The organism is Youngiibacter fragilis 232.1 (genome assembly GCF_000495435.3).
In the GTDB taxonomy this organism is placed as follows: domain Bacteria; phylum Bacillota; class Clostridia; order Clostridiales; family Clostridiaceae; genus Youngiibacter; species Youngiibacter fragilis.
In genome coordinates, this window is record NZ_AXUN02000046.1 from 1 (window position 1) to 57,671 (window position 57,671).

Sequence of the window (57,671 nt, forward strand, 5' to 3'; positions counted from 1 at the left end):
CAGAATTTGTGATTGAGCCATTTTTTATATAATATTATTTAATTTAAGTATAATTATTTTCATATTCTTAATAACCAAATATGACTGACCTCCATACTTTATAATTAAGTATTCTTGACAAATATTGGGAGTAGAATCTACGTTAGCCGATAAATATTATCTTATCTATCCTTATATCCATTGCTATCCGAATATCATTCACAGGTCTAATCCTATTACATCCACGCGGTCGTATGGTATAATTCGAGGAGAAGATACGCTTGTTATCAGGAAGGAGGGCTCTTCATGAAATTTCAGATCACACAGGAATTCATAGTGGCATTGGCCATAGGGCTCGCCATATATTTTTCAGCGGTCACATCGGTATATATGGTGTTCGGTCCCCCTTCAAAGGGAAAGAGCAGGCTAAACATAAGGAAGCGAAACAAGAAAGGTGCTGAATCGGGAAACCCTGAGGAATCAGTAAGGGAGATAGTCAAAGAGCTTGAAAATGAAAAGTTCAAGACTTCGGGAAACATAAACGACCTTGATGAGGAAATCGCCAGGCAGGAAGAGCATCTACGGAAGCTCAAGGAAGAGAGAGAGAAGAAGTCGTAATATTTCATTAAAAACATGGACCGGCGATTGCCGGTCCATTCTATTTCACAATATTGATCTTATTCTGCCTGTCTATTCGCCCAGGTATGCAGCCTTTACAGCCGGGTCGTTCATGAGCTCTTTGGCGTCGCCTGACTTGACTATCTTTCCTGTTTCAAGGATATAGGCCCTGTTTGAAATAGATAGTGCCATGTTGGCGTTCTGCTCGACAAGAAGGATTGTGGTTCCTGACTTGTTTATCTCGACAATAGTATCGAATATCTTCTGTACTATGAGTGGAGCAAGTCCCATCGACGGTTCGTCAAGAAGGAGCATTGAAGGTCTGGACATAAGGGCCCTTCCTATTGCAAGCATCTGCTGCTCTCCTCCGGAGAGGGTACCGGCCTTCTGCTTCTGTCTTTCCCTTAGGATAGGGAACTTCTGGAAGACCATCTCGTAGTCACCCTTCAGGTTCTCCTTGTCCTTCCTTGTGAAGGCTCCAAGCTCAAGGTTCTCAAATACCGTGAGGTTGGCGAAAATCTTCCTGCCCTCAGGAACCTGTACAAGTCCCATTGAAGGAATAAGCTCCGCCTTCTTCTTCGTTATGTCTTCGCCCTTGTAGGTTATGGTTCCGCTCTTTACCTCAGCGAGCGATGATATCGCCCTGAGTGTCGAGCTCTTGCCGGCGCCGTTGGCGCCTATGAGGGAGATTATCTCGCCCTCCTGGACCTCTATGGAGATGTCCTTCAGTGCGTGTATCACTCCGTAGTATACGTTCAGGTTTTCAATCTTAAGCATTCTTAGCCGTCCCTTCTCCGCCCTTTTCTCCAAGGTAGGCCTTTATTACTTCCTCGTTGTTCCTTATCTCGTAAGGATTGCCGCTGGCGATCTTCTTACCGAAGTTTAGGACGTTTATCCTGTCACAGATACCCATGACGAGCTTCATGTCGTGCTCTATGAGTAGTATGGACACATCGAACTCATCCCTAAGCCTTCCAATAAGGTTCATGAGGTCATGGGTCTCGGCAGGGTTCATTCCTGCTGCGGGCTCATCAAGCAGAAGAAGCTTCGGGTCTGTTGCCAGTGCCCTCACTATCTCAAGCCTTCTCTGTTCCCCGTATGAAAGGTTCCTTGCCTTCTCCTCCCTCTTTTCATAGAGATTGAAGAGAGCAAGCAGGCTGTGTACCTTCTCATCGAGAGCGGCTTCAGCCTTGAAGAACCTCGGGAGCCTGAGCAATGCCTCAGCCAGGTTGTAGTCCGTCTTGTTGGTGTGTGAGATCCTTACGTTGTCCCCTACAGTGAGGCTTGAGAAAAGCCTTATGTTCTGGAAGGTCCTGGCGATCCCCATGGATGATATCTTATGGGGCTTTATCCCGTTTATGACCTTGTCGTTATATTTGATCTCTCCCTCAGTAGGAGTGTATATTCCAGTAAGCATATTGAATACCGTAGTCTTGCCTGCTCCGTTGGGACCGATCAAGCCCACCACTTCATTCTTGCCGATATCGAGAGTCAGCTGCGAAACAGCGCTTAGACCGCCGAACTTCATGGTGACATTTTCAACATTAAGCATGATTCATCCCCCTTTCTAAGATATGTGGTCTTTGTCATCTTTCTTCCTGCCAAGTCCCTTGAAGCTGTTCCTGAATATGTTCAGGGAAAGCTCCTTGGATCCCATGAGGCCCTGAGGCCTGAAGATCATGAGGACAATGAGCGAGGTTGAATAGATGATCATCCTGAGGTCGCTGACGCTCCTCAGAAGCTCAGGAAGGAACGTAAGGAATATTGCACCGAATATGCTTCCAGTTATGGATCCAAGTCCTCCAAGGACCGCATATGTCAGTATCTCAATAGACCTCGTGAAGCTGAAGACCTCAGGCTTGAGGTATCCGATATAGTGAGCGTACAGAGCTCCGCCGACTCCGGCGATGAAAGCCGCAATCATGAAGGACTGTATCTTGAATTTCGTTGTGTCAACTCCCATGGCTTCTGCCGCAATCTCATTTTCCCTTACAGAGAGCATGGCCCTTCCGGGAGCGGACTTGATGATGTTCCTTATGCCCATGGCTACAAGGACAGTCACCAGGAAAGTCAGTGTGAAGTTGGTTTCAAGAGGTATCCCGGTAAAGCCCCTCGGTCCGCCGACATAGTTGATGTTGACGAGGACAACCCTTATTATCTCACCGAAACCAAGTGTGGTTATGGCAAAGTAGTCACCCCTGAGCTTCAGTGTAGGGATACCGATCAGCAGCGATATTGCAGCCGCAAGTATTCCGCCTACGATGAGGGCAGGAATGAAGGGAATGTCAAACTTTGCTGTAAGAACAGCGGAGCCATAGGCACCTATCGACATGAACCCTGCATGTCCGAGTGAAAGCTGTCCCGTGAAGCCTGTTATGAGGTTCAGGGAAAGCGCAAGTATTATGTTGATAAGGCTGAGGTTGATTATACCCGCATAGTACCTGTTGATCATGCCTGCATTCCTGAGGCTGATCAGAACAACATAAAGCACTATTATAAGTACGACCTTCAAAGCCATCTCAAGGTTCTTCTTTGGCATCTTCTTAATCCTGTCCATGCTATACCTTCTCACTTTCTACTTTACCAAGTATTCCCGTAGGCTTTACGAGAAGCACAATGATAAGTATGGAGAAAGCGATTGCGTCTGAAAGGCTTGTTGAGATATATGCCTTGGTGAGGGTCTCGGCAATGCCTATGAAGACTCCGCCTATAAGCGCACCCGGAATTATTCCTATACCGCCTAGAACCGCAGAAACGAAGGCCTTTAGACCTGGCATCATTCCCATGTAAGGGTCAATGCTTGTCCAGCTTAAGGCAACCATTATGCCAGCAGCTCCAGCCAGGATCGATCCCAGGAAGAACGTGAAGGAAATGGTCTTGTTTACGCTTATTCCCATAAGCTGTGCAGCCTCCATGTCATACGAGACGGCTCTCATGGCCTTGCCCATCTTGGTCCTGAATACTATGTACTGCAGGAGCACGACGAGAAGGATGGATATCCCGAAGGTAAGAAGCTGGATGTTTGTAACCTGAAAAAGTCCCAAGTCATACTTGTGCACCGGAATTAGCTCCGGGAATGACTTTGGTGACGGTCCGACTATATACCTCATACCGTTCTCAAGGAGAAGACTGACTCCGATAGCGGATATGAGAAGCGTGATCCTTGGTGATTTTCTAAGAGGTCTGTAAGCAACTCTCTCAATCAATACTCCTAAAGCACCAGATGCCAGCATGGCTATTGCTAAAGTCGGAAAAAATGGCAGATTATACGCCTTAGAGGCGTAGAATCCAGCCATTGCTCCAACCATGTAAATATCGCCGTGGGCGAAATTGATGAGACCTATGATCCCATAAACCATTGTGTAACCTAATGCCAGAAGAGCATAAATACTTCCGATCGACAAGCCGTTGATTAGCTGTTGAAAAAACTGCATTTTATGCCTCCCTGGTTGTAACCCTTAAGGGTTGACCTTGTCTACGAGCTTGAGCTTTCCGTCCTCAACCTCAACTATGACAGCACCTTTGACAGCGGTCCTGTCTGCGTCGAATGTGAGAGTTCCTGTTACGGCTTCAACATTCGTCTTGAGAAGTGCTGCCTGTATGGCTGCTCCGTCAAGTGAGTCTGCTGCATCGATAGCTGAAAGAAGAACCTTCGCCGCATCATATCCAAGAGCTGAGAATGTGTCCGGAGCCTTCTTGTATTCTGCCTCGAACTGCTTTACGAAGTTAGCAACAACTGCCGCTTCATCGCCTGAGAAGTAATGTGTTACAAATCTTGCACCTTCAACCGCGGCTCCGCCGATTGTGAAGAGCTCTGCTGACTCCCAGCCGTCTCCGCCAAGAAGCTGTGCATCAATTCCTGAATTCCTAGCCTGCTTAGCTATAAGACCAACTGTCGTGTAGTAGTCAGGAAGAACGAGTACGTCTACTCCTGCTGCAGCTATCTTTGTAAGCTGTGCACTGAAGTCCTTGTCGCCGTCATTGTATGTGAGGAACTCAGCGACCTTTCCGCCCTTTGACTCATAGTTCGACTTGAAGGCATCTGCTATACCCTTTGAGTAGTCTGATCCCACATTGTAAAGCACTGCTGCCTTTGTGCTCTTGAGGGTGTCTACGCTGTAGTTGGCGAGAGCAACTCCCTGGTATGAATCGATGAAGCATACCCTGAACATGTAGTCTCCGCCTACCTTGGTTACTGTAGGCTCAGTTGCACTCGGGGATACCATAGGTATCTTTGACTGTGTTCCCTTAGGGCCTGTTGCAAGAGCCGCACCTGAAGTGACCGCTCCTACTATTCCTACGACCTTGTCGTTCTCGACAAGCTTGTTGAATGCGTTGCTTGCGTTTGTTCCGTCTGCCTGGTCATCCTCGAAGATTACCTTTACGGTCTTTCCGTCGATTCCGCCCTTGGCATTGACTTCCTTGACATAGAGCTCTACGCCTTCCTTTACGGACTGTCCGTAGGTAGCTGCTCCTCCGGTAAGAGGTCCTATTCCGCCTATGGTGAATTCCTTCACCGCAGGTGCAGTTGTAGGGGTAGCTGCCGTCTTCTCTCCACATGCCGCGAGAAGAGCTGTTGAAAGAGCTGCAACAGTAAATATTGCAAATAATCTTTTCTTCATTTTGTCACCTTCCTTGAAATAATAGCTTTAATATACCAGTTTGAAAAAGCAATATCAATAGTAAAATTAATTTCCTATTAACATTATCGAAGAAAAGCCATATAAAAAATGACGATATCAAATGAGAGCAAAACAGTGTTTATCGGTTTGCTATTTATGTCAAATTTGTAAACGATACCTGTGATTAATTCATATTTTTTGTCAATCGCCGGCAAAAATGAAAAGACACCAGGAATCATACATAGGTTCCTGATGCCTTTTCTCATTATAATTCAAAATCAACCACGTTGTACAGGGCATCCACCTTGAAGCCGTCCCTGGTAAGCCTCACCCTCAGTATTGAGCAGTTATATATCTCGATCTGGTTGAAACGGTACGAGACATCACCCAATATTATGGAGATTATAGTCTTAATGGTACCTCCATGGGTTGCGACCAGGACCTTTCCAGGCCTGTGGTCCTCCGACCTTAGCTCTTCAAGGTAATCCCTCACCCTTCCTGAGAACTCCCTTTGGCTTTCTCCTCCGTCTGGCGCAAAATCCAGCCAGTCGCTGTCCCACCTTTCAAACAGGTCAGGATACCTCTCTGTGATCTCCGGAAAGGTCAATCCCTCAAGGACTCCCAGGCTCCGTTCGTCAAGCCTTGGTTCTATTTCTGCATCTTCCATTGGGAATCCCATTGCTTCAAGGGTCTCATGTGTCCTTCTGAGGCCTGATACGACTATCCTGTCAGGTGCGAAGCTCATCATCCTTACGAGGTTACCAGCCTTTTTAGCCTGCTCGCGGCCAGTTTGGGTCAGCCCGTAGTCAAGCCTGCCATAGAAGAGATTGGTCCTGTTGGCTTCAGTCTCACCGTGTCTTACAAATAGGATCTCCATATTCCACCCTCAAATTTATTTACCCCTTGTACTCATACTTCTCCTTGAAGAAGACAGTAAGCTTCTCAAGGGACTTCCTGAGTATCTCTTCCTCGTCCGTGTCAAGGTGCTCAAGGGTAGCCTTGATCATCTCCTCATGGAACCTTTCATGGACTGAGTTTGCGATCCTTCCCTTTTCAGTGAGCTTTACAAGCACCACCCTCTTGTCCTCTTCAGTCCTTCGCCTCTCTACATAGCCTTTAGCCATGAGCTTTGCGACCGCAGTGGTAAGGGTGCCCACGGTTATGTTGAGCTTCTTGGCAGCCTCGGACATGGACCTTTCACCTTCGGTTCCAATCGCCTCAAGGGTATGCATCTCAGTTACCGACAGGTCATGCCCCTCGATATCCTGGAGAGCCTTCTCCTCTATCCTAAGTATGTTGTTGAACAGGTCTACAAGCAGTTCATTGAGTACCTGCTTCGAATTATTCATAACCCTACCAGCCAGAATAAAGAATCCTGGTCCTTTCCTGATATGTGCAGGGTGCGAGCCCTGTCTCCTTCAGAAGTACAAGCCCCTCCCTGAAATTCGCACCGATCTGGTCTGTATTGTGTGCATCGGAGCCAAGAGTCACAAACCTTCCTCCGCAGCTCCTGTAGCCTTCAAGTATGCTTCGAAGGCTTTCAAGTACATCTCCCTGAAGAGGTCTCCTTAGGTTCAGTTCAAGCGTTATGTCGTTAGAAACGAGAACATCAAAAAGCTCATCGAACTCCATCTTCGCATCATTATACCTTACGTTCCTGGGTGAAAGCCTCAGGTACCTGCTTGGATAGTCAAGATGGGCGAGCGTATCGATGAACGGGTTTGCAGCCACGGTCCTTGCTGTCTCCTTGAGATAATCCCTGTAGAACTCAGCTGCAGTCATCTCCCTGAAATCAGATGGCCTTGAAACATCAAGGTGCTTCATTGAGTGCATGGAGCCGATCACCATGTCGAATGGATGGTCTTCAACCATCCACCTGTTTTTTTCGATATTCTCCATGTCAATTCCGGTTTCAATGCCAAGAAGGAGGGTCTCCCCTCTCTTCCCTGCATATTCCCTGAAATAGCTGTCAATGTCGAAATTGATCTCGAAGCCTCCCACATCCATGTTGTTGAGGTCTACATGCTCTGTCGTGACCAGCCCTATGCCAAGAGAAGCGGCCTTTGCCATTGCACCTTCTATACTCATGCTGGAATCGAAGGAGAACTCCGTATGGCAGTGCGTGTCGAAGTAAATATCCTTATAGAGCATCCTTGCCATACGCTCCGATTATCTCTCCATAGAATATCTCATGATAGTCACCGTCAAGGTAGGAGGTCTTGTCTATGTCCCCGCCTAGGATCTCGGGATCTATCTTATGCCTGTATACTATCTTGCACTCGTAGAATATGTCGGATTCCTTCACTACAGGAGTAGCAAGGTTCTTGCTCGGATACTGGGATATCCCAGCTTCCTTGAACTTGTCTGTCTTCCTGCCAGTCTTGGATCCGCAAACTTGCAGCGCCTTCTTCATTGAAGGTGTAGTAGGTATTGACACCGTGAACTCGTCTGTTTCCTGCAGAAGCTCATGGGCATACCTTGATTTCCTTATAAGTATCGTGAATATGGGTCTTCCCCATTCAAAGCCAATGTTTCCCCAGCTTATGGTAGTCACATTCACGGCACCTTTGCCTTTGACCGTAAGGAATGCTCCCTGCCTGTGAAGGTACTTCAAGCTTTTGTCCAGGTATCTTATAAATTCTACTGCCATGGTCAACCTCCGATTCTAAAATATATGCTGATTATAGCTTATCATACAAAAGCAATTTTGTAATTTGACAATTGTCAATATATTGCTAAAATTTCATGCTTATTGTTAAAAAATAGCGCAGACATAAGCCTGCGCCGAATTAATCACTTGTTTACAGCTTCCTTGAGTGTATGCCATGCAAGCACGGCGCACTTCACCCTTGCAGGCATGTTCGAGATATTTTGGAGTGCGAATGCATCCTCAAGCGTCTCCTCAAGGTAATCCATATCAGAAATCTCCCTCTTGATCATTCCGAGGAAGACCTCTATGGTCTCAAGGGCCTCGTCCACCTTCTTTCCCTTCAGAAGGTCGATCATCATGGATGCCGAAGCCTGGCTGATAGCGCAGCCATGACCGGAATATCCGATGTCCTTGAGGTATCCGTCAGCGATTTCAGCCTGGATAGTTATCTCATCTCCGCAGCTTGGATTGTGGCCTCTCTCTTCATTGGTGAAGACCTCAAGCATGCGCTTGTTCCTCTTGTCTGAATTGTGCTCAAGTATGAGCTCGGTATAAAGGCTGTTAAGCTCCATATCCCATCCACCTCCTTATCTCTCCGAGTTTTCCGAGGAAATAGTCTACCTCGTCAATGGTGTTGTAGAAGCAGAAGGATGCCCTGTTGGACGCCTGGATTCCCAGGTACCTCATGAGTGGCTGGGCACAGTGGTGCCCTGCCCTTACAGCTATGCCATAGCTGTCAAGGATGGTCGCCACATCGTGTGGATGTACGCCCTCCACGGTGAAGCTTATTACAGCTCCCCTTTCAGAAAGGTCCCTTGGCCCCACAATGTTTATGTACGGCAGCTTCTTCATGCCTTCAAGGGCATGCTCCGTAAGAAGCATCTCCTGCTCCGCAATCTTATCAAAGCCCAAGCCATTGATATAGTCTATGGCCGCCGACAGGGACGCAGCGCCCTCAACATTCTGTGTTCCTGCTTCGAACTTGTAGGGCAGCTCGTTGAATGACGTTTCCTGCTCATGCACATACTCGATCATGTCTCCGCCGAAAAGGAAAGGCTTCATTGATTTCAGCAGCTCTTTCTTTCCATATAGCACACCTATCCCAAGCTGGGAAAGGAGCTTATGTCCGGAGAACGCGAAGAAGTCTGCATCAAGCTCAGTTACGCTTACCTTCATGTGAGGGACTGACTGTGCTCCGTCTATGACTGCAACGGCACCAACCGAATGGGCCCTGTCTATTATTGCCTTCACAGGCATTATGGTTCCAAGGACATTCGACATATGCGTGCATGCTACGATCTTCGTGTCAGCATCTATCTTATCAAGCTCTGATGAAGGCAGCCGGCCTTCCTTATCCACATACATGTAGTGAAGTGTTGATCCAGTCACCTTTGCCACCTGCTGCCAGGGCACAAGGTTCGAGTGGTGCTCGGCTATGGTTATGATGATCTTGTCTCCAGCCTTGAGATTCTCCATCCCATAGCTGTAGGCCACGAGGTTTATGGACTCAGTGGTGTTCCTGGTGAATATGACCTCATCTGAGCTCTTCGCCCCGATGAATGACTTCACCTTCTCCCTGGTACCCTCATATACCTCCGTTGCCTTTATGCTGAGATAATGTGATCCCCTGTGGGGATTCCCGTTCTGCTCAAGGTCGTACTTCCTTACAGCCTCTATGACGGAAAGTGGCCTCTGTGTTGTGGCAGCATTGTCGAAGTATACGAGCTTCTTTCCGTTTACTGTCAGGTCAAGGATCGGGAAATCTTCACGAACGTTCATAGCCTATTCTCCCCTTATCTCCCTGTCCACCGCTTCGAGGACAAGCTCTCTTATTTCTTCAACCGGAATCAGGTCCACAATAGGACGTATATAGGATTCAACTATCATCTTCTTCGCCTCATCCTCGGAAAAGCCCCTGGACATTATGTAGAACAGCTTGTCTTCATCGATCTGTCCTGCGCTTGCAGCATGGTTTCCTATGACATCATCCTCCTTGCAGAGAAGGAGCGGGATGGCAAATGACTTTACCTTGGGGCTAAGGAGTATCGTAAACTCCTCCTCGTTTCCCTGAGAATGTGTTGAGCCTCTCTTGAAGTCAAGGGTCCCTCTGAATACCTTCTTCGAGTTATCCTTCAGCGCTCCCTTGAACATCATGTCGGATACTGTCTTCTTTCCGATATGGTTCATGTGGTGTGAAAGGTCAAGTATCCTCTCGCCGAAACCAAGGTATACATTCTTGACGTATCCTTCCGATTCATCTCCGGACAGGTCTGTCATGTAGTTCACGACAGCCTCTTTTCCGCCTATTTCAACTGATATGAAGTTTACCTTACCTTTTTCAGCGACCTTCGAGAACCTTGATTCAAGATGTCTGGAAATGGAATTCAGCCTCTGTACCTTTATTATGTTGAGTTCAGCGCCTTCGCCCACCTCGATCTTGTTAAGTATGTCAGAGAACGTAGCAGTATCATCAGAGCTGTAGTCCATGACAAGGTCAAGCTTTGAGCCCTTCTTAAGGACTATTACATTCTTTTCAACGAGGACTGGATTCTTTGCGTGCAGCCTGTGGGTAAGTACCACGCTTGCAGACATGTTCTCCTCGACCTCCATGTAAAGTCCGGCGTTGCTGTTCTTGTCGGCAAGAGCCAGCATGTTTCCATTTACACCCTTGAAGTGCTCGGGCATGTCAAGGTCGCGGCCCTTAAGGTCCTCGACATCAAGCGTAGTCTTTATCGCACCGTATGCGTATGGAACAGAAGTATCCACTTCAAGGCTGTCCAGTTCAAGCTGGTTTGCCTTTACCCACCTGAAGGAAATCCTCGGGAGTACGTTGTATGTTTCTTTCATTGCGCTCATTCTAAGTTCTCCCTCCTATCCTATCGCACCTTCAAGCTCAAGTGTTATAAGGTTATTCATCTCCACGGCGTATTCCAGAGGAAGCTCCTTGGAGATCGGTTCAACAAAGCCCCTTACTATCATGGCCTTGGCTTCAGCCTCGGATATGCCTCTGCTCATCAGGTAGAATATGGCTTCCTCGGATATCCTTCCGATCTTAGCCTCGTGTCCGATATCTATGTCGTCATTCTCTATGTCGATAACAGGTATTGTGTCTGAGCTTGATATCGAGTCAAGCATCAGGGACTCGCAGGATACCGTGGACTTTACGCCATAGGCATTGGGAGCAACCCTGAGAAGTCCCCTGTATACAGCGTTTCCGCCGGACTTTGATATGGATTTCGAGTTTATGTTTGATGTCGTGTTAGGCGCCGCATGGACTACCTTTGCACCTGTATCAAGTGTCTGGCCCTTGCCTGCGAAGGTGACTCCGGTGAATTCGCATTTTGCACCTTCACCCCTTAATATGCTCATTGGATAGAGCATTGAGACCTTTGAGCCGAAGGATCCGGATACCCATTCTATTGTACCGTTCTTGTCAACAAGCGACCTTTTGGTGTTGAGGTTGTACATGTTCTTCGACCAGTTCTCGATGGTTGAATACCTGAGGTATGCACCCTCCTTGACGAACAGTTCGACAGCACCTGCATGCAGGTTGTTCACCGAGTACTTCGGTGCAGAGCAGCCTTCGATGAAATGGCAGTGAGCGCCCTTCTCAACTATTATCAGCGTATGCTCGAACTGGCCTGAGCCAGGAGCGTTCAGCCTGAAATATGACTGGAGGGGGATATCCACCCTTACACCTTCAGGTACGTACACGAAGGATCCTCCTGACCATACAGCACCATGAAGGGCTGCGAACTTGTGGTCAGTCGGAGGTATGAGTGTCATGAAGTATTTCTTCACTATGTCCTCGTAGTCCCTCAAGGCACTTTCGAAGTCCGTATAGACAACTCCCTGAGCTACCAGTTCTTCCTTGATTGAATGGTAAACCACCTCTGAGTCATACTGGGCTCCGACTCCGGCCAGTGACTTCTTCTCCGCCTCAGGAATCCCTAATAGGTCGAAGGTCTTCTTTATGTCGTCGGGAACCTCCTCCCAGCTGGACTGGAGGTCCACATTAGGTTTTACATATGTGACTATGTTGTCAACATTGAGATCCGAAATGTCCGGACCCCAGGGCGGAACCTCAAGCTTGTTGTATATCTCAAGGGACTTGAGCCTGAACTGGAGCATCCAGTCCGGTTCGTTCTTCTTCGCAGATATTTCCCTGATTATGTCTTCCGTAAGTCCCGCTTCAGACTTGTAGCTGTATGTGAATTCGTTCTTTACGTCATATATGCCCCTGTCGAGGTCGTCTATATTAGTTTTACTTCTTTTTTCCATTCCGACTCCCCCTTCTCGGCCTGCTTGTACCTGTCAAAGCCGAACTCCTCTATCTCATGGGCGAGGCTAATGTCACCTGTCGCTACGATCCTTCCGTCAACCATGATATGGACCACGTCTGGCTGGAGGTATTCAAGCATCTTGTTATGGTGTGTTATCACAAGGACAGAGTTCTCGCTGTTCTTGAACCTGTTGACTCCTTCTGATACTACCCTTACTGCGTCAACGTCAAGCCCTGAATCCGTCTCGTCAAGGATGGCAAGCTTGGGATTGAGCACGGACATCTGGAGTATCTCGTTCTTTTTCTTCTCTCCGCCGGAGAAGCCCTGGTTAAGGTACCTTGACGCATAGGCCTTGTCCATGTCAAGCTCCTTCATCTTCGCATAAAGCTCCTTCTTGAAGGCAATGGCCTTTACCGCTTCTCCGGTAACCTGGGCCTTTGCAGTCCTCAGGAAGTTCTCAACAGTTATTCCAGGTATTTCCTGAGGTGCCTGGAAAGAAAGGAATATTCCCTTTACAGCCCTCTCGTTGACAGGCATTTCCGTTATCTCTTCGCCTTCAAAATCTATCTTGCCCTGAGTCACCTGATACCTTGGGTTTCCCATCACAACTCCCGCGAGTGTTGATTTTCCTGCCCCGTTAGGACCCATGATGACATGGACCTTACCCTTTTCAACGACAAGGTCAAGACCCTTAAGTATTTCCTTTTCATCGACACTTGCCTTGAGATCAGTAATTCTTAATATCTCTGACATTCCAATTCTCCTTTAATCCGACCATTTTTATCTGATTTCACATGTCTCAATTCTACTATTTAATCAATTATGCGTCAACCTAACTCCTGCCATTTTTTGATGCCACAGACCCGAAATAAAAGCTCTGCATAGCCGAAAGCTGCAGAGCCTCATATGTTTTACTATTTGTTTACATTTTAACGATTGGCATGTATTTTTTTATCTGCTGCCTATTTCTTGTAAAGGGGATACTTTGCACACAGGTCCCTGACATTCTGCTTCACTTCAGACAGGTCGTCGTCCCTGTGGTTTACAGCATAGTCTATGAATTCTGCTATCTTGTCCATGTCCTCAGGCTGGAAGCCCCTGGTTGTGACAGCTGCAGTTCCCATCCTCACTCCGCTTGTTATGAACGGGCTCTTCGTCTCGAAAGGAATGGTATTCTTGTTGGTGGTTATCCCTATGGTATCAAGAAGCTTCTCGCATTCCTTGCCAGTGATCTCCTTGTTGGTGAGGTCTACGAGTATAAGGTGGTTGTCTGTACCGCCTGATACGATCCTGAATCCCCTCTTCATCATCGCATCAGCAAGCGACTTCGAGTTCCTGACAAGAAGGTCTATGTACTCCCTGAAGGAATCCTCCATGGCAAGCTTGAAGCAAACTGCCTTTGCAGCGATGACATGCTCGAGCGGTCCACCCTGCATACCGGGGAACACCGTCTTGTCGATGTCCTTGGCGTACTGTGCCTTGCAGAGTATGGCTCCTCCTCTTGGTCCTCTCAGTGTCTTATGGGTGGTCGTAGTGACGAAGTCGGCATACGGTACCGGGCTCGGATGTGCACCAGTAGCTATGAGACCTGCTATGTGGGCCATGTCCACCATGAAGTAGGCACCGACCTCCTTGCATATGTCAGCCATCTTCTCGAAGTCAATGACCCTAGAATATGCTGAGGCTCCTGCAACTATCATCCTAGGCTTCTCGGCTATCGCCTGCTCCCTGAGAGCGTCGTAGTCGATGGTCTCAGTATCCTTCGACACCCCGTAGGATATGAAGTTGTAGAGCTTTCCTGAGAAGTTCACCGGGCTTCCGTGAGTCAGGTGTCCGCCATGTGAAAGGTTCATTCCGAGTATCTTGTCGCCAGGCTGAAGCATCGCCATGTATACGGCCATATTAGCCTGGGAGCCTGAGTGAGGCTGCACGTTGGCATGCTCCGCACCGAAAAGGGTCTTCATCCTTTCGATCGCCAGCGTCTCAACCTTATCGACTATTTCACAGCCTCCGTAATATCTCTTTCCTGGATATCCTTCGGCATACTTGTTTGTAAGCGCTGTTCCCATAGCCTCCATTACTGCCTCGGCAACGAAGTTCTCCGATGCGATGAGTTCTATGTTGTGCTCCTGCCTGTCCTCTTCCTCTTCGATATATGAGTAAATTTCAGGATCGGCATCTTTCAGATAAAAACTTTTCATGACGTACCCCCTAGTTTATGATACTTATCATTATAATCTCAGTATTACGTTCAATCAATCAAAAAATTGATTTAATATTCGTCATTATCGCCTTTTCCACGCTTTTTCACGCTAAAAAGCAAATTTATTTTCTCAATCTACCAAAACGGGTATCACCACTCAATTCATGAATATCGGGAGATTTGCTTTTGTAATCTCTGGAATAATCGCTTTCCTTGTAAATGGTGAATGCCACATTTCTCTATTATGTGCAAACCTGTCAGATGCTGTGCTAAAATGGTATTTAGGAAAATCACAGATGGCAGGTGTCATATGGACTATAACAGGCTAATAAGGCTGGCCTCCAGGGCTGGTCAGATCATACTCGAAAGCGGCGGTGAGACATACAGGGTCGAGGAGACCATAATCAAGATCCTTGACTCTTATGATGTTGGACTTTCAGAGAGCTTCGTCACGCCCACAGGGATAATGGTATCCATAATCGGACCGGGCGGCGAGATAGTCTCACTCATCACCAGGGTCAAAAGGCTGTCAACGAACCTTGAGAAGGTGCACCATGTCAATGCACTTTCAAGGAGCATCGCAGAGAACCCCGTGTCACTTGATGAGCTTTCGACTGAGCTCGCAAGGATCGAGGACATCAGGGAATACTCCCTCCCGATGCAGCTTCTGTTCTCAGCGGTCCTTGCGTCGGGCTTCACCATGCTTTACGGCGGAAACATGGCAAGCGGCTTCGCAGCTGCGCTGGTAGCCCCTGGAGCAAGGCTCATACAGCACTATTCGAGGTCATACAAGCTTAATGGCATATTCATTAACATCCTTGCAGGAGCATTCGTCTCTGCCGCCTCATACGGGCTTATGACCCTCGGCTTCGGAAGCGACTTCGATACGGTCCTTCTCGGGTCCATAATGCTGCTCGTGCCAGGCATAGCCATAACCAACGCCATAAGGGATACGCTCTTCGGAGATTATGTCTCAGGCCTTGCAAGGTTCGTCGAAGCCGCACTTACTGCACTCGGGATAGCAGTAGGAACGGGACTCGGTCTCCTTATTTTCAGATAGGCGGTGAATCATGTTACTACAGTTCATATACGCATTCTTCTCCACACTGGGCTTCGCCGTCATATTCAATCTGGAGCCCAGGAAGGCAGTCACAGCATCTATCGGCGGAGGCATAGGCTGGATAGTATACTCATACTGCCTTGAAATGACCCAGACCGAGAGCACAAGCTTCCTCCTGGGTGCTGTAGCCCTTACGCTGTTTGGCGAGATAATGGCAAGGAAAATGAGGACACCGGTCACAAGCTTCGTGACGGCAGCACTCATTCCACTGGTCCCCGGAAGCGGTCTTTACAATACCATGCTTGAATCACTCTCCGGCAACTATTCCGGGGCAGCCTCAAGCCTTATCAACACCATGAACAATGCAGGCGCCCTTTCCATAGGGATCCTCCTTGTCTTCACAGGGAGCCGTGCATACACTTATTACCAGTCGACGAGGGGGGCAATAAAATGACAAGAAGGACGAAGCTGGTACATGCAACAGGAAAAGAATCTAACCTTGATGAACAGGTCGAGAAAGCCCTGAAGCAATATAAGATCGGCAGGGACGACATCATAGAAATAAGGCGCAGCAAAAGCGGAAGCACAGAAACAGCACTTATAATATACGAGTACAGTAACGAAGGAGAAAAATGATGGACGGTTTGACAACGATACTTTTTGACCTTGACGGAACACTGCTGCCGATGGACCTTGAGAAGTTCCAGGAGCTGTATTTCAAGGGACTCTCGGGAGAGTTTTCCGACCTGATGGATCCAAGGAAGCTTGGCGGACTGGTATGGGAATGCACCCTTGAAATGGTAAAGGACAAGAGCAGCCGGACAAACCGTGATGTATTCATGGATGAGATGGGCAAAAGGGTCGGGCACGACCAGGTTTCGGAATACGAAAGGCGCTTCATGGAATACTATGGCGGGAACTTCGAGCATGTGAAGGAATCGACATATTCTTCAGATTCCATGAGGGAGGCCGTTTCCATACTGAAGGAAAATGGATACACCCTTGCCATCGCAACGAATCCGGTTTTCCCTGAAGCTGCAGTGCTTCGCAGGATCGAGTGGGCGGGACTTTCAAGGGAGGATTTCCAGCTCATAACAAATTTTGATAACAGCCACTACTGCAAGCCTAACCTCGAATACTACGAGGAGATCCTTGAGGCTTTAGGAAAGTCTGCAGGGGAATGCCTTATGGTCGGAAATGACGAGCTTGAGGATATGGTACCAAAAGCATTAGGTATGAAGACATATCTGGTCACAGACAACATGGTTCCTGGGGATATCAAGGGCCCTGAGCCCGACTTCAGGGGAACATCGGCTGATTTCCTTGGATTCATAAAAAATTCAATCAGGCAGATATGACCATCGGTCAGGAATGGATACAAAAAAAGGGAGCCTCATGCTTTTCGCATGGGGCTCCTGCTCATATCTTCACCTATCCTAATCGAATGACTTCCTGATCTTCTCTATGGCCTCATCCATCTCCTCATATGTTGTGTTCAGAGGAGGGAGTATCCTTACGACTGCAGTTCCTGCAGGAAGCACAAGGAGCCTGTTCTCATGGATCCTTGCTATCTTGTCCGCTACCGGGGTGTTGATCTCTATTCCGATAAGAAGGCCTTTGCCTCTTACTTCAACGACTTCCTTGCTGTCCTTCAGGACTTCACGGAGCCTACCCATGAGATATTCTCCCTTTTCAGCAACTGACTTCAGGAAATCCTCCTGGAATATTGTCTTCAGTACCTCTTCTGCTGATGCCATCGCTATGTAGTTGCCGCCGAATGTGGTTCCGTGTGTTCCTGGTCCGAAGACCTCCAGGAACCTTTCATCACCGAGCAGGGCTCCTACCGGCAACCCGTTGCCGAGACCCTTTGCAAGTGTGACAAGGTCCGGTTTGACATCATAGTTCTGGAAGCTGAATGCTTTGCCTGTCCTGCCGATCCCGGCCTGGACATCATCAACTATGAACATCGCTCCCTTTTCCCTGCAGAGCCTCTCGATTTCCTTGAGGAACTCATCCTTGGCTACAAGGATGCCGCCTTCTCCCTGCACAGTCTCGACTATCACTCCTGCTGTCTCTTCATCGATGTAGTCCTTGAGTATCTCAGGCTGGTTGTATGGAATGTGCACGAAGGTTCCGAGCATTTCTCCATAGCCTTTCTTTATCTTGTCCTGTCCTGTTGCGGACATTGTCGCAAAGGTCCTTCCGTGGAAGCTCTGCTTGAAGGTTATGAACTTGCTCCTTCCTGTGAACTTCCTTGAGAGCTTTATTGCAGCCTCGTTTGCTTCAGCTCCGCTGTTGCAGAAGAAAGCCCTTGTGAAGTGTGATGCATCAGTGAGCCTCTTTGCAACCCTTTCCTGAAGGTCGCTTGGGAAAAGGTTCGACATGTGCCAGAGTGTCTTCACCTGATTGATCACAGCTTCCTCAACGTTATCAGGCCTGTGACCCAGGTTGAGGACTGCTATGCCTGCTATGTAGTCGAGGTATTTCTCCCCGTCCTCTGTTATTATGTAAGACCCCTTGCCTTCTTTGGGCCTTATAGAATACCTTGCGTAGGTCGGATATAGATAGGACATTACATCTCCTCCTTCTTGATTGCTGTTCCGGAGAAGCTGCCGCTGCTCCACACCGCATCCTGACCGGACACGATCCTTACCGCACCGATTCCGCTCTCAAGAGCGTTCAGGGCTCCCTTTACCTTGGGGATCATTCCGCCATATATGGTCCCGTCTTCGATCATGCTGTCTATATCAGATTTTGTCGTGCTTTCGAGAACGACACCATCCTTCATTATGCCCTTGACGTTGGTCACGAAAAGCAGCTCTTCAGCCTTCAGAGCTATTGCAGCGTAGGCCGCTGCACTGTCTGCGTTGACATTAAGGTGCTCTCCTGTCGGCCCCTCTGCAAGAGGCGTAACAACCGGTACGAGACCAAGGTCGAGAAGGTGCATGAGCACACCTGTCTCAGCCCCTGTCATTGCACCGACAAGTCCATATCTGTCCCTGTCGATAAGCTCAGCCCTGAAGCAGCTGTCCGGTCCCTGTATACCTATGGCAGGTATGCCGTTAGCCTTAAGAAGCTTTACTATCTGCCTGTTGGTCTTGCCTGCGAGCATTACCTCCACTGCAGAAAGGACTTCATCATCAGTGAACCTAAGTCCGTCCACGAATTTCGTCTCTATTCCCTTCTCCTTGAGATATGAGGTTATGTCAGGCCCTCCGCCATGCACAAGAAGGACCTTGAATCCTGAAGCAAGAAGCTCCTTGATGCTCTGGAAGAAGCCTGCCCCCAGTTCGTCCGCGACGCTGCCGCCGCACTTGAGTACAACTGTTCCCATCCCGATGCCTCCTATGACCTGTAGCTTGCGTTGATTTCAATGTACTTGTATGTCAGGTCGCATCCCCAGGCAGTGGCTTCGCCTTTTCCCAGGTGGAAGTTGACCTCGATATATACCGTATCGCTCTTCAGGTATTCCTTTGCAGCCTCCTCGTCGAAGGGCTGTACCTCGCTGTTCTTCAGCATGTACTGGTCACCGAGTATGACATCGACCTTGGAAGGGTCGATGTCAGCTGTCGAATGACCTGCAGCGGATACTATCCTTCCCCAGTTGGCGTCATTTCCATAAACCGCTGTCTTTACAAGGCTAGAGCCGACGATCTTCTTGCTTATGGCCCTTGCATCAGCATCATTCTTAGCTCCCTTGACCTTGACCTCGATAAGCTTTGTAGCCCCTTCTCCATCCTTGGCTATTGACTTGGCCAGGTCCTCTGAGGTCTTCCTCAGCATGGTGTAGAATACATCCCACTGCGGATGATCTTCACTGAGGAGATTGTTTCCCGCCATTCCGTTTGCCATGAGAAGGACCATGTCATTGGTCGATGTCTCACCGTCTACGGTTATCTGGTTGAAGGAAATGTCTGTTATCTTTGAGAATGCCCTCTGTAGAGCATCCTTGTCCACATTGGCGTCGGTGGTTATGAATCCGAGCATGGTAGCCATGTTGGGGTGGATCATTCCCGAGCCCTTGCAGCATCCGCCGATGGTTACCTTGACTCCGTCTATCTCAGCCTCATAGCCGGTGTATTTCTCAATGAGGTCAGTGGTCATTATTGCCTTCTCGAAGGACTTCGCACCTTCTGTGGTAGCCTCAGGCGCAACTTCCCTTATTCCCTTGGCTATCTTTTCCATGTTGAGGAATTCGCCGATTACTCCAGTTGAAGCAACTCCCACATAGTGCTCGGGGATGTCATACTTTTCTGCTGCGAGCCTTCTCATGATGACTGCATCGTCCATTCCGCGCTTTCCTGTACATGCGTTGGCACAGGCGCTGTTGACTACGACTGCCTGAAGTGTCCTCTCAGCATTAACGCTTTCCTTTGTAACTATGTTGGGTGCAGCTATGAACTTGTTCAGCGTATATACCGCTGCTGCAACTGCAGGAACCTCGGAATAGATCATTCCGACATCCTTCTTGTTGTACCTTAGGCCTACGTGGACACCATCTGCCATGAAGCCCTTTGCGCTTGTAACGGAACCTTCCTTGAGGTGCTTTATGTTGTATTTCATCTAAAAACTCTCCTTCACTCTTTTATGGATACATCGGCAGCAGGTCCAAGCCTTCCGCCTCATCGAGCCCTGTCCAGATGTTCGCGTTCTGTATCGCCTGCCCTGCGGCTCCCTTGACGAGATTGTCAATAACTGACACTATTACGGCCTTGCCGGTCCTCTCATTCACAGAGACACCGATGTCACAGTAGTTCGAACCCTGCACTTCCTTCGTGGATGGGAACTCTCCAAGCGGCCTTACCCTGACGAACTTGACGTCCTTGTAAGTGTCCATATAGAGCTTGTGGAGCTCCTCCGCGGTTATTGGCGACTTAAGGTCAACGTACTCCGTTGCCATGATCCCTCTGTTCATAGGGATAAGGTGGGTCTCGAAGGTTATCATCCCTATCTCCGGATCCCATCTGTTCAGCTGCTGCTCGATCTCAGGAGTATGCTGATGTGTGTTTACCTTGTATATCTTGAGGTTTTCATCGATCTCTGAGAAAAGGTTGGCAACTGATGCCCCTCTTCCAGCTCCGGTAACTCCGGATTTTGCGTCTATCACTATGCTGTTCCTGACGATCATCTTGTTCTTTGCGAGAGGATACAGTCCAAGCACCGACGCTGTCGGGTAGCATCCCGGATTTGAGATGAAGGCTGCATTCCTTATTTCATCCTTCACTATGTCAGCGAGTCCGAAAACCACGCCTTCAAGCTCTTCTTTCGCTATCGGATCCTTCTTGTACCATTTCCTGTAATCCTCGACATCCTCAAGCCTGAAGTCCCCTGAAAGGTCAACGACCTTCAGTCCTGCATCCCTTAGCTTCTTCGACCAGTCCCTTGATATGCCTGCAGGCACAGCAAGGAAAACAAGGTCAGATTTGGCCTTTATCTTCTCCGGGTCGATATCGTCCATGATAAGCTCCACAGCTCCTGAAAGGTGCGGATAATAGCTTCTTATGGATTCTCCCCCCTTGGAATGAGAATAGATGGCATTGAGCTCGAATACAGGATGATTGTGCAGAAGCCTTATAAGTTCCACACCGCCGTATCCGGTCGCTCCGACCAGGGCTACTTTCATTGTCTTCACTCCCATCATGAAAATTTATGCTAATTGCAATTATAGTATGAATACTTATAATGTCAATTGCATTTTTATCGTTTATTTTATTTTATCCCTATCTCACCCTTTTGTATATATAAAAAAGTCAGCTGGAAAACCTCTGCGAACCCTTGCAGGATATGGCTCCTCAAGGCGTGTCAATGAAGCCGCCGGGAGCATGCGATTCAAAATGTTGAATATTCCAATGAAGTGCCGCGGAACCTGACTTAGCCTGAGATTCCCGTCATTTGGCCACTTGCGGAAGAACGCGCTTTCCCGAACCACGAATTTATGCATATTTATACTATTGTTTTAAATAGTTATTCATAATAAAAATGCAAAATGCAGGCATTTAGCCTGCAGACTGCAAAATATTTTAAAGTACCTTTGATAAGAAATCCTTTGTCCTGGGATGTTTCGGATTCATGAAAAGTTTGTCCGGCGAGTCATCCTCAAGTACCACACCCTCATCCATGAAGAGCACCCTGTCAGCAATCTCCTTGGCAAAACCCATCTCATGGGTTACAACTACCATGGTCATCCCGTCGAAGGCAAGCTCCCTCATTACATCAAGAACCTCACCGACCATCTCAGGGTCGAGCGCTGATGTAGGCTCGTCGAACAGCATTACATCCGGACCCATTGCAAGTGACCTGGCGATTGCGATCCTCTGCTTCTGTCCGCCTGAAAGCTGCCCCGGGTATGTGTTCGCCTTGTCCCTGAGCCCTACCCTGTCAAGAAGGACATATGCCTCCTTTTCAGCTTCAGCCTGAGAAAGCCCCTTGAGCTTCCTCGGGCCTATTGTTATGTTCTCAAGGACGCTCAGGTGCGGGAACAGGTTGAACTGCTGGAATACCATTCCCATTTTCTGCCGTATCTTGTCTATGTCAGTCTTCTTATCCGTTATTGATATCCCTTCGAATATGATCTCTCCGCCTGTCGGTTCTTCAAGCCTGTTCAGGCACCGGAGCAGCGTGCTCTTACCCGAGCCCGAAGGGCCTATGACAACAACGACCTGGCCTTTCCCGATGGAAAGGTCTATTCCCTTCAGGACTTCCAGTTTTCCGAAGCTCTTTCTCAGTCCCTTAACCTCGATCATCTGTGCTCATCCTCCTCTCGAAGTAGCCCATCAGCTTGGACAGGCTGAATGTCAGAATGAAGTAGACCACAGCTACCACAATAAGCGGTTCGAACGGCTTGTATGTATTTCCCCTTATGGTATCGGCGTTGAACATAAGCTCATTGATACCAATTATGGATGCTATGGACGATTCCTTTATTATCGTTATGAACTCGTTGCCGAGTGCAGGCAGAATATTCTTGACTGCCTGTGGTATTATTATATACCTCATGGACATGGTCTTTCCCATTCCAATGGACCTTGCCGCTTCCATCTGGCCCTTGTCAACAGCCTGTATTCCTGCCCTGATGATTTCGGCGGTATATGCCGCACTGTTGACTGAAAGTGCGATTATTCCCGCAGTAAGTCCGGGAAAGGATATCCCGAGATGCGGAAGACCATAGAACACAATATACAGCTGGACGAGCAGCGGAGTTCCTCTGATGAACTCAATGTATGCGGTTGCTATGAAATTCAGAAGCTTGTTCTTCGAAAGCTTGAGAAGAGCAAGCAGAAGTCCGAAGATGAATCCTACAATGACAGTGAAAAATGCGAGAGTTACTGTGATCTTGGCACCTTCAATGTAAAACTGGTAGTATTCGGACATGAAACTAAAATCCAATGGATATTCCTCCAGTCTGACGGCATTTTAACCGTGTATTGAAAAAATGTTAGGCGGCATCAGTCACCTAACATTCCCATTATCATTTTACCATAAAAATGGCTTATTCATCAGCAAGCTTATTGGCTTCAATTATAAATCCCTCAAGGGTCTTGTCGGCGATGATCCTTTCAAGTGTCTTGTTGACTTCTGCTACAAGATCAGCTGAGCCTTTCTTTAATGCAGCAACCTTTCCTTCCGGATCCTTCTTGACTGTGATGGTTGAAATAATAAGGTCAGCATTTTCCTTGACGTTTGATTCCGCTACAGGAGCCTCTATTATAGCCGCATCAGCCCTTTTGGACTTGAGCGCGAGTATCAGGTCAGAGATCTTGCCCAGTGAAAGGATTGTTGCTCCTTCAACAGTCTTGGCAGCCTCTTCCTGCACAGAACCCTTCTGTACTGCTATGGTCTTTCCTTTAAGCGACTCGGCTGTCGTAAGGGTGCCTTTGTCGGATTCCCTTATTACAACTGACTGGTCCGCTGAATAATACTGGATTGAGAAATCTACGCTCTTGGCCCTATCTTCAGTAGGTGTAAGTCCCGCGATTACGATGTCCACCGTACCCTGGTCAAGTGCAGCAAGAAGTCCATCAAACTTCAGGTCTTTGATCTCAAGCGTAACTCCAAGATCCTTTGCGATCTCCTTGGCTATCTCGATATCGAAGCCTACTATCGTATCCTTGCCATTTATTGACTTGTGGAACTCGAACGGTGGGTAGTCAGCGCTGGTTCCAAGTATGAGCTTTCCGCTTTCCTTGATCTTCTTCATAGACGGTGACATGGCAACAGTTTCCGATGGCGCTGTAGTTGGAGCGGTTGTTGGTGTTGTCTTGCTTCCGCAGCCAGCTGCGAATATCGCCATGGCTGCAACTGATGCTGCCACAAGCCTCTTTATGCTCTTCTTCATATTCTATTCCTCCCAGATTTCATGTTTTACCAAGTAATTATACGTCACATTAAATAATTATTCAATAGTATGCATATCAATAATCCCGCTTAAATTTTGCCAATCTACTTATAAAGAAGAAATAATTTTAATGATTTTACAAACCATCATACTTCTGCAGAAGAAGACGTAAATCCCGGCGAATTGCATGAAATAACAAGGAAGGACAGCCTTCAGACCTTTCGGGCATTCAGGCTGTCCTCGATTCATTTCTTAAGCATCTTGAGTATTGTGATCAGTATTATCGCTCCAACAACAGAAACCGCTATGCTCCAGAGGTTTATGCCGGTAGGTCCTGACAGGTTCAGGAATCTTGCGATCCATCCGCCTATGATGGCACCACCGATACCGACAAGTATGTTGGCACCGATTCCCATGCTCCTGTCCCTTCCGGTGAATTTGCTGGCAATCCAGCCCGCAAGTCCGCCAACTACTATCCAGCTTAATATATCCATATCGATTCTCCTTTAGATTTAACATATTCAAATATCTTATCAGGATATTCCCATACCTGAATCTTATTTCCAAAGGGGCTTGAAGTCAACAAAGCCTGGGCATTATTCAGCCAATGTTATCTCTTTGTTCTTCTTTTTGTAAAAAGGAAGACGGTTTTTCTCAAAATGGTAACATCTCACGATTCTTTATTTATTGGAATCTATGTACTTCCATCCCTTTACGAAATAGTCGACCCCCGACATGAGCGTAAAGAAGACCGCAAGATACATAGCTGCCATCGGCACTATGCCGAAGAATCCGTCAAGGAAGGGCATCGCTTCAAATACCTTCATCATGTATTCTTCCCTTTCCCCGATAAGCTTCAGGAGGAATCCTATGATTGCTATCATCTGGGTTGTAGTCTTCACCTTTCCCCAGAAGCTCGCGGCGATGACCTTGCCATCCCCTGCGGCTATGGACCTGAGTCCAGATACTGCAAATTCCCTCGCGATTATGACGACCACCATCCATGTGCTGATCTCACCGAACTCAACGAGCGCGATTAGCGCGGATGTGACAAGTATCTTGTCAGCGAGAGGATCCATAAGCTTCCCGAAGTCTGTGACAAGGTTGTATTTTCTTGCAAGATGACCGTCAATGTGGTCGGTAATAGAAGCTACGATGAAAATTACCGCAGCTATTGTAAAGTTGAACGGTATCGCATCAACGGCAACCAGTAGCAGGAAAAAAGGCACGAGTACCATCCTGAATACCGTTATCTTGTTTGGTAAATTCATAAAACATCTCCATCCGTTCGGGTCTGCTGATCCCGGACCTAAATATCTGTATTCTTGTATAGTATCTGCCTTGGTTTGGCTCCATCCTTGCCGGATATTACGCCTCTCTCCTCCAGCTGGTCCATTATCCTGGCGGCCCTGTTGTAACCTATCCTCATCCTTCTCTGAAGGAATGAGGTGGATGCCTGCTGATATTCGACCACTACCTTCACAGCCTCATCGAAGAGCTCGTCTCCGTCTTCCTCGGACTCTCCGTCCTCTCTGCCCTTCTCGATATGGTTGATGATCTCCTCGCTATATGACAGCTCCGAATCAGGAACCTTTATCCTCGCCACTATGGCTTCAACCTCCTCTTCAGAGATGAAAGCGCCCTGGACTCTCTTGGGCTTCTGTTCCCCGACAGGATAGTAAAGCATGTCTCCTTTACCAAGAAGCTTTTCAGCTCCGCCTGAATCGAGGATAGTCCTCGAGTCTATCGAACTGGAGACAGCGAAGGATATCCTTGAAGGTATGTTAGCCTTTATGACTCCGGTGATGACATCGACTGAAGGTCTCTGTGTAGCTATGACAAGATGCATCCCTGCAGCCCTGGCCATCTGTGCAAGCCTTGCGATATAGTCCTCGACCTCGTTGGCAGACACCATCATAAGGTCCGCAAGCTCGTCAACGACTACCACTATGTATGGAAGCTTCGCAATTTCCTTTTTCTTCTTTGCGAGCTCATTATGGCTTTCGATGTTCCTCACGCCATATTCGGCAAAGCTCTGGTATCTTCTCGTCATCTCATTTACTGCCCAGTTGAGCGCGCCTGCAGCCTTCTTCGGGTCTGTTACCACAGGTATCAGCAGATGAGGTATTCCATTATAGACGTTCAGCTCGACGACCTTCGGGTCCACCATGAGCAGTCTGACCTCGTCAGGATTGTACTTGTAAAGTATCGATATTATCAGGGAATTTATGCAGACCGACTTTCCTGATCCAGTCGCTCCTGCTATAAGCACATGGGGCATCTTTGTCAGGTCGCCTATGATGCTCTCTCCGGAAATATCTTTTCCAAGTGCTACCGCAATCTTCTTGGTCGATTTCTGGAACTCCTTCGACTCTATGACTTCCCTGAGGTAAACAGGAGTCGTCTCGCGGTTAGGAATCTCTATTCCCACCGCGGCCTTTCCAGGAATAGGAGCTTCAATCCTCACTCCGCTTGCGGCAAGCCCGAGTGCTATGTCGTCGGAAAGGCTCACTATCCTCGACACCTTGACCCCTGCCTTAGGCTGGAGCTCGTACCTTGTGACAGAAGGTCCTTTCGATACGTTAATGACATGTGCCTCTACCCCGAAGCTCATGAGCGTCTCCTCAAGCTTCCTGGCATTGTCCCTTATCTCAGTCATGTCCTCCCGTTCAAGCATTCCCTTGATGTTTTCCTTAAGCAGCCCGATCTCGGGGTAATGGTACCTCGGCTTTGGCTTTTCCTTTATTCCGACACTCTCTATGTCGATGTCGATCTGCTGCCCCTTTAGAGGCACCAGGTCCTCAAGGTCTTCCTCTATCTCTTCGTGCTCTTCATGGAGTACCACCTCTACAGGTGCGGTTTGAATTATTATCTCAGGCTTCTTTTCTTCAGCCCTCGCTTCTTCCTTCTGGATCTTCTCCTCAAGCACATTTATGAAAGGGCTCTTCTGGAACCGCTCAGGATCGGGCTGGATGAGGTCTGGCTTTACCTCGCTTATGACCTCTGCCTTAGGTTCCTCACCCTTCTTCATTATGTCGAGGATCTTCATCTTCTCTTCTATGCGCTTCTCTTCCTCAAGCTTCCCCGCACCCTTGACTTCCTTGTTAAGGGTCCTCTTCATCATCATGTCTTTGGTTGCAAGCCTAACCTGGTTGCCCTTCTTCAATGAGTCATAGACTGTAGTGTTGAAGATCAGCACTCCGGACAAAATGGCAAGGCACCCTGCGACGATGTATGCTCCTACCGGCCCGATCAGTCTGTATAGAGGAGTAGCGAAAACCAGGCCCAGTATGCCTCCGTGATTCCTGTCTTCAATGTTAAGGAGATTCTTCATTGTTGCAAAGAAACCCGAAGAATGGATGCTCTCCATCCTGTTGAGTGACATGATCATCGCAACAGTCGCCAGGAGCAGCATGGCACCATAGGTCCTCTTGTTTGAAAAGATACCAGGCCTTCTCAGTATCAGTGAAACACCTGACAAAAGGAACAGAAAAGGCACAGTGTATGCAGTAATTCCGAACGCAGCGAATACAGCTTCACCTATGGTTTTGCCGAGAACTCCTGAATTTCCGGAAAATAGTGTCACTCCTATGAATATGCCAGTACCCGTCAGGGCAAGGCCAAGAATCTCTCCTCCGAATATGTCATCCTTCTTCTTTGCTGCAGCCTTCCCAGATGTCTTTCGGGTTCCGCTTCTTTTGGCAGTCGAAGCCTTCGCATTCGTCTTGGCGCTTGTCCTGGCAGCAGGCTTCCTTGCAGCTTCCTTCAAATGGACCCCTCCTTCCTGCGGCGGATGTATAGCCGCCTATCATGAGTATAATTTTAGCATATATTCAAGATTATTTGAAATGGAATAAGGCCTGTTGCGGCATTTAATCATGACAGGTGAGTCTTCGGAAGAAACAGCGCCGCACTTTCGGGATTATTCCGGGTCAGAAAACAATAACTTAAATGATATGAAAGCGAAATATCCGTACTCGACGATAATATCAGATACTCTCATAACACGAATTTTCTTCAGATTTTCGCGCTAATTGTTTGTCTTTTGATTCGGAATCAGATATAATACCATGTGTATCAGGGCTGACTATGAAGTTGATTCTGGTGCACATTGTAAATCCTATTCGTTAATGACAATTTACCGGAGGAATTTTGATGAACAAACGAAACGCTTTGTTTTTCCTTGCTCCCGGACTCGTACTTCTGTCACTTTTCCTTGTGCTGCCTCTTGTGAGCATTCTATGGCCCACAATTTATGTCGGCGGAATCACGTTCGAGGGCTACATTGCCTTTTTCAAGGATGAGTTCAACCTGAAGATACTTGCAAGGACCCTAAGGATATCCGCAATAGCTTCTGTGGTATGCATACTGCTGGGAGTTCCCACCTCATACTACATCTCAAGGACAAAAAAGAGCATGAGAAGCTTCCTTATGGCACTCTCAATGTTCCCGATGCTGACCAATTCAGTGGTGAGAAGCTTCGCATGGATAAACATACTGGGAAAGAACGGTGTGCTAAACAACCTTCTGGTTGCTTCTGGAGTTGTATCTGCACCGATAACAATGCTATACACCGAGTTTTCAATTCTGGTTGGTACCGTATACCTGTTCCTTCCTATAATGATAATCACCCTTGTGGGTGTAATGGAAAACATCGAGCCTGAGGTCGTCGAGGCTGCAGAGACTCTCGGTGCAGGTCGCGGCAAGGTGTTCATGAAGGTCATCCTTCCGCTGAGCATGCCTGGGATACTTGTCGGAAGCGTCCTTGTATTCACAGGCGCCATGACTGCCTATACCACACCTCAGCTTCTTGGAGGAAACAAGAACATGATGCTCGCGACCTTCATCTACCAGAAGGCAATGACACTTGGAGACTGGAATGGTGCAGGCATAGTCGCTGCAATCATGATATTTTCCACTCTGATAGTCATGAAGCTGCTTAACACCCTTGCTGAGAGACTTGACAGGAGGGGTGCTTAATGAGAAAGAACAGGCTCCTTACAGCATTCTCCTTCCTTGTATTCATGTTCATGTTCATACCGCTGGCGATAATCATTGTGACTTCCTTCGGTGAAGGTTCAACAATAGAATTCCCAATAAAGGGATTCACGCTTAAATGGTACGGCAACATATTCGCTTCAAGGACCTTCGTATCTGGCTTCACATTGAGCCTTCAGATAGGTCTCGCAGCTACCATACTGGCACTGATCATCGGGATTCCGGCAGCATACGCCCTTTCAAGGTCTGAAGTTCCCGGAAAAAGCAGGATCAAGAGCTTCTTCCTGTCTCCGACGATAGTTCCCGGAGTCGTTGTTGGCTACTCGCTCTATCAGTTCATAGTCGTATCACTTGGAATCGAGGTTTATTCAGGGCTTCTGCTTGGACACTTCCTCATATCCGTCCCTTATGTCATAAGGGTCGTGGGGTCAAGCCTTGAACAGTTCGACTTTTCCATAGAGGAGGTCGCATGGACCCTTGGATGCGGAAAGCTCAAGGCATTCATGAAGGTCGTCCTTCCAAACCTCACCTCTGCCATATTTGCCGCATTCATGCTCGCGTTCATCAACTCCTTCAACAACATACCTGTTTCCATGTTCCTGTCGGGACCAGGAGTAAGGACGCTGCCCGCAGCACTCATGAACTACATCGAATATTATTACGACCCGACCGTTTCAGCTGTGTCAGTGCTGCTTATGGCAGGCACTGTAGTCCTGATGTTCCTCATCGAAAAGACGATGGGAATCTCAGCGGTCAACAAATAGGAGGCTTTCGAATGTCATTTTTGGATCTTAAGAACATAGGAGTCACCTACGACAAGAAAACAAGGATACTCCAGGAACTGAACCTTTCAATAAACAAGGGTGAGCTCGTTTCCCTCCTCGGCCCCAGCGGCTGCGGAAAGACAACCACCCTTAGGGTAATCGCAGGACTCATAGAGCCTTCGGAAGGAACCCTTACAGTCGCAGGTGAAGACATGACCAAGATACCTGTACACAAGAGGAACTTCGGACTGGTTTTCCAGAGCTACGCCCTCTTCCCCCATCTGACGGTCAAGGAAAACATAGCCTTCGGATTGAAGCTGAGGAAGGAAAGTCCCGAGACAGTTGACAGGAAGGTAAATGCCATCCTCGATTCGACTCATCTCTCGGAATTTGCAGACAGGTACCCAAGGCAGCTTTCAGGCGGTCAGAGACAGAGGGTCGCACTTGCGAGAGCCCTTGTCATAGAACCAAAGCTTCTCCTCCTTGACGAGCCACTCTCAAACCTTGACGCCAAGCTCAGGGTAGGAATGAGGGTTGAGATCAAGAGGATACAGAAGGAGCTGGGCATAACGTCAGTATTCGTCACCCATGACCAGGAGGAATGCTTCTCCATCTCGGACAAGGTGGCAGTAATGAACAAGGGGGTCATCGAACAGTATGACACTCCCGAGAACATCTACAAGAAGCCGGCCACAGAATTCGTTGCAAGGTTCATAGGCTTCGAGAACTTCATAGAGCTTGAGCCTGCAGAAAGCGGAATGTTCAGGGCGAAGGACGGAAGCCTGTTCAAGGCAGAAGAGTCTTCAGCTGGCCCGGTACTCGGTACCATAAGGCCTGATGACATCGAGATCCTTGAAGCGTCATCTGAAAAAACAGCCAATATGATTACTGGCAAGGTTCAAGTCAGGACCTTCCTCGGCAAGAGCTACCAGTATGAGGTTGAAACCGCACTTGGTAAAATCATAGTCAACGGGCCTGACGAAAATGTCAAAGAACCGGGAGTTGAGCTTCTGCTTAATCTTCCATCAAATAAAATAATACTGGTTTGACCAGAAAAAAGGAGTTAACAATGAAAAAGGTACTAGCAATCGTAATGACCGCTGCCCTTACAGTAACAGTGCTCGCAGGATGCGCAAAGAAGGTCGAGGAGCCTACAAAGCTTGTAATATCGACCTTCGGACTCAGCGAGGATATCGTGACAAGGGATATCTATGAGCCTTTCGAGAAGGCCAACAACGTAGAGATCATCGTCGAGACAGGAACTACATCAGAGAGGTACACCAAGCTTGAGTCAAATCCGGCAGCAGGCGTAGACCTCATCGAGTTGTCACAGGCAACCGCGGCAAAAGGCTATGCGAAGGGTCTCTTCGAGAAGATCGACTATTCAAAGATACCTAATGCGGCAAAGCTCATAGAGAGCACAAAGGGAATAACTGACAAGGGATTCGGCCCGGCCTACACCATCAACAGCATCGGCATAATCTACAACAAGGAAGCTGCAGGCATGGAGATCGATTCATGGGAAGACCTTTGGGATCCTTCACTTGCAGGAAAGATATCCATACCAGACATAGCTACAACCTTCGGACCTGCAATGGTTCATGTCGCAAGCGACTACAAGGGCGTTGACATCAAGACTGACGACGGAGCTGCAGGCTTCGAGGCTCTTTCTGAACTCAAGCCGAACATAGTGAAGACATATGCCAAGTCATCAGACCTCGCAAACATGTTCAAATCCGGTGAAATTGCGGTAGCAGTAGTCGGAGACTTCGCGATTCCGATAATATCGGCAGCAGACCCTGCAGTTGAATATGTTGTTCCGGCTTCAGGCACTTATGCGAACTTCAACACCATCGACATCAACGTAAACTCCAAGAACAAGGAGCTTGCCTACAAGTTCATCAACTGGAGAATAAGCCAGGAACTTCAGACTGTTACAGCCAAGTCACTCAACGAAGCACCTGTAAATTCAGGAGTCGTACTTGACGCTGAGACTGCAAAGAACAAGACTTATGGCGATGTGGCAAAGAATGCAAAGACCATAGACTACTCATTCGTAAATCCGATCCTTTCAGGATGGGTCGATACCTGGAACAAGACCCTCAACAACTAGGTGAATCCATGGAATCAACGGTCGACCTATTAATAGAAAATGCGAAGGTGTACAACGCCTTCACCCACAGCTTCACTGAGAAGTCAGTGTACATAAAGGACGGCAGATTCCTGCACATATCAGAAGGCCCCGAAGAGGGCCTTTCTGCTATTGTCAGGATAGATGCCAAAGGGATGCACATGATACCGGGGCTTATCGACATACACATGCACATCGAAAGCTCCATGACAGTACCAGGCATCTTTTCTGATGCTGTACTTCCACATGGTGTCACGACGGTGGTCGCAGACCCTCACGAAATTGCCAATGTCTTCGGTATCGAAGGAATCCGGGCATTCATGGAGGAGGAGACACTTCTCGACATCTTCTACGGGATACCAAGCTCAGTGCCGTCCACAAGCAAAATACTTGAAACCACAGGCGGAGAGATCGGCATTCATGAGATAAGAGTTCTCCTTGAGGACCCAAGGGTCCTATGCCTTGGTGAAGTCATGAACTTCAAGGACATAGTGACTGACGAGGAATCCCTTTCCAACAGGATCATAAGGCTCTGCAATGAAATAAAACCCACCCTTGCAATCGAGGGACACTGTCCAAGGGTAACAGGACTTGACCTCTCCAGGTTCCTATACCACGGAATAGATGCGGACCACACACAGCAGTCACCTGAGTCGATCAGCGAAAAGATCTCAAACGGAATGTTTTTGGAGATCCAGGAAAAATCCATAACAGAAGAGAATATCAGGGTACTCGTTGAGAACAGCTTCTATGAGCATTTCGCCCTTATAACCGACGATGTCATGGCAGACAAGCTTCTGACAGGACACCTTGACAGGATCGTAAGGAAAGCGATAGCATTCGGACTTCCTGCAGAAAAGGCTGTCTATGCCTCTACCTATACCCCAGCAAGGCGCATGGGACTAAGGGACAGAGGCTCCATTGCTCCGGGAAAGCTCGCTGACTTCATATTCCTCGAAGACCTTGAGGGCTTCAGGATACATAAGGTATTCAAGAAAGGCAAAGAAGTCGGGAAGGTTAGTGCAGGAAGCCACACACACAGCTTCCCTGAAAGGTTCCTTGACTCGATAATGTGCAGGCGGGCAGCTGCAGCAGACTTCACGATAAATGCATCGGGAACCGGGACAGCTCTTGTCAACTGCATCGCGATCCAGAAGGCAGGCACCTTCACCTCGAGGATCCAGAAGAAGGTCACGATTTCAAACGGCATCCTCGACTGGGAATCATCTGGCTCAGCACTCATTGCTGTCATGGAAAGATACGGAAAAACAGGAGATACGGCTTATGGACTGGTAGAGAATGCCATAAGCGGAAGAGGTGCGATCGCAACCACCTGGGCCCATGACCACCACAATGTAATGGTAATGGGAACAAGCAGGAAGTACATGGCAATCGCCCAGAACAGGCTCCTTGACATCAAGGGCGGCTATGTGGTTGTGGAAAATGGCAGAGTCACTGCCGAAGCAAGACTTGAAGTCGGAGGAATAGTGAGCCTGTCCCCAATCGAAGAGCTTGGAAAAAGCCTTCAGGAAGTCAGGGAAGCCATGAGAAGGCTTGGGTACGACAACACGAATGAGATCATGTCATTCTCGACCCTGTCACTCCCTGTATCACCTGAAATCAAGATAACAGACAAGGGGATCATGGAAACAAGGACCCAGAAAATGATCCCGCTTATTGATGAATACTTGGAATAGTTTAAAGGCGGAGGCTCCATAAGAGCTTCCGCCTTTAACTATTCCCTGCCTGATTCCAGCCTGTATGATACTGCTTCAATACCAGCTTCAGCGCCTTCTATTTCCATCGATATGTTCCTGTCTTCATCCTTTGCAAAGTATCGGAGGGAGAACACCTCTTCTCCTCCGTTTATGAATATTTCCATGGAGGTCTCTTCAGTATAGATTGTTATGCTCTCAAGGGCTCCATCCAGCTTCACACCTCTTACTTCACGGAGTGAAGTTGCCCAGTTAGTCCTTTCTACCGTAAACCTTCTTTCAGTTGATTCGAAACTTAGCCGTACCTCGTTCCGATATACAAGACCAAAGGTATCTAAAGGACCCTTGATTTTGATGTTCAACTCATATGCCCTGTCAGGAATATCAAGGTCCATACTTCTGCCATGCTTCTCTTCCTTTTCACATCTTAGTCCCACTAGCTCCTCAACAGGCGTCTGGATAAGCTTTCCACCTTCAAAGCTGATGACCCTCGGCAGTGTAAGGTGGTGAATCCACCCTTCCCTGACTGTAGGCATGGCTGCTTCCATCTCTGACGGCATTGTGCCCATCCATCCAAAGAGTATCGTCCTTCCACGTCCATCCACGAAGGTTTGCGGAGCATAGAACTCAAAGCCCTTGTCCATCTCCTCGAAGGGCTGACCGTCCCAGTGGAATCTGCCACCTTGGAAGCATCCTGTGTAGTAGCCTGTCTGGAATATGTTGTTGAATCTGTCGCCTTCCGGTTCAAGACCCTGTGGCGAGAACACGAACACATCCTTGCCCTCAAGCCTCAAAAGGTCAGGGCATTCCCACATGTAGCCAAGCTTTTCCCTGACTGACATTATCGACCCAAGGAACTCCCATGTGATAAGGTCAGCTGACCTGTATGCTACAGTATCACCGGTAAGGTCGTCCCTCTGCGCACCGAGGACCATATAGAACGATCCATCCTCACCCTTCATCACCTTCGGGTCCCTCATGTGCTGAGTATATCCTTCGGGATGCCTTGTTACCGGTCCGATCTTCCTGAAGCTCATTCCATCTTCTGATACGGCAGCGCACTGGTAGTTTGTACGAATGCCTTCATCGCTTTTCACATTTCCTGTATAGAACAGATACAGCTTCCCATCGTGCTCGATGGAACTTCCTGAGTAGCATCCATTTTTATCGAACCAGTCTACAGGCTCAAGAGCCGCATCATGGTATTCGTAGTTCACAAGGTCCCTTGATGTCGCATGACCCCAATATTTGAATCCATGGTCTGTGCCATGGGGATTCCATTGGAAGAACACATGATATATGCCCTTATAGCATATCAGCCCGTTCGGGTCATTCAGGAGACCCTTTGGTGGCAGCACATGGTATTCCATTGATTTGTTTGCCTCAAGTCCCATATGGACCCTCCTTCTCCAACAGGGCATCCTCTTAAGGACGCCCTGCTGCTTTCAATATTACTGGTTGATATCTGAAGCTATCTTCCTAGACTGGACCTTCACCAGGACGAATCCGGTGATGAAGGCCACAGCGATCACAATAATGTACTGGATAAGGCTTGCCGAGCTTCCTGTGTAAAGTAGGAGTCCAGGTATGAAGGTTATACCCATTCCAGTCGCCTTGAGTCCGAGGATGTATGTCACAAGTCCGCCAAGTGCTCCTCCAGCCATTCCTGATACGAATATCCTGGTGCTTCTAAGGTTTACGCCAAACAGCAGAGGCTCTGTGATTCCAAACAGCGTTGATGTTGTAGATGAAAGCGCATTGCTCTTCTTAAGCTTGTTTGTCATGAGCATCGCAGCTGCGATCGCTGCTCCGAACTGGCCAGCCATGCTTGCTGTTCCAAGCGGATTGAGTACATTCTTTCCAGTGTCAGCCAGAAGCTGCAGCTCTATGATGCTGAGTGAGTGGTGCAGTCCTGTTATGACAACAAGCTGCTGCAGCGCTCCGTATATTATGTATCCTATTCCCAAAGGTGCTTCAATGAGAACAATTATGAAATCAGTGACCGCCACTTCAAGCTGATGAGTTACAGGTCCGAGAATGAAGAGCATCAGGAAAATGGTGATCGTAAGTGTGAAGAAAGGTGTCACTACAAGGTCTATCATCTGCGGTACGAAGGTCCTGAGCTTCTTCTCGATCTTAGATACTAGGAGACCTGCGAGTATTGCCGGTATGATCGATCCCTGATAGCCAACAAGAGGTATGCTGAGTCCAATGAGGCTAACATAAAGCGGCTCTGCCCCTCCGCCTGCTACAACCCATGCATTTGGAAGCTGCGGAGCTACCATCATGAGACCTACGACAATACCTATTATCGGATTGCCTCCGAATTTCTTCGTAGCGCTATATGTTATGAGGACAGGAAGGAATGCGAATGCCGTATCTGTAAGCATCTGGAATATGCTGAGTCCGGTAGAACCGAACTCCACTCCCAGTTCAAGCAGAAGACCCCTTACTCCCATCAGGAGTCCTGTAGTTACAAGTGCCGGTATGAGCGGTATCAGTATGTCTGCAAGAGTCCTTACAATCTTCTGTCCCAGATTCATGTTTGCGTACACATCACCCTTGAAGTCCGATGCATCAAGGCTTGTGTATTCCTTGAAATCCTGGAACACCTCATTTACCTTTCCGGTACCGAATATGAACTGGTGCTGTCCTGTATTAAAGAAATAACCCTTGCTTCCTGGTACGTTCTCCGCCTTCTCCTTGTCTACAAGAGCATTGTCCTTGAGTATTATCCTCAGACGTGTGGCACAGTTTTCAAAGTTCTTTACGTTGTCGATTCCTCCGATTGCTTCCAGCAGGCTCTTGATTGTCTTTTCATTCTTCATTACATTTCCTCCTCGTGGATCAGGGTAAAACGCAGTCATCACTCACAGGCACCGGTTCCGTAATTTCCAATACTTTTGCAACTTAATTAACTTATTACAGTTGACTTAATGAAACACTTAATCATAAATGCATCCATACTCTTTTCATACCAACGGGTTTTAATATCTTAAGTTTTGGTTCAGCTTCCTTGCTTTTTGTTTTGTCTTTGGAACCGGTTCTATTTAATGCCATTGTAAACGTATATTCCCGGAAAGTAAAGCCTTGCTTTCCGAATTAGCATTTTCATCAAAATATCTCAGATGATTGTTAAAGTATTAATTTGTTTTGAATTGAGCCTTCATCAAATAGCAAACTAAAAACCAAGATGAAGCAATGATTGATTCGTCTTCGGAACCGGTTCGGTCACTTCCATAATCATCTGACCCCTGATCCGCTCCCGCTTTCAGCGACCATTTGCAAATAAAAATAAAAACCGCGATCCTAAATCACGGTTAGCATACCAACATCTATAGTTTTGCGGTAGATTCCTTTGGCAGGAATTCATTTCCAAGGGTTATGCATTTAAGCACCTCTTCTCCATCAATAAGTCTGATCATATTCTCCACCGCTATCCTGCCCATCTCCTTGTAGTGATACTTCACGGTGGTTATCGAAGGTGTCACAAGGTTTGTAATGTCATATCCCCCAAAGCCTGAAATTGATATATCCGATGGAACCTTTTTCCCAAGTGTCAAAGCAGCCTTGTATACGGCAAGCGCGATGTTGTCTGTCGCGCAGATGCAGTATGTTGCATCACTTTTCGGAAGGTACGAAAGAGCCTGCTCATATGCCTTCTGATAATTGAAGTCGCTTGTAATTACCTTGACTTCAATGTCCTTGTGCTCTGTCAGGATATCCAGCACCCCTTTCTTCCTTAGCTGCCCTACAGCCACATCATCCTCGAAGACAGTAACATAAAGTATCTTCTTATGTCCAAGGTCAATTGCATGCTGTCCAATGCTCCTGCCAGCTTCAACCTCATCATGCACTATCGAATAGGAGTCCCTGGCCTTCTGCCCGAGGAATATGACAGGAAGCCCTGAGCTCCTGATCGCCTTCATGTGTGCAGGAGTTATGACCGTTGCAAGGATTATGATGCCAGCCACCTTCTGTCTGGAGAGGGTATTGATATTCTCTATCTCCCTGCCAATATCCTGATTAGTATTGGTGATCAGAAGCTGATACTGCTTATTCCTGAGTTCTTCGTCTATGCTTGACAGGATTTCATTGGTTGCATATGAATTAAGCCTGGGGATTATTATTCCGATCATGCTGGGCTTCTTGGACTTAAGGCTCTGCGCGAATGCATTTGGTGTATATTCAGTTTCCGCGATTATCCTGTCCAGCTTTTCCTTGGTCTTCGCACTTACAGACCCACCGTTCAGATACCTTGATACGGTGCTCTTCGCAACTCCCGCGAGTCTCGCGATATCATTGATCGTAACCATAGTAAAATCCCCCTTCCTGACATTTTCATCATACCATATACATATAAACAAATACATGAACAGTTTGCAGAATCCAATTCATCCCTCACTAATAATCCTTCTGTCAAATACCTCTAGATTACAGAAATTTTACAACCTGTATAAACCTATGAAATCATATGCATGTATATTTAAATTGGAAACATTGACAGGTTTCGGCAAATTTACATGCATTTGCGCATTTTCTGCTTTTCCTTTAAATTCTGCATCTGTCATGCCAGCATGGCATGGAAAGGAGTGTACCATGCATATCAACAAGAAGAGCCTTTTCATCAAGGCAACACCTGAGAAGATCTATGCATTTGCGAGGGATCCCCTAAAATGGGGACAGTGGTATGCAAACCTTAGCGAGATAAAGCTTGAGAAGGGCGACGGCGGAGTCGGGTCAGTCATCCATTCAATGTATAACCTGTTCGGAATGCACGTCCCTACAATCGTTGAGGTCACAGAGGACCTTTCATCACCAGAACTGTGCAGATGGGCAGGCCTTATAAAGGGCAACATCACCGGCAAACAGATTTTCACCTACACTGCAAGAGACGGCGGAACTGAAGTTGAGATTGAGCTGGAATACACCCTTCCTGCAGGGATCATCGGAAGGATCGCCGACAAGCTTCTCATCGAAAAGGTAAAAGACAATGACCTTGTCCACACTTTGGAGAACCTCAAGGTCTTCTGTGAAGGATAGCAACGGAAACCAGTCAATAAGGAGCCTTCCGGGCTCCTTATTGCTTGTCAGGTCAAAATACCGGCATTGTCCCACCAGCAGGCAGACAATATTTCAAAGTCCATATTATTTATTATGTAATATTAAACTGAGAATTTAACCCTCCTGTTTAATTAATATGTAATCCATTTGAGAAAATATCAATGTACAATGAGTTTGAAGGGAAGGACATGACTGTGCTCTGCTTCAGGATTTTGCACCAGAGGTCAAGTATTATGCCTGGGGTGATTAGAATGAAAGGCACTAAACATCTTATAGCTTTCAGCTTGCTTGTTCCGGTACTTTTCTATGCTCTTATCGGCTGCAGCTCACCTGGACCTGCTGTTCCTACAACTACCGATCCTGTAACAGTTCCAACGCAAACGGATCCTACGGCAACTCCAGCTGTTCCATCAGAAACAGTTCCAGTCATAAAACCAACAGAACCTTCAGGGAAGCCAGTTGAACCAACAGTTCCTGCTGAACCGACAGCTCCTGTAACACCAACTGTTCCGACTGAGCCGACAGTTCCAGACACTCCATCTGAACCTGTTGAAGAGGTTCCACCCGCTCCGGAAGTACCTGTGCCTCCAGTCACATACGGCGTTGGTACCCATGGACAGATCGTCAAGGACATACAGACCCGTCTTACTGTTTTCGGGTACAAGCTCTCCATTGACGGTGACTTCGGCCTCATTACCCAATGGGCGGTAAGGGATTTCCAGAACAGGAACAATCTTCCGGTCACAGGTGTCGCTGATGCCATGACCCTCGAAAAGCTCAGCCTTGAACCTACGGATTCCACCAGGTTCCCAGGACCTTCCTCAGAGCTTCCTCTTACGAAGGGTGCAAGGGGTGATGAAGTCCTGGAGCTTCAGGTTTATCTTAACAGGTTCAACTACAGGTTGGTTTTGGATGGGATCTTCGGTAATGCAACACTTTGGGCCCTCAAGGACTTCCAGAAGAGGAACGGTATACCAGTGACCGGAGTCGCAGATGGCGCCACATATCAGAAGCTTGCACTTGAACCAACATCAAAGACCAGGTACTCGGGACCTCCGGCAGCCACATCGCTATCAGCATCAAAAGCCGAGACCTTCGTGAACAACAAGGGGTTGTCCAGCCCATCAGAGTATCTCATCTGGGTCAGCACTCCTACAACACACTTGTACATATTCCAGGGATCAGCTGGCAGCTGGAAGCTTATAAAGGACATGAGGTGCACTGTAGGCAAGCCGTCAACACCTACAATCAAGGGAACCTTCTCCGTCATAGGAAAGGGCGGATACTTCACAGTCCCTGACCATGAGGAATGGATATGCAGATACTACACCCAGTTCTACGGGAATTTCCTGATCCACTCCGTAGTCTACGACTGGGACCTGAACCTTGTTGACGGCAGGCTTGGTATGTACCTGTCAAAGGGTTGTGTAAGGGTATCCCTGGCTAATGCGAAATTCATCTATGACAACATGCCATACGGAACTACAGTCTATGTGAACTGAATTTGCTGAACGCAAAACGGACCGCTTTCGCGGTCCGCTCTTTTTGCTATTTGCTCTCTGAGGCTTCCTTTTCCTTCGCTTCCTTTTCCTTCTTCTCGAGGTCATGCAAAGCGTCCCTTCTTGAAAGGTTTATCCTTCCCTGGTTGTCAATCTCAGTGACCTTTACGAGTATCTCGTCACCTACAGCAACGATATCCTCAACCTTCTCAACCCTCTTGAGGTCAAGCTTGGATACATGTACAAGTCCTTCCTTGTTTGGAAGTATCTCAACAAAGCATCCGAAGGTTGTGATCTTGGTGACCTTTCCAAGATAGAGCTCACCCGGTACTACATCCTTTGTGATACCCTCGATGATCCTTATCGCTTCCTTGGCCTTTTCGATATCCTGGGCTCCGACGAATACCTTTCCGTCATCCTCAATGTCTATCTTTACTCCAGTCTCCGCGATTATCTTGTTGATTGTCTTTCCGCCTGATCCGATAACGTCCCTTATCTTCTCAGGGTCGATCCTGATTATGAATATCTTAGGAGCGTACTTCGAAACTTCCGGTCTGGATTCCTTTATTGCGCCTTCCATCACCTTGAGGATCTCAAGTCTTGCAGTCTTCGCCTTTTCAATAGCGGTCCTTATGCAGTACTCTGAAAGTCCGTGAAGCTTGGTGTCAACCTGGATCGCAGTGATTCCTTCTGTGGTTCCTGCTACCTTGAAGTCCATGTCTCCGAAGAAGTCTTCGACTCCCTGGATGTCAGTGATTACTTCCTCAAGTGCAAGGTCGTCAGTTGTGAAGAGTCCCATTGCTATTCCGGCACAAGGCCTCTTTATCGGCACACCGGCATCCTGAAGGGCAAGTGTTGATGCACACACTGAAGCCTGTGAAGTGGATCCGTTCGATGAAAGGACCTCAGATACAAGCCTTATAGTGTACGGGAAGGTCTCCTCGTCCGGTATGAGCGGCTCAAGCGCCTTCTCGGCAAGTGCTCCATGTCCGATTTCCCTTCTTCCAGGACCTCTCATAGGCCTGGTCTCTCCAACGGAGTACGATGGGAAATTGTAGTGGTGTATGAATCTCTTGGACTCTTCCTGGCCTACGCCGTCAAGTATCTGCTCGTCGCCGATGGCACCGAGGGTTGCGACTGCAAGCACCTGGGTGTTTCCTCTTGTGAACAGTCCTGAGCCGTGAGTCCTTGGGAGTATGGATACATCTGCAGCAAGTGGTCTTATCTCGTCAAACCTTCTGCCGTCTACCCTCTTCTTCTCGAATATGAGCATATCCCTAACAACTTCCTTCTGGATGTTGTAAAGAGTTTCTGATATGTCATATTTCTTTTCAGGGAACTTCTCGGAGAATTCTGCGGAAACTGAAGCCTTTACAGCATCTATTCCCTTCGCTCTCTCTTCCTTGTCAGCTATATGCATGGCAGCCTTCATCGGTTCGGTAGCGAAGGCTCTTACTGCAGTCTCAACCTCTTCATTAAGTGTGTAGAGTACAGGGACCTTCTTTTCCTTTCCGAATTCAGCCCAGAGCTCCTTCTGGAAGTTGATTATAGGCTGGCAGGCGTCAAAGCCGTAGTTTATTCCCCTGATCATCGTCTCTTCGTCTATTTCCTGTGCTCCTGCTTCGATCATCATTACCTTTTCTTCTGTCGCACAGACAGTAAGGAACATCTTTGACTGTTCCCTTTCAGCTGATGTAGGATTAAGCACGAACTCTCCGTCGATGAGTCCTACCTGGACTGCGGCGAGCGGAGTGGTGTATGGGACGGATGACAGAAGCAGTGCTGTTGAAGCTGCGTTTATGGCGAGTATTTCAGGAAGGTTGTCTGTCTCAACGGACATCACCGTGGCAATGACCTGGACGTCATTCCTGTAGCCCTTGGGGAACAGTGGCCTGAGCGGCCTGTCTATGGCTCTTCCGTGAAGTATTGCCTTTTCAGTTGGTCTTCCTTCCCTTTTGATGAATCCGCCAGGGATCTTTCCAACGGAGTACATTCTTTCTTCATAATCCACCGACAAAGGGAAAAAGTCTATTCCATCCCTCGGCTTTTCAGATGCGTTCGTGTTCAGAAGCACTACAGTTTCTCCATAGCTCATGAACAGCGCGGTATCTGAGAGCATTCCCAGGTTTTCACCGAACTCCACACCTATTTTTCTTCCAGCTACAAGCAATTCTCTTTTTGGATGCATGATTTACCTCCTTGCAATCGTTTTTTTCTCGAACCGATGCAGTCGGGCTCCGCCATACCTTATCCTCACAATTTTTTAAAAATCAAAACATGCAGACTCTGATGTATGCTTTGGTTTTTAAAAAATTTTGGAAAGATATGGTTATTGGCTTCCCTCTGCATGATCCGGCTAAGTGATATACAAAGAGCCTGCTTTACCTTAAGCAGGCTCTCGGCATTAAAACTGAACTATCTTCTTATTCCAAGCTTTGCTATTAGAGTTCTGTATCTCTCTATATCCTCAGCCATAAGGTAGTTGAGAAGTCCTCTTCTCTGTCCGACCATCATAAGAAGTCCTCTTCTTGAGTGGTGGTCCTTCTTGTGTTCCTTCAGGTGCTCTGTGAGAGAGTTGATCCTGTCGGTAAGGAGAGCTATCTGCACCTCTGGTGAGCCTGTGTCTCCCTCGTGTCTCGCATTTTCAGCGATGATCTGCTGCTTTCTTGCCTTGTCCATCATTTTTTCATTCCTCCTGAATTTTAAAATCCCCTAAGCCCAAGATAAAAGATGGCAATCCTAATATCATAGAACTTGGTTCCAAATTGCATTATACCACAACGCGCCTTACTCTGTAAATTATTTACAGAAGATGGGCCAATTCTTTTTCAGCGGCGTAGTCCCTGTCCTTGTTGAGCTGCGCAATAAGCGCATCCAGTCCTTCGAACTTTACCTCACCCCTCATGTATTCCATGAAGTAGAGCCTGACCTCTTCGCCATATATGTCCTCGTTGAAGTCCAGTATGTAGGTCTCTATCGTAAGCCTCTGGCCTTCGTCTATTGTTGGGTTATAGCCAACGGAGCTTATTCCCCTGTGCAGCTTTCCCCTCACCCAGATATTGGTGTAATAGACTCCTATCTTGGGTATCAGGTACTTGTTGTCATAGGTCATGTTCGCAGTGGGGAAGCCAATTTTCCTTCCTATCTTGCGGCCGCCTACGACGGTCCCCCTCAGCATGAAGGGCTCGAAAAGCATGGTGTTTGCGTCTTTGACATGTCCGTTTATGATCAGGTCTCTGATCCTTGTTGAGCTTATGACTGCCTCATCCATTTTTGCAGCTTCAAGAACCATCAGCTTGAAGCCATACTTATGGGAAAGCTCCCTAAGGGAATCCACGTTCCCCCTGTTCTTGTAGCCGAACTTGTAGTTGAAGCCAACAACGATGCCTTTGGCATTGTACTTGTCCATGAGCATGGTTATGAATTCTTCAGGTCCGGTCATCATGTAACCCTTCGTGAAAGAAATCATAGCCGTTACATCTATACCCGAGCTTTCAAGAAGATGAAGCTTCTGCTCGTTGTCCATAAGGAGCTTCGGTACTGCTTCAGGCTTGGCGACTGTCAGAGGATGGTTCTTGAATGTGTAAACCATGCTCTTGACCCCGTCTGCAAGCGCTTCATCCACTACCCTGTTTATCAGCGACATGTGTCCCATGTGAAGCCCGTCAAAGCTTCCCAGGGCGATGTATGTCCCCTCATTCAGTTCTCCCTTGTATGTCTCATCTATTACTATCATTTTCAACCTCACACTAGATTGAGCTTCAGGTAGAAGAAATCTTCAAGGCGTTCTCCGAGACCGAGGAATACCCCTTCCTCCGAATAGACCCTGTATGTTCCAGCCTTTGCCATGCCTGTCACTCTGGTGTCCCTGATCTTAACTCCATTGACAAGAAGCTTCCTGAAGCCTTCCGGAATAATCAGGCTGTCATATTCTGACAGGACTTCCTCCATGGGGATCAGGTGCTTTTCCGGTTCATCTGCAAGAACTTCCACTGTAACTGAATTCTCCAGGGAGAACGGGCCTGTCCGTTCCCTCATAAGGCTTGTCATGATGGCACCGCAGGAAAGCTCCCTTCCGACGTCATCTATGAGGCTCCTTATGTAAGTGCCCTTTCCACAGTCAACCCTTACAGAACCCTTTCTCCCATCGAAGGAGAGAAGTTCTATCGATGTTATCTCTATTTCACGGGCTTCCCTTTCGATCTCAATGCCATTCCTTGCAAGCTCATAAAGCCTTACCCCATCCTTTTTCAAGGCGGAGTACATAGGCGGAGTCTGGAGGGTTTTCCCGATATGTTTTGCAAATGTTTTTTTGACTTCATCCTCCGGTGGTATCACAGCATAAGTTGCCGTTACCTCACCAAAGGCATCCAGGGTGTCAGAAACCAATCCAAGCTCGAAGCCTGCCACATAGGTCTTTTCTTTACCCATTATATGGTCTACAAGCTTGGTAGCCCTTCCAACGCATATGGGCAGGACTCCTTCAGCCTCAGGGTCAAGAGTTCCGGTATGGCCTGCCTTTTTTACATTCAGGGCCTTCCTGACTCTCGATACGCACTTGAATGAGGTTTCCCCTTTTTGCTTGAATATGTTAATCACACCGTCCATCAGGCAGCATCCTTTCCACTATCATAAGAATCTGCCTTTTGGCATCTTCAACGTCCGCAGCCTTGATATTACCACCGGCAGCGCGAACATGTCCGCCGCCGCCAAACGCCTCGCATATGGCTCTTGCATCAAGGAGTGATTTTGTCCTGATGCTTACCCTGAAGAACCCTTCAGCCTCCTTGAGAAGCACTGACACATCGCATGTCTTCGATTCAAGCCCGTAGTTAACGATGTCCCCTGAGTCCCTGTCAGAGATAGAAAGGCTGTTGAAGTCCTCTGCATTGAGATACATGAACGTCACAAAGCCATCCATACGCTCCTCGAGTGACTGCAGGGCCTTGCCCATGAGCTTGAGCCTTGCGAAATCCCTTGTCTTGAAGAGTATCCTGTGAATCATCGGAAAATCAATTCCAGTCTCCATAAGCTCCTTGGCTATGATATGTGTCTCGCCGGTTGTAGACTCAAAGCTGAATGATCCGCAGTCTGCAACAATCCCGGCATAAAGGCTCTCTGCGATGCTCTTGGTTATTGTAACGCCCATGAGCCCGAGCAGCCTGTAGACAATTTCCGCTGTTGCGGATGCCTTGGTATCGACATGGTTCTCAATACCATACATGTCGTTTGACATATGATGGTCGATGTTAATGACCGGTACAGTCCCTACAGAGTCAAGGTCCAGCGAAAGCCTGTCAAGGTTTCCGCAGTCAAGCGCTATAAGCAGTCCTGCCTCCTTGGGTATCTTGGGGCTGGTTCCAGTATATTCATCGTAGAGTTTGAGAAATGTCAGATTGTCGGGAGCCCTGTCCCTTGAGATCACCACGGCATTCTTGCCAAGGGACCTAAGGCCCTCAACCATAGCAAGCGTGCAGCCCACGGCATCCCCATCAGGGGCGACGTGGGTCACGACTGCAATATTATCCTTTTCAATTATGAGCCTGGCTATTTCAAGTAGTCCCATTCTTGTCATCCTTGTCTGTTGAGATCCGCCTTATCAGGTCGTCTATGTGCATACCCCTGTCAATGGTTGTATCAAGCATTATGACCAATTCAGGCGTATGCCTGAGGTTCATCCTTCTGCCGATCTCTCTTCTCAGGAAGCTTGAAGCGTTCTTGATCGCCTCAAGGCTGTCTGACTTTTCCTTCTCGCTGCCGAATATGCTCACATATACCTTGGCATAGCTCAGGTCCTTGGTGACCTCCACTTCAGTTATGCTGACCATGGCAGTAAGCCTTGGGTCCTTGATATCTGTCATGATGAGCGATGCCAGTTCCTTTTTCATTTCCTCGTTGATCCTTCCGGATCTGTATCTTGCCATCGGAAAACCTCCTTCCTACAGCTTGTTCCTCTTGACTTCCTCCATCACGAAAGCCTCGATTATGTCGCCTTCCCTGATGTCGTTGAACTTCTCTATGGAAAGTCCGCATTCGTATCCTGCAGCGACTTCCTTCACATCATCCTTGAATCTCTTGAGAGATGCAAGCTTGGTCTCGACAAGTATTATGCCGTTCCTTATGAGCCTTATCTCTGAGTTTCGTGTTATCTTGCCTGAAAGCACATAGGCTCCGGCAATCGTGCCGATTGCAGATACCTTGTAGGTAGCCCTGACCTCGACCCTTCCCTGGATCACTTCCTTGATGTCTGGCATCAGCATTCCAATCATTGCAGCCCTTATGTCATCGACCGCATTGTATATTATCCTGTAGGTCTTCACATCGACCTTTTCCTTCTCGGCAAGTGCCGCCGCATTGTTGTCGGGTCTTACGTTGAAGCCGATGACTATTGCGTTGGATGCGGTCGCAAGCGATATGTCAGTCTCTGTGATGGCTCCTACTCCGTTATGTATCACCCTTACCTTGATCTCATCGGTAGAGAGCTTTTCTAGCGATCCCTTGAGGGCTTCTATCGATCCCTGCACATCCGCCTTGATTATTATCGGAAGCTCCTGGATCTTTCCTTCCTTGACCTGGCTGTACAGATCCTCAAGGGATACCCTCACTGAGCTCTGGAGCTGGCTTCTTTCCTTGATCTTCCTGGCTTCGGCCATTCCTCTCGCGGTCTTCTCATCCTTGACTTCATGGAACTTGTCCCCTGCGACAGGAACATCTGATAGTCCAAGGACCTCCACAGGTATTGAAGGACCGGCACTCTTTATCTTCTTCTGCTTGTCATCGAACATCGCCCTTATCCTGCCATATGTCGATCCGACAAGTATGGAATCTCCAACGTTGAGAGTACCCTTCTGAACGAGCAGTGTCGCAAGCGGACCTCTTCCCTTGTCAAGCTTCGATTCTATGACTGTTCCGGTAGCCCTTCTGTTGGAGTCCGCCTTGAGCTCCTTCATTTCAGCTGTCAGGAGGACCATCTCAAGCAAGTCATCTATACCGATCTTTGCCTTTGCTGATACTGGAACGCATATGGTGTCTCCACCCCACTCCTCAGATACCAGCCCGTACTCTGTAAGCTCCTGCTTTACCTTCTCGATATTGGCGCCTGGCTTGTCAATCTTGTTGATTGCAACAACTATAGGCACATTCGCAGCCTTGCAGTGGTTTATCGCTTCCTCAGTCTGAGGCATGATTCCATCGTCTGCAGCGACAACAAGGATGACAATGTCAGTTATCTGTGCTCCCCTGGCTCTCATGGCAGTGAACGCCTCATGACCAGGTGTGTCGAGGAAGGTTATCTTCTCACCGTTGAGCGTTATCGTGTATGCACCGATATGCTGTGTGATTCCGCCAGCCTCTGATTCAGTTACCTTGGCCTTCCTTATGGCATCGAGCAGTGATGTCTTGCCATGGTCTACGTGTCCCATTACTGTGACTATCGGAGGTCTCTTGACAAGATTCATGTCTTCCAGGTCTTCAGCTTCATCCTCTTCGATTCCCAGGGACTCTTCCTTGGATTTCTTTATCGACACGCTGAGCTTTGCAGCTGCCTTTGCAGCAGTCTCAAAGTCGATCTCCTGGTTTATTCCGGCCATTACTCCGCTGAATATGAGCGCCTTGATGACTTCATTAACAGGCTTCCCAAGCTTATCAGCAAAATCCTTGACTGTTATGAAATCACCGATTTCAATGGAATCAGCTGCTGAAGTTCCTTCAGACTCATCCTTTTCATCTCTCCTGCCCTTTTTCTTTGGCTTGATGACAGGCTTGTTGACTTCCTCGGAGAGTATCTCCTCGTAGACCTCAACTATCGATGGGGTCTTCTTCTCATCCGCAACCGCAGTCTCGACTGCAGCAGTTGTTTCTGTCTTTCCGGTCAGAAGCTCCTTAATGAGTGCAGCATCTTCATCCTCGACAACACTCATATGGTTCTTGACCTCTATTCCAAACTCGTCCTTCAGTATTGTGATCAGTTCCTTGCTGGTTATGTCCAGCTCTTTTGCGAGTTCATAAACTCTTATTTTTGACAATAGGACCACCTCCGTTATTTATTGTTCTCCTGGCCTTGTCCGGCTATCGAAAGCAGCTTTGCAGCCATCTTAGCGTCCTTTATGCCGACCACGGCTATTTCGTCCATTCCAAGCGCCTGTCCAAGTTCGTATGGAGTGAAATCCTCTATCAGGGGCACTCCGGCTTCGCCGGCAAGTTTTACAAACTTTTCCTTGGTATTCTGTGCGGCATCCTTTGATACTATCAGAAGATGCAGTCTGCCTGTCCTCAGTGTTTCCTCGTTCTTGTTGTACCCGAGGACAGCATTGCCGGATTTTCTTGTTATGCCCAGAAACGATAAAAACCTACTCACCTTTGATCGCCTCGTTTAGAGCTGCAAATATCTCTTCGCTTATCTCAGCCTCAAGATTCTTCGACAGCCTCTTTGATTTGAACGCAAGCTTAAGGCAGGCTTCATCCCTGCAGACATACGCTCCCCTTCCGGGTTTCTTGCCCTTCATGTCGATGGAAATTTCACCCTCGCTTGACCTTACAACTCTTATAAGGTCCTTTTTCGGTTTCATCTCCATGCATCCGGTGCACATCCTCATTGGTACTTTCTTTGTTTTCATGGAAACACCTCACTTACGGGCTTCATTGAATCAGGCCTTGACCTGCTCCCACTCGTCCCTCTTGCTCTTAATGTCTATCTTCCAGCCTGTCAGCTTCGCAGCCAGCCTTACGTTCTGGCCTTCCTTGCCGATGGCAAGCGACAGCTGGTTCTCATCAACGAGCACCTTGCAGGAATTGGAATTCTCATCCACATGCACGTCTACGACCTTTGCAGGGCTCAGTGCATTAGCAATATATTCCGCAGGGTCCTTCGACCACTTGATTATGTCGATCTTCTCGTTTCGAAGCTCTCTTACTATGTTCTGGACTCGTGTTCCCTTAGGTCCGACGCATGCTCCCATCGGATCAACTTCCGGGTCCTTTGAGTATACAGCTATCTTGGTCCTCGATCCTGCTTCCCTCGATATCGATTTGATCTCAACTGTTCCATCGAATATTTCAGGAACTTCCCTCTCGAAAAGCCTCTTCACAAGTCCCGGATGTGTCCTTGACACCGCGATCATGGGTCCCTTTGGATTCTGCTTTACCTCAACTATATAAAGCTGGATCCTCTCGTTGAACTCATAGGTCTCTCCAGGTATCTGCTCTGTCGGGCCGAGAACTGTCTCAGTCTTGCCAAGGTCAATATATACATTGCCCTTGTCCTTCCTCTGTACGATCCCTGTTATAAGGTCATATTCCTTTTCAGAATATTCGCTGTAGAGGATGTTCCTCTCAGCTTCCTTTATCCTCTGAGTGACTATCTGCTTTGCACTCTGAGCTGCAACCCTCGCGAAGTTGGCAGGAGTAACCTCATTCTCGACAAAATCGCCGATCTCGTACTTTGCATTTATTGCCTGGGCTTCCTCCAGTGAGATCTCCTCAGCATCATCAAACGATTCCTCAACTACTTCCCTCAGTGCGAAAACCTTGATCTCCCCTGTCTCCCTGTCGATCGACACCCTGACATTCGGTGATCCCTGATTCGCATAGTTTTTCTTGTACGCTGCTATAAGCGCATCCTCCAGGGTCTCGAAGAGCAGTGCCTCGCTTATGCCTTTCTCTGCAACAATTGCCTTGAGGGCGAGGATCACCTCATCTTTTTTCCTGACTTCCTCTTTTGCCATTTTATCCTCCTTATATATCCTCTTCCAGATTCACTGATTTTATGATGTTTCTCGGTATTACGACATTGCCCTTCTCTGTCTTGAGTTCAAGCGTCTCCTCTCCTGCTGAGATGAGAATCCCTTTTCTGCTCTTCGCCCCATCGACAGGTTTCTTCGTCTTTACAAGCACCTTCAAACCTACAGCTTCCCTCAGGTGCTTGTCGGTGAACAGGTACCTGAAGATACCAGGTGATGATACTTCGAGGAAGTACTCCTCTTCAATCGGGTCCTTTTCATCAAGAATGTCAGACATCCTTCTCGAGACCTTTTCGCAGTCCTCCAGAGTGATCCCTCCGTCCTTCTCAATGTAGAACCTCAGATATTGCTGCCCCATTTCCCTGACATATTCCAGGTGATAGAGCCCGTATCCCAGCCCATTGATTTCTTTCTCAAGGTAATCCTTGATTCCTTCAAGCCTTTCCAATCCTTCCACCTCCAGTCATTACCAATGCCAAAAGCGGCATATGCCGCGTACAAAATGAAAGAGCGGGTTTCGCCCACTCTTTCCGCTTCGTATATTGTCCCTTATCATATTATCACATAATCCCGGCGATATCAAGGATTATAGACTAAATAAGGATATCTGGTTGGTGTCGCTCAGTCCTTCCAGTGCTCCGCTTTCATCAAGGGTCTCAATGACTGTCCTGGACACCCTGCATCGCGACCTTAGGTCTTCCTTGGATATGAACTCACCCTTCTTAGCCTCTTCACATATGCTGGCGGCTGCGTTGGCTCCGACTCCCACAAGTGCGTTTATCGGCGGCCTGACCTCCCCGTCCTCGATCAGGAATCTTGTTCCATCTGACTTGTACAGGTCAATGCCCTTGAATCTCAGGCCTCTCTTATATAGCTCGTATGCAAGCTCAAGTACTGTGATGAGGTTCTTCTCCTTGTTGCTGGCTGCATTTCCAAGTGCGTACAGCTCCTCAAGCCTTGTCCTTACAGTGTCCTCTCCCTTGAGGATCAGCCCTGCGTCAAAGTCCTCAGCCCTAACACTGAAATATGCGCAGTAGTATGCCAGCGGCTTGTAGACCTTGAACCAGGCTATCCTCATGGCCATCATGACATAAGCCACCGCATGACCCTTGGGGAACATATACTTGATCTTCTTGCATGATTCGATATACCATTCCGGGACATCATGTTCCCTCATGACTGCTTCGAACTCGTCTGTCAGGCCTTTTCCCTTCCTTACCTTCTCCATTATGTTGAAGGCTGTCTTCGGAGGAAGTCCCTTGTAGATGAGGTAGACCATGATGTCATCCCTTGTGCTTATGCAGTCTGAAAGCGTGGTGTCGCCGTTCTTGATGTAGAACTGCGCATTGTTCAGCCATACGTCAGTACCATGTGAAAGCCCGGATATCCTCACCAGGTCGGCGAAGGATCTTGGCTTCGTGTCCTGGAGCATGCCCCTTACGAACTTGGTACCGAATTCCGGAAGGCCGAGGCATCCCAGGGCAACACCAAGCTCCTCAGGTGTCACTCCCAGGGCATCCGTACCCAGGAAAAGCGAAAGCACCTTCGGGTCGTTCAGGGGCAGACTCTTGGGGTCGATCCCCGTCAGGTCCTGTAGCATCCTAAGTACTGTCGGGTCGTCATGACCCAGTATGTCAAGCTTCAATAGCCTTCCCGAAATCGAGTGATAGTCGAAATGCGTAGTCGTTACATCAGATTCATTGTCATCAGCAGGCCTCTGGATCGGAGTGAAGTTGTGTATGTCATTGTCCCTCGGAACAACCATGATTCCGCCAGGATGCTGCCCTGTTGTCCTCTTTACGCCCGTCAGTCCCTTTGCGAGCCTTTCTATTTCAGCTCCTGGAAGATTGACTTCCTTTTCCTCGTAGTACTTCTTCACATATCCATACGCTGTCTTGTCCGCCACTGTTCCGATGGTGCCTGCCTTGAATACGTATCCCTTTCCAAAAAGCTCCTCGGTATACTTGTGCACCACACCCTGATACTCTCCGGAAAAGTTAAGGTCTATATCCGGCTCCTTGTCACCCTCGAAGCCGAGGAAGGTCTCGAAGGGTATGTCATGGCCGTCCCTTACAAGCTTGACACCACAGACCGGACAATCCTTTTCAGGCAGGTCGGCACCGCTGCTGACGCTGTTGTCCGATATGAACTCGGAGTGCCTGCAGCTTCCGCACCTGTAGTGGGGAGGCAGTCCGTTGACCTCTGTTATGCCTGTGAAGGTAGCTACCAGTGATGAGCCTACAGAACCTCTTGACCCTACCAGGTATCCGTCGGAAAGTGACTTCGCGACCAGCTTGTGTGCAATAAGGTAGAGCACGGCATAGCCGTTTGAGATAATGCTGTTAAGCTCCTTGTCCACCCTGCTCTTCACGATCTCAGGGAGCACATCGCCATACAGCTCATGTGCCTTGTCCATGGTCATCGTCCTTATCTCTTCATCGGCACCCTCTATTTTCGGCGGGAAAGTTCCCTTTGGGATCGGAAGCACATCCCCTATCATGTCCGCAACCTTATGGGTATTGTGTACCACAAGTTCCTCTGCCTTTTCCCTGCCCAGGTATGAGAACTCAGAGAGCATCTCGTCTGTCGTCCTGAAATGGAGGTCGACATCCGTATCAGAATCACTGAAGGACTGCGAAGCTACTATTATCTCCCTGTAAATCTTCTCATCCCTGTCCACATAATGGACGTCACCGGTGGCGACCACCAGCTTGCCGAGCTTTTCACCGAGGGAGATCATCCTCCTGGTAAGGCTCCTCAGCTGTTCCCTGTCCCTTATCCTTCCATCCTTGAAGAGATGTGTGCTGTTACCCTCCGGCTGGACCTCAAGGTAGTCATAGAAGTCTGCAGCCTCCTCGATCTCCTCCTCGGTCCTTCCCTCAAGGATATACCTCATAAGCTCCGAGTTGGAGCATGCGGAGCCAATCAGCAGACCTTCCCTCTTTTCCTGGAGCATGGACTTTTTTATCCTCGGCTTCTTGAAGAAGGTCTCCAGATGGGAAGATGAAACCATCTGGTAAAGGCTCTTGAGGCCCTCCTGGTTCCTGACCAGTATCGTCGCATGGTACATCGGAAGCTTTGTCACATCCGCTTCCTTCCTGTTTCGCATATTGAGCTCGGCAAGGGAGCTTATTCCCATATCCTCCATCTTCTTGAACGACCTTTTGAGTATCTCGACGGTGGTCATTGCATCGTCTACAGCCCTGTGATGGCTTCCCATGTTTATCCCGAGGTGCTTGGCTATGACGTCCAGCCTGTGCCTCTTCAGCTCCCTGTAAAGGAACCTTGCCATGGGTACTGTATCCACAATAGGATTATTGAAGGCAAGGCCGATATCCTTAGCGTTCTTCCTTATGAATCCGACGTCGAAGTATGCGTTGTGCGCCACAAGAATTGAATCCCCGATGAATTCAAGGAACTTGGGAATCACGTCCCTTATCTTCGGCTGCCCCATCACCATGGAGTCCCTTATCCCTGTCAGTTCAGTTATCTTGTAGGGTACCGGCACCTCAGGGTCGACGAATGTGGAGAACCTGTCAACCACTTCTCCATCGACCAGCTTCACGGCACCTATTTCAATAATCCTGTCATTCTGGCTTGAGAATCCTGTGGTCTCTATATCGAACACCACGTACCTTCCATGTTCCTCCACGAGACCCGAGGCTATGTCCATTGCATCATTCACCACATAGGCCTCCATGCCGTAGATCATCTTGATCCCCAGCTTCTTCGCCGCATCCATCGCTTCAGGGTATGCCTGTACCACTCCATGGTCTGTTATTGCAAAGGCAGGGTGACCGAAGTCCTTCGCCGCCTCCATGAGCCTCGAGACAGGGACGGTTGCATCCAGGGCACTCATGGAGCTGTGGGCGTGGAGCTCTATCCTCTTGAGTTTGCTCCTGTCCTCACGTTTCGCCTTCTCCATCCTGTTTATGTCCTTGACCATCATGGTCAACTCCTTGCTGTAGAGGTCAACCGCCACATTCCCTCGGAGCTTCATGTAGCTGCCTTCCTTAAGGCCTTCAACTGTCTCATCCTTCTTCAGGAAAAGCTTTGCCGGAAGCGAGCTTGTGCCATCGGTGACATATATCATCTTGAGGGTCTTGCCGCTCCTCAGCTCCTTGTCCTCGAGCTTGAACACTTCTCCGCAGATTACTGATATCCCTGAGTTGTCATCAAGTTCGCTTATGGCTGTGACAGGCTCCTTTATCCTCTTTCCGAATACCTCTCCGCTGTCAGACTTGTTATCCTTGCTTTCCTTATCTTCCTTCGGCTCCCTGAATACAGGAGCGGAAACAGCTTTAATTCCCTGAATGAGCTCAGGGCCAGGCAAAAGCTCGCTTTCATCCTTAACAGGAGTAGTCTCCGGTGTGTATTTGAGCTCAATGTTTACGTCCTTCCCGTAATATTCCTTCATGTACCTCTTCATGAGCTTGTCCTGTTCCTTGGATTTGAAGCTCTTCATGAAGATGTCGCTGTAGTGGCTTATGGTGATCCTGCCCTCACCCTCGACGACCTTCGAGTCCTTGATGAAGCTCATTGTAAGAGGATCGCTCAGGAACATGCCTATGATCCTGTCCTTTACTCCTGAAGCTGGGTCCCTGAGGATATCGACAACCTTCACATCACCCTCAAAGCTGAAGGCTTTTGAAAGGAACCCGCCTATGGGTTCCCTGACGGAAGGGTCCAAAAGGGAAGAAGACCTCAGGAATACCCTGAAGGCCTTCGACTTGGAAAGGTACTCGACCTTCAGCACTCCGTCGATATCATAGTTTTTCAGGCTGTTTTCGCCTGACAGGCTGTGTATTATGTCCAAATGAAATCCACCTTCCCTGTGAATGCAAGATTCATGGAAAATCCCTACAGCTTCTCGATCTCCGCAAGAAGTGCGGGTACAAGCTCGGCTTCGCTGACCTTCCTTATTATCATGCCTTTCTTGAATATGAGGCCAACCCCATTGCCGCCGGCAATACCGATGTCAGCTTCCCTGGCTTCGCCCGGTCCGTTTACAACGCAGCCCATTACAGCCACCTTGATATGCTTCTTGGAATCCTTGAGGGCTTCCTCAACCTGATTTGCAATCCCAATAAGGTCTATCTGAGTCCTTCCGCAGGTCGGGCATGATACGAATTCAATGCCTTCCTTGAGATGTCCTGTAGCCTTGAGTATTTCTCTTCCTGCCTTGATCTCCTCGATCGGGTCTCCTGTAAGCGAAACCCTTATGGTATCGCCTATGCCCTCCGAAAGAAGGCCGCCGATTCCAATCGAGCTCTTTATGGTCCCTCTCCAGAGTGTGCCTGCTTCAGTCACACCAAGGTGAAGAGGATAGTCTACCTTCTTCGAAAGCAATCTGTAGCTTTCCATCATTGTAAGGACATCGGATGACTTTATCGATATTATGATATCGTTGAAATTCGCCTCATCAAGAAGCTCAACATTCCTTATCGCACTTTCAACCAAAGCTTCAGGTGTCACTTTGCCATATTTCTCAAGTATGTCCTTCTCAAGTGATCCGGAATTCACACCAATCCTTATGGGGATCGACTTTTCACTGCACATGTCCGCAAGGAGCCTGATCTTGTCCCTTCCCCCGATGTTTCCGGGATTTATCCTTAGCTTTGAGATCCCATTTTCAATGGACCTTATCGCCAGCCTGTAGTCGAAATGTATGTCCGCGACAACAGGTATCGGTATTAGCGGAGTAATCCTGGCAAGGGCATCCGCAGCCTCCATGTCAGGGACTGCAACCCTTGCAATTTCGCAGCCGGCTACCATAAGAGCCCTTATCTGGGCAAGTGTAGCCTCCGGATCCCTTGTATCAGTGTTCGTCATCGACTGAACCGTAACCTTCGAATCTCCGCCAATGAACGTATTTCCAACCTTTATCTTTCTTGTTTGCACTCTTTCCATTTGCTTCTCCTTACAGCTGTACCGGGAAGAACAGGTCCTTGAACGTTATGAGCGCCATAAACGACATGAGGACCACAAATCCAATGGTATTCCATATTCCGACAAATTTTTCAGGCAGCTTCTTCTTTGTAACAAGCTCAACAAGAAGTATGAGCAGCCATCCTCCGTCCAGCGCCGGGAAAGGAATGAGGTTAAGCACAGCAAGGTTGACACTCAGGAATGCAGCGAAGCTTGCCAGATTCCACAATGACACTTTGGCAGCTTCTGTGGATACCCTGAATATGGTCACAGGACCTCCGAAGTCATTAAGGCTCGCCTGACCTCCAAACAACACCTTCAATGAGAATATGGTCTGGTTGACAAGTGACAGCGCCTTCCTGAAGCTGCTTGAAACAGATTCAAGTATTCCTGGTTTTTCCACATAGTTTGGTGCGATCCCTATGATCGACCTTCCCGTTTCATCCTTCATGGGTACGATGCTGAGAACCCTGTCGGTATCTCCTGTCCTTACGATCACCTCCAGTTCATCTCCCCCGTTGAAGGCGATGTATGTGGTTATGTCCTCGAACGTATAGGTCCTCTGCCCGTTGATCTCAACGATCTCATCGCCAGGCCTTATTCCTGCCGCCTCAGCGGGAGAACCCGGTATGACCTCCCTGATCGAAGTGCCTGCAAATCCCAGGTTCAGGGATATCACAAACAGGATTACAAGCGCCATTACAAGGTTCATCAGGGGGCCTGCAGCGATAACACTCATTTTCCTTAGCGGGTTCTTTGAAAGGAATGACCCTTCCCCGACTTCCTCATCAGTTTCACCGTACATCCTGACAGATCCACCTATAGGCAGGGCCTTAAGGGAATACGTGGTTTCATTCCTCTCCCATTTGAGAAGTCTCGGACCCATCCCTATGGAGAATTCAAGGACCCTGACTCCATTCATTTTTGCCAGCGCGAAATGTCCGAGCTCATGTCCGAGCACCAGCAGTCCGAACGCGAATATTGATAATAACAGTTCCATTTTACACCTCTTGTTTCACTTGGGATCCTATCCCTTTGCCATGGATCTTGCGTAAGCCCGCACTTCCCTGTCGGCTTCCAGGATATTGCCAAGCGTCGGCGTAATCCTTTGGTCGAATCTTCTCAGGCATTCGCCTATGATCCTTGTAATATCCAGATATCCTATCCTATCCTTCAGGAACAGGTCAACAGCTTCCTCGTTTGCTGAGTTCAGGACGGCAGTCATTATCCCTCCGGCCCTTCCTGCCTCGTAGGCCATGTCCAGGGCCTCGAAGGTCTCCCTGTCAGGTTTCTCGAACGTGAGCCTGCCTGCCTTGAAGAGGTCAAGCCTGCCTGCAACGGCCTCATGCCTATCAGGGTAATTAAGCGCATACTGAATCGGAAGTGTCATGTCAGGGGTTCCGAGCTGCGCTATTATGCTGTTGTCACAAAACTCCACCATTGAGTGGATGATGCTCTCCGGATGCACATACACCTCGATATCATCATAATCCACATCAAAAAGCCATTTTGCCTCAATTACCTCAAGCCCCTTGTTCATGAGGGTCGACGAATCAATTGTGATCTTGGCTCCCATGGCCCAGTTCGGGTGCTTCAGAGCCATCTCCTTGGTAACCTTCGAAAGAAACTGCCTGTCCTTTCCCCTGAAAGGTCCTCCTGAAGCGGTAAGGAGAATCTTCCTTAACTCGGAATGATTCCCTGCCCTGAGGCTCTGGAATATTGCCGAGTGCTCCGAGTCGACAGGAAGGATCATTACACCCTTCTCACGGGCAAGGTCAGTCACTAAGCCTCCGGCTGCAACCAAAGTCTCCTTGTTAGCAAGCGCAATGTCCTTTCCCTTTTCGATGGCCTTTATTGTCGGCGTGAGCCCGGCCATGCCCACTATCGATGTGACGACAACCTGTGCCTCATCAAGTGTTGCAATAGCCTCCAGTCCTTCAGCTCCATAATGTACAGTTCCCCCGTATCCCATCGTTGACAGCATGAGCTCTGCATCATCACGGACCTTCAGGTCAGTCACTGCAACATTCATGACACAAAATTCCTCTATCATGGACCTCAGCACCATAAGGTTTGAGTGCACCG

55 protein-coding genes (1 of these 55 running past the window's edge) are annotated in these 57,671 nt (G+C 48.2%); 12 read left to right on the plus strand and 43 right to left on the minus strand.

The window, feature by feature from the left end; genetic code table 11:
- The first annotated feature begins 285 nt into the window (after positions 1–285).
- Positions 286–597 carry a hypothetical protein gene (locus tag T472_RS02865; protein WP_023387768.1) on the plus strand — a complete coding sequence of 104 codons (312 nt, stop codon included), beginning with the start codon at positions 286–288 and terminating at the stop codon, positions 595–597.
- A 72-nt stretch (positions 598–669) separates the two neighbouring features.
- Here the strand turns inward: T472_RS02865 and T472_RS02870 are convergent, their stop codons facing one another.
- The 15 genes from T472_RS02870 to glyA all read right to left on the minus strand — a co-directional run bounded on the left by T472_RS02870 (position 670) and on the right by glyA (position 14,353).
- Positions 670–1,374: an ABC transporter ATP-binding protein gene (locus T472_RS02870; RefSeq protein ID WP_023387767.1), complete on the minus strand. Its 705-nt coding sequence runs from the start codon at positions 1,372–1,374 to the stop codon at positions 670–672.
- Positions 1,367–2,149, minus strand: a complete 783-nt coding sequence (locus tag T472_RS02875; RefSeq protein WP_023863305.1) for an ABC transporter ATP-binding protein — start codon at positions 2,147–2,149, stop codon at positions 1,367–1,369. The genes T472_RS02870 and T472_RS02875 overlap by 8 nt, the downstream gene beginning before the upstream one ends.
- Positions 2,150–2,164: 15 nt before the next feature.
- Positions 2,165–3,154, minus strand: coding sequence for a branched-chain amino acid ABC transporter permease (locus T472_RS02880; RefSeq protein ID WP_023389011.1), 990 nt, complete (start codon positions 3,152–3,154; stop codon positions 2,165–2,167).
- Between the two features lies 1 nt (position 3,155).
- Positions 3,156–4,031, minus strand: a complete 876-nt coding sequence (locus T472_RS02885; RefSeq protein ID WP_023389012.1) for a branched-chain amino acid ABC transporter permease — start codon at positions 4,029–4,031, stop codon at positions 3,156–3,158.
- A gap of 24 nt (positions 4,032–4,055) precedes the next feature.
- Complete coding sequence (locus tag T472_RS02890) at positions 4,056–5,219, minus strand: ABC transporter substrate-binding protein (protein ID WP_023389013.1); 1,164 nt, start codon at positions 5,217–5,219, stop codon at positions 4,056–4,058.
- Positions 5,220–5,484: 265 nt separating this feature from the next.
- A complete protein-coding gene (locus tag T472_RS02900; RefSeq protein ID WP_023389015.1) occupies positions 5,485–6,096 on the minus strand; it encodes a histidine phosphatase family protein in 612 nt (203 codons plus the stop codon).
- Between the two features lie 19 nt (positions 6,097–6,115).
- The gene (locus tag T472_RS02905; protein WP_023389016.1) at positions 6,116–6,568 is read right to left on the minus strand and encodes a MarR family winged helix-turn-helix transcriptional regulator; all 453 of its coding nucleotides are present in this window, start codon (positions 6,566–6,568) and stop codon (positions 6,116–6,118) included.
- A gap of 4 nt (positions 6,569–6,572) precedes the next feature.
- Positions 6,573–7,379 carry a PHP domain-containing protein gene (locus tag T472_RS02910; RefSeq protein WP_023389017.1) on the minus strand — a complete coding sequence of 269 codons (807 nt, stop codon included), beginning with the start codon at positions 7,377–7,379 and terminating at the stop codon, positions 6,573–6,575.
- Positions 7,360–7,869: a flavin reductase family protein gene (locus T472_RS02915; protein ID WP_023389018.1), complete on the minus strand. Its 510-nt coding sequence runs from the start codon at positions 7,867–7,869 to the stop codon at positions 7,360–7,362. Before T472_RS02915 ends, T472_RS02910 begins: the two co-directional genes overlap by 20 nt.
- Before the next feature lie 143 nt (positions 7,870–8,012).
- Positions 8,013–8,441, minus strand: a complete 429-nt coding sequence (gene sufU / locus T472_RS02920; RefSeq protein WP_023389019.1) for a Fe-S cluster assembly sulfur transfer protein SufU — start codon at positions 8,439–8,441, stop codon at positions 8,013–8,015.
- Positions 8,431–9,648 carry a cysteine desulfurase gene (locus tag T472_RS02925; RefSeq protein WP_023389020.1) on the minus strand — a complete coding sequence of 406 codons (1,218 nt, stop codon included), beginning with the start codon at positions 9,646–9,648 and terminating at the stop codon, positions 8,431–8,433. The genes sufU and T472_RS02925 overlap by 11 nt, the downstream gene beginning before the upstream one ends.
- Before the next feature lie 3 nt (positions 9,649–9,651).
- The gene (sufD, locus tag T472_RS02930) at positions 9,652–10,725 is read right to left on the minus strand and encodes a Fe-S cluster assembly protein SufD (RefSeq protein WP_023389021.1); all 1,074 of its coding nucleotides are present in this window, start codon (positions 10,723–10,725) and stop codon (positions 9,652–9,654) included.
- A gap of 15 nt (positions 10,726–10,740) precedes the next feature.
- Entirely contained in the window at positions 10,741–12,150 is a 1,410-nt protein-coding gene (gene sufB / locus T472_RS02935; protein ID WP_023389022.1) for a Fe-S cluster assembly protein SufB, read from the minus strand.
- Positions 12,123–12,905: a Fe-S cluster assembly ATPase SufC gene (gene sufC / locus T472_RS02940; protein ID WP_023389023.1), complete on the minus strand. Its 783-nt coding sequence runs from the start codon at positions 12,903–12,905 to the stop codon at positions 12,123–12,125. Before sufC ends, sufB begins: the two co-directional genes overlap by 28 nt.
- A 209-nt stretch (positions 12,906–13,114) precedes the next feature.
- Entirely contained in the window at positions 13,115–14,353 is a 1,239-nt protein-coding gene (gene glyA, locus T472_RS02945; protein WP_023389024.1) for a serine hydroxymethyltransferase, read from the minus strand.
- A gap of 312 nt (positions 14,354–14,665) precedes the next feature.
- Here glyA and T472_RS02950 point away from each other — a divergent pair, with 312 nt between their 5' ends.
- The 4 genes from T472_RS02950 to T472_RS02965 are packed head-to-tail and all read left to right on the plus strand — an operon-like array spanning position 14,666 to position 16,773.
- Positions 14,666–15,415, plus strand: coding sequence for a threonine/serine exporter family protein (locus T472_RS02950; protein WP_023389025.1), 750 nt, complete (start codon positions 14,666–14,668; stop codon positions 15,413–15,415).
- A gap of 10 nt (positions 15,416–15,425) precedes the next feature.
- Positions 15,426–15,869 (plus strand): threonine/serine exporter family protein, encoded by a 444-nt coding sequence (locus T472_RS02955; protein ID WP_023389026.1) that lies wholly within the window; start codon positions 15,426–15,428, stop codon positions 15,867–15,869.
- Complete coding sequence (locus T472_RS02960; protein WP_023389027.1) at positions 15,866–16,051, plus strand: hypothetical protein; 186 nt, start codon at positions 15,866–15,868, stop codon at positions 16,049–16,051. Before T472_RS02955 ends, T472_RS02960 begins: the two co-directional genes overlap by 4 nt.
- Positions 16,051–16,773: an HAD family hydrolase gene (locus tag T472_RS02965; RefSeq protein ID WP_023389028.1), complete on the plus strand. Its 723-nt coding sequence runs from the start codon at positions 16,051–16,053 to the stop codon at positions 16,771–16,773. Before T472_RS02960 ends, T472_RS02965 begins: the two co-directional genes overlap by 1 nt.
- 78 nt (positions 16,774–16,851) lie before the next feature.
- On the opposite strand, the gene argD is transcribed toward T472_RS02965, so the two are convergent.
- The 10 genes from argD to T472_RS03015 all read right to left on the minus strand — a co-directional run bounded on the left by argD (position 16,852) and on the right by T472_RS03015 (position 27,519).
- Positions 16,852–17,988 (minus strand): acetylornithine transaminase, encoded by a 1,137-nt coding sequence (gene argD, locus T472_RS02970; protein WP_023389029.1) that lies wholly within the window; start codon positions 17,986–17,988, stop codon positions 16,852–16,854.
- Positions 17,988–18,749, minus strand: coding sequence for an acetylglutamate kinase (gene argB / locus T472_RS02975; protein WP_023389030.1), 762 nt, complete (start codon positions 18,747–18,749; stop codon positions 17,988–17,990). The genes argD and argB overlap by 1 nt, the downstream gene beginning before the upstream one ends.
- Positions 18,750–18,760: 11 nt before the next feature.
- The gene (gene argJ / locus T472_RS02980) at positions 18,761–19,978 is read right to left on the minus strand and encodes a bifunctional ornithine acetyltransferase/N-acetylglutamate synthase (protein WP_023389031.1); all 1,218 of its coding nucleotides are present in this window, start codon (positions 19,976–19,978) and stop codon (positions 18,761–18,763) included.
- 22 nt (positions 19,979–20,000) lie between these two features.
- On the minus strand, positions 20,001–21,038 hold the full coding sequence (argC, locus tag T472_RS02985; RefSeq protein ID WP_023389032.1) for an N-acetyl-gamma-glutamyl-phosphate reductase: 1,038 nt from the start codon (positions 21,036–21,038) through the stop codon (positions 20,001–20,003).
- 397 nt (positions 21,039–21,435) lie between these two features.
- Positions 21,436–22,158, minus strand: a complete 723-nt coding sequence (locus T472_RS02990) for an amino acid ABC transporter ATP-binding protein (RefSeq protein ID WP_023863306.1) — start codon at positions 22,156–22,158, stop codon at positions 21,436–21,438.
- Positions 22,145–22,801 carry an amino acid ABC transporter permease gene (locus tag T472_RS02995; protein WP_023383246.1) on the minus strand — a complete coding sequence of 219 codons (657 nt, stop codon included), beginning with the start codon at positions 22,799–22,801 and terminating at the stop codon, positions 22,145–22,147. The genes T472_RS02990 and T472_RS02995 overlap by 14 nt, the downstream gene beginning before the upstream one ends.
- Positions 22,802–22,904: 103 nt before the next feature.
- Complete coding sequence (locus tag T472_RS03000) at positions 22,905–23,750, minus strand: transporter substrate-binding domain-containing protein (RefSeq protein ID WP_023383247.1); 846 nt, start codon at positions 23,748–23,750, stop codon at positions 22,905–22,907.
- Between the two features lie 245 nt (positions 23,751–23,995).
- On the minus strand, positions 23,996–24,244 hold the full coding sequence (locus T472_RS03005; RefSeq protein WP_023383248.1) for a GlsB/YeaQ/YmgE family stress response membrane protein: 249 nt from the start codon (positions 24,242–24,244) through the stop codon (positions 23,996–23,998).
- A gap of 186 nt (positions 24,245–24,430) precedes the next feature.
- Positions 24,431–25,021, minus strand: coding sequence for a CDP-diacylglycerol--glycerol-3-phosphate 3-phosphatidyltransferase (gene pgsA, locus T472_RS03010; RefSeq protein WP_023383249.1), 591 nt, complete (start codon positions 25,019–25,021; stop codon positions 24,431–24,433).
- Between the two features lie 38 nt (positions 25,022–25,059).
- A complete protein-coding gene (locus T472_RS03015) occupies positions 25,060–27,519 on the minus strand; it encodes an FtsK/SpoIIIE family DNA translocase (protein WP_023383250.1) in 2,460 nt (819 codons plus the stop codon).
- Positions 27,520–27,905: 386 nt separating this feature from the next.
- Here T472_RS03015 and T472_RS03020 point away from each other — a divergent pair, with 386 nt between their 5' ends.
- Genes T472_RS03020 through T472_RS03040 form a run of 5 tightly spaced genes read left to right on the plus strand, consistent with a single transcriptional unit; the run spans position 27,906 to position 33,340 of the window.
- Complete coding sequence (locus tag T472_RS03020; protein WP_023383251.1) at positions 27,906–28,730, plus strand: ABC transporter permease; 825 nt, start codon at positions 27,906–27,908, stop codon at positions 28,728–28,730.
- Complete coding sequence (locus T472_RS03025; RefSeq protein WP_023383252.1) at positions 28,730–29,512, plus strand: ABC transporter permease; 783 nt, start codon at positions 28,730–28,732, stop codon at positions 29,510–29,512. The genes T472_RS03020 and T472_RS03025 overlap by 1 nt, the downstream gene beginning before the upstream one ends.
- Before the next feature lie 11 nt (positions 29,513–29,523).
- Complete coding sequence (locus T472_RS03030) at positions 29,524–30,561, plus strand: ABC transporter ATP-binding protein (RefSeq protein ID WP_023383253.1); 1,038 nt, start codon at positions 29,524–29,526, stop codon at positions 30,559–30,561.
- A 20-nt stretch (positions 30,562–30,581) separates the two neighbouring features.
- Positions 30,582–31,625, plus strand: coding sequence for an ABC transporter substrate-binding protein (locus T472_RS03035; RefSeq protein ID WP_023383254.1), 1,044 nt, complete (start codon positions 30,582–30,584; stop codon positions 31,623–31,625).
- A gap of 8 nt (positions 31,626–31,633) precedes the next feature.
- Positions 31,634–33,340 carry an adenine deaminase C-terminal domain-containing protein gene (locus T472_RS03040; RefSeq protein ID WP_023383255.1) on the plus strand — a complete coding sequence of 569 codons (1,707 nt, stop codon included), beginning with the start codon at positions 31,634–31,636 and terminating at the stop codon, positions 33,338–33,340.
- Positions 33,341–33,378: 38 nt separating this feature from the next.
- On the opposite strand, the gene T472_RS03045 is transcribed toward T472_RS03040, so the two are convergent.
- The 3 genes from T472_RS03045 to T472_RS03055 all read right to left on the minus strand — a co-directional run bounded on the left by T472_RS03045 (position 33,379) and on the right by T472_RS03055 (position 37,674).
- A complete protein-coding gene (locus T472_RS03045) occupies positions 33,379–34,752 on the minus strand; it encodes a glycoside hydrolase family 32 protein (protein WP_023383256.1) in 1,374 nt (457 codons plus the stop codon).
- A gap of 57 nt (positions 34,753–34,809) precedes the next feature.
- Positions 34,810–36,186 (minus strand): PTS transporter subunit EIIC, encoded by a 1,377-nt coding sequence (locus tag T472_RS03050; protein WP_023383257.1) that lies wholly within the window; start codon positions 36,184–36,186, stop codon positions 34,810–34,812.
- A gap of 507 nt (positions 36,187–36,693) precedes the next feature.
- Positions 36,694–37,674 (minus strand): LacI family DNA-binding transcriptional regulator, encoded by a 981-nt coding sequence (locus T472_RS03055; protein WP_023383258.1) that lies wholly within the window; start codon positions 37,672–37,674, stop codon positions 36,694–36,696.
- 283 nt (positions 37,675–37,957) lie between these two features.
- On the opposite strand from T472_RS03055, the gene T472_RS19200 reads away from it, so the two are divergent.
- Both T472_RS19200 and T472_RS03065 read left to right on the plus strand, forming a co-directional pair.
- The gene (locus tag T472_RS19200) at positions 37,958–38,401 is read left to right on the plus strand and encodes an SRPBCC family protein (protein WP_023383259.1); all 444 of its coding nucleotides are present in this window, start codon (positions 37,958–37,960) and stop codon (positions 38,399–38,401) included.
- Between the two features lie 272 nt (positions 38,402–38,673).
- Entirely contained in the window at positions 38,674–39,924 is a 1,251-nt protein-coding gene (locus T472_RS03065) for a L,D-transpeptidase family protein (RefSeq protein ID WP_152975109.1), read from the plus strand.
- Positions 39,925–39,970: 46 nt separating this feature from the next.
- On the opposite strand, the gene T472_RS03070 is transcribed toward T472_RS03065, so the two are convergent.
- From T472_RS03070 to T472_RS03140, 15 genes are all read right to left on the minus strand, one after another.
- Positions 39,971–42,109 carry a polyribonucleotide nucleotidyltransferase gene (locus tag T472_RS03070; RefSeq protein ID WP_023863309.1) on the minus strand — a complete coding sequence of 713 codons (2,139 nt, stop codon included), beginning with the start codon at positions 42,107–42,109 and terminating at the stop codon, positions 39,971–39,973.
- A gap of 227 nt (positions 42,110–42,336) precedes the next feature.
- Positions 42,337–42,600: a 30S ribosomal protein S15 gene (rpsO, locus tag T472_RS03075; protein ID WP_040906545.1), complete on the minus strand. Its 264-nt coding sequence runs from the start codon at positions 42,598–42,600 to the stop codon at positions 42,337–42,339.
- 124 nt (positions 42,601–42,724) lie between these two features.
- Positions 42,725–43,657 (minus strand): bifunctional riboflavin kinase/FAD synthetase, encoded by a 933-nt coding sequence (locus T472_RS03080; protein WP_023387888.1) that lies wholly within the window; start codon positions 43,655–43,657, stop codon positions 42,725–42,727.
- 8 nt (positions 43,658–43,665) lie between these two features.
- Positions 43,666–44,529 carry a tRNA pseudouridine(55) synthase TruB gene (gene truB / locus T472_RS03085; protein ID WP_023387887.1) on the minus strand — a complete coding sequence of 288 codons (864 nt, stop codon included), beginning with the start codon at positions 44,527–44,529 and terminating at the stop codon, positions 43,666–43,668.
- Positions 44,513–45,487 (minus strand): DHH family phosphoesterase, encoded by a 975-nt coding sequence (locus T472_RS03090; RefSeq protein WP_023387886.1) that lies wholly within the window; start codon positions 45,485–45,487, stop codon positions 44,513–44,515. Before T472_RS03090 ends, truB begins: the two co-directional genes overlap by 17 nt.
- Positions 45,474–45,845: a 30S ribosome-binding factor RbfA gene (gene rbfA, locus T472_RS03095; protein ID WP_023387885.1), complete on the minus strand. Its 372-nt coding sequence runs from the start codon at positions 45,843–45,845 to the stop codon at positions 45,474–45,476. Before rbfA ends, T472_RS03090 begins: the two co-directional genes overlap by 14 nt.
- A gap of 15 nt (positions 45,846–45,860) precedes the next feature.
- The gene (gene infB / locus T472_RS03100) at positions 45,861–47,945 is read right to left on the minus strand and encodes a translation initiation factor IF-2 (protein ID WP_023387884.1); all 2,085 of its coding nucleotides are present in this window, start codon (positions 47,943–47,945) and stop codon (positions 45,861–45,863) included.
- A gap of 14 nt (positions 47,946–47,959) precedes the next feature.
- Complete coding sequence (locus tag T472_RS03105) at positions 47,960–48,277, minus strand: ribosomal L7Ae/L30e/S12e/Gadd45 family protein (protein WP_023387883.1); 318 nt, start codon at positions 48,275–48,277, stop codon at positions 47,960–47,962.
- Positions 48,270–48,536, minus strand: coding sequence for an RNase P modulator RnpM (gene rnpM, locus T472_RS03110; RefSeq protein ID WP_023387882.1), 267 nt, complete (start codon positions 48,534–48,536; stop codon positions 48,270–48,272). Before rnpM ends, T472_RS03105 begins: the two co-directional genes overlap by 8 nt.
- Positions 48,537–48,566: 30 nt before the next feature.
- The gene (gene nusA, locus T472_RS03115; protein ID WP_023387881.1) at positions 48,567–49,643 is read right to left on the minus strand and encodes a transcription termination factor NusA; all 1,077 of its coding nucleotides are present in this window, start codon (positions 49,641–49,643) and stop codon (positions 48,567–48,569) included.
- A 10-nt stretch (positions 49,644–49,653) separates the two neighbouring features.
- Positions 49,654–50,106: a ribosome maturation factor RimP gene (gene rimP / locus T472_RS03120; RefSeq protein WP_023387880.1), complete on the minus strand. Its 453-nt coding sequence runs from the start codon at positions 50,104–50,106 to the stop codon at positions 49,654–49,656.
- A gap of 138 nt (positions 50,107–50,244) precedes the next feature.
- Positions 50,245–54,474: a PolC-type DNA polymerase III gene (locus tag T472_RS03125; protein WP_023387879.1), complete on the minus strand. Its 4,230-nt coding sequence runs from the start codon at positions 54,472–54,474 to the stop codon at positions 50,245–50,247.
- Positions 54,475–54,518: 44 nt separating this feature from the next.
- Positions 54,519–55,568: a flavodoxin-dependent (E)-4-hydroxy-3-methylbut-2-enyl-diphosphate synthase gene (gene ispG, locus T472_RS03130; protein ID WP_023387878.1), complete on the minus strand. Its 1,050-nt coding sequence runs from the start codon at positions 55,566–55,568 to the stop codon at positions 54,519–54,521.
- A 10-nt stretch (positions 55,569–55,578) separates the two neighbouring features.
- Positions 55,579–56,586, minus strand: a complete 1,008-nt coding sequence (rseP, locus tag T472_RS03135; protein ID WP_023387877.1) for an RIP metalloprotease RseP — start codon at positions 56,584–56,586, stop codon at positions 55,579–55,581.
- A gap of 27 nt (positions 56,587–56,613) precedes the next feature.
- Positions 56,614–57,671, minus strand: partial view of a 1-deoxy-D-xylulose-5-phosphate reductoisomerase gene (locus tag T472_RS03140; protein WP_023387876.1) — the 3' portion only. Its footprint extends 97 nt past the window's final position; the window shows 1,058 of its 1,155 coding nt (coding positions 98–1,155); the start codon falls outside the window, past its right edge; its stop codon occupies positions 56,614–56,616.

Coding starts and splice junctions, on each gene's coding strand:
- argD (WP_023389029.1), bottom strand. CDS start 17,988: ATGTCCTATCTATATCCGACCTACGCAAGGTATTCTATAAGGCCCAAA.
- T472_RS02905 (WP_023389016.1), bottom strand. CDS start 6,568: ATGAATAATTCGAAGCAGGTACTCAATGAACTGCTTGTAGACCTGTTC.
- T472_RS02915 (WP_023389018.1), bottom strand. CDS start 7,869: ATGGCAGTAGAATTTATAAGATACCTGGACAAAAGCTTGAAGTACCTT.
- sufC (WP_023389023.1), bottom strand. CDS start 12,905: ATGTCAGAGATATTAAGAATTACTGATCTCAAGGCAAGTGTCGATGAA.
- argC (WP_023389032.1), bottom strand. CDS start 21,038: ATGAAAGTAGCCCTGGTCGGAGCGACCGGATACGGCGGTGTGGAACTT.
- T472_RS03035 (WP_023383254.1), top strand. CDS start 30,582: ATGAAAAAGGTACTAGCAATCGTAATGACCGCTGCCCTTACAGTAACA.
- T472_RS02885 (WP_023389012.1), bottom strand. CDS start 4,031: ATGCAGTTTTTTCAACAGCTAATCAACGGCTTGTCGATCGGAAGTATT.
- T472_RS03020 (WP_023383251.1), top strand. CDS start 27,906: ATGAACAAACGAAACGCTTTGTTTTTCCTTGCTCCCGGACTCGTACTT.
- T472_RS03070 (WP_023863309.1), bottom strand. CDS start 42,109: ATGCATCCAAAAAGAGAATTGCTTGTAGCTGGAAGAAAAATAGGTGTG.
- glyA (WP_023389024.1), bottom strand. CDS start 14,353: ATGAAAAGTTTTTATCTGAAAGATGCCGATCCTGAAATTTACTCATAT.
- nusA (WP_023387881.1), bottom strand. CDS start 49,643: ATGGCAAAAGAGGAAGTCAGGAAAAAAGATGAGGTGATCCTCGCCCTC.
- T472_RS02865 (WP_023387768.1), top strand. CDS start 286: ATGAAATTTCAGATCACACAGGAATTCATAGTGGCATTGGCCATAGGG.
- T472_RS02870 (WP_023387767.1), bottom strand. CDS start 1,374: ATGCTTAAGATTGAAAACCTGAACGTATACTACGGAGTGATACACGCA.
- sufD (WP_023389021.1), bottom strand. CDS start 10,725: ATGAGCGCAATGAAAGAAACATACAACGTACTCCCGAGGATTTCCTTC.
- rbfA (WP_023387885.1), bottom strand. CDS start 45,845: ATGGCAAGATACAGATCCGGAAGGATCAACGAGGAAATGAAAAAGGAA.
- T472_RS02890 (WP_023389013.1), bottom strand. CDS start 5,219: ATGAAGAAAAGATTATTTGCAATATTTACTGTTGCAGCTCTTTCAACA.
- T472_RS02955 (WP_023389026.1), top strand. CDS start 15,426: ATGTTACTACAGTTCATATACGCATTCTTCTCCACACTGGGCTTCGCC.
- rpsO (WP_040906545.1), bottom strand. CDS start 42,600: ATGGACAAGGCAAGAAAGCAGCAGATCATCGCTGAAAATGCGAGACAC.
- T472_RS02880 (WP_023389011.1), bottom strand. CDS start 3,154: ATGGACAGGATTAAGAAGATGCCAAAGAAGAACCTTGAGATGGCTTTG.
- rseP (WP_023387877.1), bottom strand. CDS start 56,586: ATGGAACTGTTATTATCAATATTCGCGTTCGGACTGCTGGTGCTCGGA.
- pgsA (WP_023383249.1), bottom strand. CDS start 25,021: ATGAATTTACCAAACAAGATAACGGTATTCAGGATGGTACTCGTGCCT.
- T472_RS03025 (WP_023383252.1), top strand. CDS start 28,730: ATGAGAAAGAACAGGCTCCTTACAGCATTCTCCTTCCTTGTATTCATG.
- T472_RS03050 (WP_023383257.1), bottom strand. CDS start 36,186: ATGAAGAATGAAAAGACAATCAAGAGCCTGCTGGAAGCAATCGGAGGA.
- rnpM (WP_023387882.1), bottom strand. CDS start 48,536: ATGAAAACAAAGAAAGTACCAATGAGGATGTGCACCGGATGCATGGAG.
- argB (WP_023389030.1), bottom strand. CDS start 18,749: ATGGGAACAGTTGTACTCAAGTGCGGCGGCAGCGTCGCGGACGAACTG.
- T472_RS02875 (WP_023863305.1), bottom strand. CDS start 2,149: ATGCTTAATGTTGAAAATGTCACCATGAAGTTCGGCGGTCTAAGCGCT.
- T472_RS03030 (WP_023383253.1), top strand. CDS start 29,524: ATGTCATTTTTGGATCTTAAGAACATAGGAGTCACCTACGACAAGAAA.
- T472_RS02950 (WP_023389025.1), top strand. CDS start 14,666: ATGGACTATAACAGGCTAATAAGGCTGGCCTCCAGGGCTGGTCAGATC.
- T472_RS03000 (WP_023383247.1), bottom strand. CDS start 23,750: ATGAAGAAGAGCATAAAGAGGCTTGTGGCAGCATCAGTTGCAGCCATG.
- truB (WP_023387887.1), bottom strand. CDS start 44,529: ATGGACGGTGTGATTAACATATTCAAGCAAAAAGGGGAAACCTCATTC.
- sufB (WP_023389022.1), bottom strand. CDS start 12,150: ATGGAAAAAAGAAGTAAAACTAATATAGACGACCTCGACAGGGGCATA.
- T472_RS03045 (WP_023383256.1), bottom strand. CDS start 34,752: ATGGGACTTGAGGCAAACAAATCAATGGAATACCATGTGCTGCCACCA.
- T472_RS03080 (WP_023387888.1), bottom strand. CDS start 43,657: ATGATAGTAATAGATGAGACATACAAGGGAGAACTGAATGAGGGGACA.
- ispG (WP_023387878.1), bottom strand. CDS start 55,568: ATGGAAAGAGTGCAAACAAGAAAGATAAAGGTTGGAAATACGTTCATT.
- T472_RS02990 (WP_023863306.1), bottom strand. CDS start 22,158: ATGATCGAGGTTAAGGGACTGAGAAAGAGCTTCGGAAAACTGGAAGTC.
- T472_RS02960 (WP_023389027.1), top strand. CDS start 15,866: ATGACAAGAAGGACGAAGCTGGTACATGCAACAGGAAAAGAATCTAAC.
- sufU (WP_023389019.1), bottom strand. CDS start 8,441: ATGGAGCTTAACAGCCTTTATACCGAGCTCATACTTGAGCACAATTCA.
- T472_RS19200 (WP_023383259.1), top strand. CDS start 37,958: ATGCATATCAACAAGAAGAGCCTTTTCATCAAGGCAACACCTGAGAAG.
- T472_RS03065 (WP_152975109.1), top strand. CDS start 38,674: ATGAAAGGCACTAAACATCTTATAGCTTTCAGCTTGCTTGTTCCGGTA.
- argJ (WP_023389031.1), bottom strand. CDS start 19,978: ATGAAATACAACATAAAGCACCTCAAGGAAGGTTCCGTTACAAGCGCA.
- T472_RS03040 (WP_023383255.1), top strand. CDS start 31,634: ATGGAATCAACGGTCGACCTATTAATAGAAAATGCGAAGGTGTACAAC.
- T472_RS02900 (WP_023389015.1), bottom strand. CDS start 6,096: ATGGAGATCCTATTTGTAAGACACGGTGAGACTGAAGCCAACAGGACC.
- T472_RS02925 (WP_023389020.1), bottom strand. CDS start 9,648: ATGAACGTTCGTGAAGATTTCCCGATCCTTGACCTGACAGTAAACGGA.
- T472_RS03090 (WP_023387886.1), bottom strand. CDS start 45,487: ATGGGACTACTTGAAATAGCCAGGCTCATAATTGAAAAGGATAATATT.
- T472_RS02965 (WP_023389028.1), top strand. CDS start 16,051: ATGGACGGTTTGACAACGATACTTTTTGACCTTGACGGAACACTGCTG.
- T472_RS02910 (WP_023389017.1), bottom strand. CDS start 7,379: ATGGCAAGGATGCTCTATAAGGATATTTACTTCGACACGCACTGCCAT.
- T472_RS03055 (WP_023383258.1), bottom strand. CDS start 37,674: ATGGTTACGATCAATGATATCGCGAGACTCGCGGGAGTTGCGAAGAGC.
- T472_RS03005 (WP_023383248.1), bottom strand. CDS start 24,244: ATGGATATATTAAGCTGGATAGTAGTTGGCGGACTTGCGGGCTGGATT.